At 69.5% G+C, this 54,028-nt stretch carries 49 protein-coding genes and 10 pseudogenes; 31 read left to right on the top strand and 28 right to left on the bottom strand.

Annotated features, from left to right (window positions below; translation table 11 throughout):
* Positions 1–91: 91 nt before the first annotated feature.
* Complete coding sequence (locus ABZY11_RS14215) at positions 92–1,102, bottom strand: TauD/TfdA family dioxygenase (RefSeq protein ID WP_356479383.1); 1,011 nt, start codon at positions 1,100–1,102, stop codon at positions 92–94.
* A gap of 226 nt (positions 1,103–1,328) precedes the next feature.
* Here ABZY11_RS14215 and ABZY11_RS14210 point away from each other — a divergent pair, with 226 nt between their 5' ends.
* Both ABZY11_RS14210 and ABZY11_RS14205 read left to right on the top strand, forming a co-directional pair.
* Entirely contained in the window at positions 1,329–2,159 is an 831-nt protein-coding gene (locus ABZY11_RS14210) for a 4'-phosphopantetheinyl transferase superfamily protein (protein WP_356479382.1), read from the top strand.
* A gap of 5 nt (positions 2,160–2,164) precedes the next feature.
* Positions 2,165–2,710, top strand: coding sequence for a hypothetical protein (locus tag ABZY11_RS14205; RefSeq protein ID WP_356479381.1), 546 nt, complete (start codon positions 2,165–2,167; stop codon positions 2,708–2,710).
* Positions 2,711–2,826: 116 nt separating this feature from the next.
* Here the strand turns inward: ABZY11_RS14205 and ABZY11_RS14200 are convergent, their stop codons facing one another.
* The 4 genes and pseudogenes from ABZY11_RS14200 to ABZY11_RS14185 all read right to left on the bottom strand — a co-directional run bounded on the left by ABZY11_RS14200 (position 2,827) and on the right by ABZY11_RS14185 (position 9,154).
* Positions 2,827–4,677: a BTAD domain-containing putative transcriptional regulator gene (locus ABZY11_RS14200; protein WP_356479380.1), complete on the bottom strand. Its 1,851-nt coding sequence runs from the start codon at positions 4,675–4,677 to the stop codon at positions 2,827–2,829.
* A gap of 400 nt (positions 4,678–5,077) precedes the next feature.
* Positions 5,078–6,505 (bottom strand): amidase, encoded by a 1,428-nt coding sequence (locus tag ABZY11_RS14195; protein WP_356479379.1) that lies wholly within the window; start codon positions 6,503–6,505, stop codon positions 5,078–5,080.
* Positions 6,506–6,658: 153 nt separating this feature from the next.
* Positions 6,659–7,608 (bottom strand): annotated as a pseudogene (locus ABZY11_RS14190) (amidohydrolase family protein); the annotation flags it as partial.
* A gap of 79 nt (positions 7,609–7,687) precedes the next feature.
* A complete protein-coding gene (locus ABZY11_RS14185) occupies positions 7,688–9,154 on the bottom strand; it encodes an APC family permease (protein ID WP_356479391.1) in 1,467 nt (488 codons plus the stop codon).
* A 171-nt stretch (positions 9,155–9,325) separates the two neighbouring features.
* On the opposite strand from ABZY11_RS14185, the gene ABZY11_RS14180 reads away from it, so the two are divergent.
* The 3 genes and pseudogenes from ABZY11_RS14180 (at position 9,326) to ABZY11_RS14170 (ending at position 10,738) form a co-directional block, all read left to right on the top strand.
* Complete coding sequence (locus ABZY11_RS14180; protein ID WP_356479378.1) at positions 9,326–10,042, top strand: TetR/AcrR family transcriptional regulator; 717 nt, start codon at positions 9,326–9,328, stop codon at positions 10,040–10,042.
* Positions 10,043–10,219: 177 nt separating this feature from the next.
* Positions 10,220–10,406: pseudogene (locus ABZY11_RS14175) on the top strand (FAD-dependent oxidoreductase); the annotation flags it as partial.
* Positions 10,407–10,534: 128 nt separating this feature from the next.
* On the top strand, positions 10,535–10,738 hold the full coding sequence (locus ABZY11_RS14170; protein WP_356479377.1) for a hypothetical protein: 204 nt from the start codon (positions 10,535–10,537) through the stop codon (positions 10,736–10,738).
* Here ABZY11_RS14170 and ABZY11_RS14165 read toward each other — a convergent pair.
* Complete coding sequence (locus ABZY11_RS14165; RefSeq protein ID WP_356479376.1) at positions 10,698–11,558, bottom strand: EamA family transporter; 861 nt, start codon at positions 11,556–11,558, stop codon at positions 10,698–10,700. The genes ABZY11_RS14170 and ABZY11_RS14165 overlap by 41 nt on opposite strands.
* Positions 11,559–11,752: 194 nt before the next feature.
* Between ABZY11_RS14165 and ABZY11_RS14160 the strand changes: the two genes are divergently transcribed.
* Positions 11,753–12,682, top strand: coding sequence for a LysR family transcriptional regulator (locus ABZY11_RS14160; protein WP_356479375.1), 930 nt, complete (start codon positions 11,753–11,755; stop codon positions 12,680–12,682).
* Between the two features lie 41 nt (positions 12,683–12,723).
* On the opposite strand, the gene ABZY11_RS14155 is transcribed toward ABZY11_RS14160, so the two are convergent.
* Positions 12,724–13,539, bottom strand: coding sequence for an SGNH/GDSL hydrolase family protein (locus tag ABZY11_RS14155; RefSeq protein WP_356479374.1), 816 nt, complete (start codon positions 13,537–13,539; stop codon positions 12,724–12,726).
* Positions 13,526–14,095, bottom strand: coding sequence for a PadR family transcriptional regulator (locus ABZY11_RS14150; protein ID WP_356479373.1), 570 nt, complete (start codon positions 14,093–14,095; stop codon positions 13,526–13,528). Before ABZY11_RS14150 ends, ABZY11_RS14155 begins: the two co-directional genes overlap by 14 nt.
* 86 nt (positions 14,096–14,181) lie before the next feature.
* Here ABZY11_RS14150 and ABZY11_RS14145 point away from each other — a divergent pair, with 86 nt between their 5' ends.
* Both ABZY11_RS14145 and ABZY11_RS14140 read left to right on the top strand, forming a co-directional pair.
* Positions 14,182–14,613, top strand: a complete 432-nt coding sequence (locus tag ABZY11_RS14145) for a nuclear transport factor 2 family protein (protein WP_356479372.1) — start codon at positions 14,182–14,184, stop codon at positions 14,611–14,613.
* A 238-nt stretch (positions 14,614–14,851) separates the two neighbouring features.
* A complete protein-coding gene (locus tag ABZY11_RS14140; protein WP_356479390.1) occupies positions 14,852–15,379 on the top strand; it encodes a DinB family protein in 528 nt (175 codons plus the stop codon).
* Positions 15,380–15,481: 102 nt separating this feature from the next.
* Here the strand turns inward: ABZY11_RS14140 and ABZY11_RS14135 are convergent, their stop codons facing one another.
* Together ABZY11_RS14135 and ABZY11_RS14130 are read right to left on the bottom strand one after the other, a co-directional pair.
* Positions 15,482–17,113 (bottom strand): multicopper oxidase family protein, encoded by a 1,632-nt coding sequence (locus ABZY11_RS14135; protein ID WP_356479371.1) that lies wholly within the window; start codon positions 17,111–17,113, stop codon positions 15,482–15,484.
* Positions 17,106–17,498: a hypothetical protein gene (locus ABZY11_RS14130; protein WP_356479370.1), complete on the bottom strand. Its 393-nt coding sequence runs from the start codon at positions 17,496–17,498 to the stop codon at positions 17,106–17,108. The genes ABZY11_RS14135 and ABZY11_RS14130 overlap by 8 nt, the downstream gene beginning before the upstream one ends.
* Before the next feature lie 168 nt (positions 17,499–17,666).
* Here ABZY11_RS14130 and ABZY11_RS14125 point away from each other — a divergent pair, with 168 nt between their 5' ends.
* Positions 17,667–18,587, top strand: a complete 921-nt coding sequence (locus ABZY11_RS14125; RefSeq protein WP_356479369.1) for a LysR family transcriptional regulator — start codon at positions 17,667–17,669, stop codon at positions 18,585–18,587.
* A 124-nt stretch (positions 18,588–18,711) separates the two neighbouring features.
* Here the strand turns inward: ABZY11_RS14125 and ABZY11_RS14120 are convergent, their stop codons facing one another.
* Both ABZY11_RS14120 and ABZY11_RS14115 read right to left on the bottom strand, forming a co-directional pair.
* Positions 18,712–19,254: a DapH/DapD/GlmU-related protein gene (locus ABZY11_RS14120; protein ID WP_356479368.1), complete on the bottom strand. Its 543-nt coding sequence runs from the start codon at positions 19,252–19,254 to the stop codon at positions 18,712–18,714.
* Positions 19,255–19,337: 83 nt separating this feature from the next.
* A pseudogene (locus tag ABZY11_RS14115) lies at positions 19,338–20,325 on the bottom strand (LysR family transcriptional regulator).
* Positions 20,326–20,634: 309 nt separating this feature from the next.
* Here ABZY11_RS14115 and ABZY11_RS14110 point away from each other — a divergent pair.
* Positions 20,635–20,757, top strand: a pseudogene (locus ABZY11_RS14110) (aminoglycoside phosphotransferase); the annotation flags it as partial.
* 103 nt (positions 20,758–20,860) lie between these two features.
* Here ABZY11_RS14110 and ABZY11_RS14105 read toward each other — a convergent pair.
* The 3 genes from ABZY11_RS14105 to map all read right to left on the bottom strand — a co-directional run bounded on the left by ABZY11_RS14105 (position 20,861) and on the right by map (position 23,916).
* A complete protein-coding gene (locus ABZY11_RS14105; RefSeq protein ID WP_356479367.1) occupies positions 20,861–22,177 on the bottom strand; it encodes an MFS transporter in 1,317 nt (438 codons plus the stop codon).
* Complete coding sequence (locus tag ABZY11_RS14100; RefSeq protein ID WP_356479366.1) at positions 22,174–22,773, bottom strand: helix-turn-helix domain-containing protein; 600 nt, start codon at positions 22,771–22,773, stop codon at positions 22,174–22,176. Before ABZY11_RS14100 ends, ABZY11_RS14105 begins: the two co-directional genes overlap by 4 nt.
* Before the next feature lie 360 nt (positions 22,774–23,133).
* On the bottom strand, positions 23,134–23,916 hold the full coding sequence (map, locus tag ABZY11_RS14095) for a type I methionyl aminopeptidase (RefSeq protein ID WP_356479365.1): 783 nt from the start codon (positions 23,914–23,916) through the stop codon (positions 23,134–23,136).
* 126 nt (positions 23,917–24,042) lie between these two features.
* Here map and ABZY11_RS14090 point away from each other — a divergent pair, with 126 nt between their 5' ends.
* The 3 genes and pseudogenes from ABZY11_RS14090 (at position 24,043) to ABZY11_RS14080 (ending at position 25,555) form a co-directional block, all read left to right on the top strand.
* Positions 24,043–24,252 carry a hypothetical protein gene (locus tag ABZY11_RS14090; protein WP_356479389.1) on the top strand — a complete coding sequence of 70 codons (210 nt, stop codon included), beginning with the start codon at positions 24,043–24,045 and terminating at the stop codon, positions 24,250–24,252.
* Between the two features lie 35 nt (positions 24,253–24,287).
* Positions 24,288–24,542, top strand: a pseudogene (locus ABZY11_RS14085) (IS5/IS1182 family transposase); the annotation flags it as partial.
* A gap of 206 nt (positions 24,543–24,748) precedes the next feature.
* Entirely contained in the window at positions 24,749–25,555 is an 807-nt protein-coding gene (locus ABZY11_RS14080) for a hypothetical protein (protein WP_356479364.1), read from the top strand.
* Between the two features lie 272 nt (positions 25,556–25,827).
* Here the strand turns inward: ABZY11_RS14080 and ABZY11_RS14075 are convergent, their stop codons facing one another.
* Entirely contained in the window at positions 25,828–26,499 is a 672-nt protein-coding gene (locus ABZY11_RS14075) for a hypothetical protein (RefSeq protein ID WP_356479388.1), read from the bottom strand.
* 289 nt (positions 26,500–26,788) lie between these two features.
* Between ABZY11_RS14075 and ABZY11_RS14070 the strand changes: the two genes are divergently transcribed.
* Positions 26,789–27,493, top strand: a complete 705-nt coding sequence (locus tag ABZY11_RS14070) for a DUF4232 domain-containing protein (protein ID WP_356479363.1) — start codon at positions 26,789–26,791, stop codon at positions 27,491–27,493.
* A 242-nt stretch (positions 27,494–27,735) separates the two neighbouring features.
* On the opposite strand, the pseudogene ABZY11_RS14065 reads toward ABZY11_RS14070, so the two are convergent.
* Positions 27,736–27,939, bottom strand: a pseudogene (locus ABZY11_RS14065) (dienelactone hydrolase family protein); the annotation flags it as partial.
* Between the two features lie 618 nt (positions 27,940–28,557).
* On the opposite strand from ABZY11_RS14065, the gene ABZY11_RS14060 reads away from it, so the two are divergent.
* Positions 28,558–29,841 (top strand): phosphatase PAP2 family protein, encoded by a 1,284-nt coding sequence (locus ABZY11_RS14060; RefSeq protein ID WP_356479387.1) that lies wholly within the window; start codon positions 28,558–28,560, stop codon positions 29,839–29,841.
* 159 nt (positions 29,842–30,000) lie between these two features.
* Here the strand turns inward: ABZY11_RS14060 and ABZY11_RS14055 are convergent, their stop codons facing one another.
* The 3 genes from ABZY11_RS14055 to ABZY11_RS14045 all read right to left on the bottom strand — a co-directional run bounded on the left by ABZY11_RS14055 (position 30,001) and on the right by ABZY11_RS14045 (position 31,455).
* Positions 30,001–30,396 carry a VOC family protein gene (locus ABZY11_RS14055; protein WP_356479362.1) on the bottom strand — a complete coding sequence of 132 codons (396 nt, stop codon included), beginning with the start codon at positions 30,394–30,396 and terminating at the stop codon, positions 30,001–30,003.
* A complete protein-coding gene (locus ABZY11_RS14050) occupies positions 30,393–30,695 on the bottom strand; it encodes a metalloregulator ArsR/SmtB family transcription factor (protein WP_356479361.1) in 303 nt (100 codons plus the stop codon). The genes ABZY11_RS14055 and ABZY11_RS14050 overlap by 4 nt, the downstream gene beginning before the upstream one ends.
* A 142-nt stretch (positions 30,696–30,837) precedes the next feature.
* The gene (locus tag ABZY11_RS14045) at positions 30,838–31,455 is read right to left on the bottom strand and encodes a GNAT family N-acetyltransferase (RefSeq protein ID WP_356479360.1); all 618 of its coding nucleotides are present in this window, start codon (positions 31,453–31,455) and stop codon (positions 30,838–30,840) included.
* 455 nt (positions 31,456–31,910) lie between these two features.
* Here ABZY11_RS14045 and ABZY11_RS14040 point away from each other — a divergent pair, with 455 nt between their 5' ends.
* The 5 genes from ABZY11_RS14040 (at position 31,911) to ABZY11_RS14020 (ending at position 36,002) form a co-directional block, all read left to right on the top strand.
* Positions 31,911–32,543: a TetR family transcriptional regulator gene (locus ABZY11_RS14040; RefSeq protein WP_356479359.1), complete on the top strand. Its 633-nt coding sequence runs from the start codon at positions 31,911–31,913 to the stop codon at positions 32,541–32,543.
* Positions 32,544–32,608: 65 nt separating this feature from the next.
* On the top strand, positions 32,609–34,216 hold the full coding sequence (locus tag ABZY11_RS14035) for an FAD-dependent monooxygenase (protein ID WP_356479358.1): 1,608 nt from the start codon (positions 32,609–32,611) through the stop codon (positions 34,214–34,216).
* Between the two features lies 1 nt (position 34,217).
* Positions 34,218–34,406 carry a hypothetical protein gene (locus tag ABZY11_RS14030; RefSeq protein ID WP_356479357.1) on the top strand — a complete coding sequence of 63 codons (189 nt, stop codon included), beginning with the start codon at positions 34,218–34,220 and terminating at the stop codon, positions 34,404–34,406.
* A gap of 11 nt (positions 34,407–34,417) precedes the next feature.
* Positions 34,418–35,368 carry a peptidoglycan recognition family protein gene (locus ABZY11_RS14025; RefSeq protein WP_356479356.1) on the top strand — a complete coding sequence of 317 codons (951 nt, stop codon included), beginning with the start codon at positions 34,418–34,420 and terminating at the stop codon, positions 35,366–35,368.
* Positions 35,369–35,474: 106 nt separating this feature from the next.
* Positions 35,475–36,002 (top strand): DUF3592 domain-containing protein, encoded by a 528-nt coding sequence (locus ABZY11_RS14020; protein WP_356479355.1) that lies wholly within the window; start codon positions 35,475–35,477, stop codon positions 36,000–36,002.
* Here the strand turns inward: ABZY11_RS14020 and ABZY11_RS14015 are convergent.
* A pseudogene (locus ABZY11_RS14015) lies at positions 35,971–36,319 on the bottom strand (hypothetical protein); the annotation flags it as partial. The gene ABZY11_RS14020 and the pseudogene ABZY11_RS14015 overlap by 32 nt on opposite strands.
* A 109-nt stretch (positions 36,320–36,428) precedes the next feature.
* Positions 36,429–36,908 (bottom strand): helix-turn-helix domain-containing protein, encoded by a 480-nt coding sequence (locus ABZY11_RS14010; RefSeq protein ID WP_356479354.1) that lies wholly within the window; start codon positions 36,906–36,908, stop codon positions 36,429–36,431.
* A gap of 110 nt (positions 36,909–37,018) precedes the next feature.
* Between ABZY11_RS14010 and ABZY11_RS14005 the strand changes: the two genes are divergently transcribed.
* Positions 37,019–38,254: an MFS transporter gene (locus ABZY11_RS14005; RefSeq protein WP_356479353.1), complete on the top strand. Its 1,236-nt coding sequence runs from the start codon at positions 37,019–37,021 to the stop codon at positions 38,252–38,254.
* Between the two features lie 208 nt (positions 38,255–38,462).
* Positions 38,463–39,125 carry a lysophospholipid acyltransferase family protein gene (locus tag ABZY11_RS14000; protein WP_356479386.1) on the top strand — a complete coding sequence of 221 codons (663 nt, stop codon included), beginning with the start codon at positions 38,463–38,465 and terminating at the stop codon, positions 39,123–39,125.
* Positions 39,126–39,417: 292 nt separating this feature from the next.
* On the opposite strand, the gene ABZY11_RS13995 is transcribed toward ABZY11_RS14000, so the two are convergent.
* The 3 genes from ABZY11_RS13995 to ABZY11_RS13985 all read right to left on the bottom strand — a co-directional run bounded on the left by ABZY11_RS13995 (position 39,418) and on the right by ABZY11_RS13985 (position 42,479).
* Positions 39,418–39,969, bottom strand: coding sequence for a YciI family protein (locus ABZY11_RS13995; protein ID WP_356479352.1), 552 nt, complete (start codon positions 39,967–39,969; stop codon positions 39,418–39,420).
* A gap of 323 nt (positions 39,970–40,292) precedes the next feature.
* Entirely contained in the window at positions 40,293–41,672 is a 1,380-nt protein-coding gene (locus ABZY11_RS13990; RefSeq protein WP_356479351.1) for an MFS transporter, read from the bottom strand.
* Between the two features lie 48 nt (positions 41,673–41,720).
* On the bottom strand, positions 41,721–42,479 hold the full coding sequence (locus ABZY11_RS13985) for a GntR family transcriptional regulator (protein WP_356479350.1): 759 nt from the start codon (positions 42,477–42,479) through the stop codon (positions 41,721–41,723).
* 436 nt (positions 42,480–42,915) lie between these two features.
* Between ABZY11_RS13985 and ABZY11_RS13980 the strand changes: the two genes are divergently transcribed.
* Complete coding sequence (locus ABZY11_RS13980) at positions 42,916–44,103, top strand: FAD-dependent oxidoreductase (protein WP_356479349.1); 1,188 nt, start codon at positions 42,916–42,918, stop codon at positions 44,101–44,103.
* A gap of 10 nt (positions 44,104–44,113) precedes the next feature.
* Positions 44,114–45,049, top strand: a complete 936-nt coding sequence (locus ABZY11_RS13975) for a sigma-70 family RNA polymerase sigma factor (RefSeq protein ID WP_356479348.1) — start codon at positions 44,114–44,116, stop codon at positions 45,047–45,049.
* A 254-nt stretch (positions 45,050–45,303) separates the two neighbouring features.
* On the opposite strand, the gene ABZY11_RS13970 is transcribed toward ABZY11_RS13975, so the two are convergent.
* Positions 45,304–45,957, bottom strand: a complete 654-nt coding sequence (locus tag ABZY11_RS13970; protein ID WP_356479347.1) for a class I SAM-dependent methyltransferase — start codon at positions 45,955–45,957, stop codon at positions 45,304–45,306.
* A gap of 60 nt (positions 45,958–46,017) precedes the next feature.
* Between ABZY11_RS13970 and ABZY11_RS13965 the strand changes: the two genes are divergently transcribed.
* The 3 genes from ABZY11_RS13965 (at position 46,018) to ABZY11_RS13955 (ending at position 47,648) form a co-directional block, all read left to right on the top strand.
* On the top strand, positions 46,018–46,677 hold the full coding sequence (locus ABZY11_RS13965; RefSeq protein ID WP_356479346.1) for a helix-turn-helix domain-containing protein: 660 nt from the start codon (positions 46,018–46,020) through the stop codon (positions 46,675–46,677).
* Positions 46,649–47,035, top strand: a complete 387-nt coding sequence (locus tag ABZY11_RS13960) for a recombinase family protein (protein WP_356479385.1) — start codon at positions 46,649–46,651, stop codon at positions 47,033–47,035. Before ABZY11_RS13965 ends, ABZY11_RS13960 begins: the two co-directional genes overlap by 29 nt.
* A 64-nt stretch (positions 47,036–47,099) precedes the next feature.
* Positions 47,100–47,648, top strand: coding sequence for a DUF5565 family protein (locus tag ABZY11_RS13955; protein WP_356479345.1), 549 nt, complete (start codon positions 47,100–47,102; stop codon positions 47,646–47,648).
* Here ABZY11_RS13955 and ABZY11_RS13950 read toward each other — a convergent pair.
* A complete protein-coding gene (locus tag ABZY11_RS13950) occupies positions 47,620–48,036 on the bottom strand; it encodes a transposase (RefSeq protein WP_356479384.1) in 417 nt (138 codons plus the stop codon). The two genes, ABZY11_RS13955 and ABZY11_RS13950, sit on opposite strands and share 29 nt — an antisense overlap.
* A gap of 151 nt (positions 48,037–48,187) precedes the next feature.
* Positions 48,188–48,289: pseudogene (locus ABZY11_RS13945) on the bottom strand (helix-turn-helix domain-containing protein); the annotation flags it as partial.
* Between the two features lie 815 nt (positions 48,290–49,104).
* Between ABZY11_RS13945 and ABZY11_RS13940 the strand changes: the two are divergent.
* The 4 genes and pseudogenes from ABZY11_RS13940 (at position 49,105) to ABZY11_RS13925 (ending at position 53,649) form a co-directional block, all read left to right on the top strand.
* Entirely contained in the window at positions 49,105–50,418 is a 1,314-nt protein-coding gene (locus tag ABZY11_RS13940) for an ice-binding family protein (RefSeq protein ID WP_356479344.1), read from the top strand.
* 338 nt (positions 50,419–50,756) lie between these two features.
* Positions 50,757–50,900, top strand: a pseudogene (locus ABZY11_RS13935) (N-acetyltransferase); the annotation flags it as partial.
* 224 nt (positions 50,901–51,124) lie between these two features.
* Positions 51,125–52,329 (top strand): annotated as a pseudogene (locus tag ABZY11_RS13930) (IS256 family transposase).
* Positions 52,330–52,459: 130 nt separating this feature from the next.
* A protein-coding gene (locus ABZY11_RS13925) for an IS3 family transposase (protein ID WP_356479343.1) occupies positions 52,460–53,649 on the top strand; the annotation gives its coding sequence in 2 pieces (ribosomal slippage) (positions 52,460–52,691 and positions 52,691–53,649; 1,191 coding nt in all).
* Positions 53,650–54,028: the final 379 nt, after the last annotated feature.

The following is a 54,028-nucleotide window of genomic DNA, read 5'->3' as shown; positions in this document are numbered from 1 at the left end:
GCCGGCCCCCTGCGCAGGGGCCGGCCCCCTGCGCAGGGGGCCGGCCCCTCGGCCTGCCGGTCGGATACGGGTATCGCGTGCGCCGCCCCGCTCAGCCGAGGACCGCGCCGTTGCCCGCCCGGTCCACCCGGCTGCGCCGGTGGTCCAGGTGCGCGTACACCCGGTGCAGCCAACGGTCCGCACCGTCGTAGGACGGAGTGAACGACGTACGGCCGTGCACCGCGAGGCGATTGTCGACGACGGCGAGGTCACCCACCCGCAGCGACAGCGCCGACATCGTCTCCATGAACGCGCCCCGCAGCTCCGCCATGGCCTGCCGGGCCTCGTCGTCCAGCGGATGCGTGGCGGAGAAGTCCACCAGCACATTGGGGTCCTCCGGGTCGCCGTTCAGTACCGCGTGGGCGGGCGTCACGCTGTCCAGGACGCCGAAGGACGGCGGCGGCTCGGTCAGGAACCGCGGCTCGGACAGCACCGCCCGGGTCTTCGGGGAGAGCCGGGGGAGTGCCCGGCGAATGGACGACGTGCACAGCTTCGCGTCGCCCGTCGGGTCCTCCCGCACACACAGCAGACCGACGAAGTCGGGGCGGTTGTCGTGGAATGCGTTCTCGATGTGGAGTTCCAGCAGAACGGAGCCCGCATTGCTCTGGGAGGTCTCGCTCCCCGGAACAGGAACGACATTCTGAACGAGCGCGCCGGTCTTTTCGTTGCGGAATGCTATGACCTCTCCGAGATGGAGCATCGCGGTGGTGATGACGGAAGCGGCGACCGTGGGAACACGCTCCACCGACCCCTTCACGGCCGGAGTCGTGGGCAGCGGTTCGTCCGCCACCACCGGCAGGTTGCGCAGCAGCAGGACCCCGTCGGGGCCCGCGTCGTGACGGAACGCGCGCAGTGCGGCCAGGAGCCTGCGCGGAAGCTGTACGGAGGCGTCGCGCGCGGCGTCCAACCAGCGGAGATCGTCGATCCGGCCGGCCGCGACCCCCTTCGCGGTCAGTTGCTCGGCGACGGCGACGAGTGCGTTCTGCTCGGCCTCGGTCAGTTCCACGACGGTGCCGGCCGCTGTTGCCGAAATCGGCACGGAAAGCGTATGGGTATCGGACATGTGGACATTCCTTGGGTCGGTCGGAAATTACCGTCCAAGTCTCCGAGGAAGTGCTATCGCGACCCTACGGGGAATTCACGCACAGGGATATATAGACGGCCCGTAGCCGTCGGGCGGACGATCGCACCGTGGCATTTCTGTCCGCACGGCCGGCCGTGCGGAAGCACCGGAGGCCACGGGAAACCGAGAGAGGTCGACAAGGACCGTGAGGGAATGGAGGCAGTCCATGGCGTTCGTACCCGGAACACCGAGGAGCACCGGGACCCAGCAGCCGTCCAGGGCAGCGCCCGGGGTACCGGAGCTCGCCGGCGAGGCCCATGTCTGGTGGTGGCAGCCGCCGCAGCGGGTGGTCCCCGACGATCTCGCCCTGCTCGGCACCGACGAATTCCGCCGCGCGCTCAGCCTGCTGGCCGAGCGGGACGTGGCCGCCTTCGTGCACACCAGGGCCGGGGCGCGCCGCGCCCTGTCCGAACTACTGCTCGTGGCACCGGAGTTCATCGAGCTGGGCCGGCGTCAGTGCCCCGGCTGCGGGGACTTCGGGCACGGCCCCCCGGTGATCGAACACCCCGAGGTGCCCTGGGCGATCAGCCTGTCCCGTACCGCCGGGTGCGGGGTCTTCGCGATCGGTGACGGACCCGCCATCGGCGTCGATGTCGAGGCGGTGCGCCCCATGCGCCAGGCCTCGCTGTACGACTCGGTGCTGACCGACAACGAGCGCGCCCATCTGGTGTCGCTGCCACCCGGTCCGACGCGTGACGCGGGCTTCCACCGCGTCTGGACGCGCAAGGAGGCCGTCGTGAAGGCGGCCGGGCTGGGGCTGGTGGGCACCGCGCTGAACCGGCTGGAGACCTGGCCGGCCCGGCACGGACCGGTCCGCGTCCTGCATACGCACTCCGGCCGCACCACCGTCTGGTCGGTGCAGGACCTGCGGCTCAACGACCGGGTAGCCGCCGCCATCGCCCGCCCGCCCGGCGGTTCCGTCCCCGGGCCCGTTCACATCCACTCCGCGCCCGGCCCGATCGAGGAGGCCGATGTGCCCCACACCGAAGGAAGTTGACCGCCATGACGACGCATCCCCTGGAGACCGCCCCGGCCCCCGGAGCCGATGAACTCACCGATCCCGGCCGGCACGCCGACGACCTCGGGGCACTCGACGACTCCGAACTGACCGGATACTTCGCCGAGTTGGCCGCCGCCGTCGAGCAGGCCGACCCGGGGCCCGCCGCACGTGGTGGCTGGGAGGAGCGCGAGCGTGTCCGGGTCTCCGTCTGGGTCCGTACCGCCTACGAACACCCCTTGTCCGCCGCCGTGTTCGGCCGTCCCGGCGGCAGGGCCGCCCACGAGGTGCGGGCCGCCCAGGCCGCCGAGCTCGGTTTCCGCATCGACGTCGGCAGGGGCCGCGCCAGTCCGGCCAAGCCTTCCGCCGAGGTCCGGGCCGCTGCCGCGGTCGCCGCGATGTGGGCGGTCACCGCGGCCGCCTTCGGCCCCGCCGGCCGCCCGCCCCGCGAACGCGTTGTCGCCGACGCGTGGACCGTGGTCCGCGAGACCATCGCTCCCGCACTGGTCCCCGAGATCCCGACCTACACCTGGAACCGCGGGACGTGGTGACGCCACGGACGACGTGGCCTCCATGGACGACAGCGACAGCGACAGCGGCAGCGGCAGCGGCAGCGACAACGGCGACGACAGCGACGACGCAGACGGCTTCCCCCCGGCCACCGCGGTCACCCGACCGCGGTGGCGCCGTCGTGCGCGACCGGCGAGCGCCGGGCGGAGGGCCCTGGGCCGGAGGCCGCCAGGTCCGCCGGGTCCAGCGACGCCGCGTACAGCAGGACCAGTTCATGGCACCGGTACAGCGGCAGCCCCTGCGGGTCCAGCCCCGAAAGGTCGAGCAGCGCGGTGTCCACCAGCGACTCCAGCAGCCGTTCGGCCTCGTCCTCCGACACCGCGAGGCGCACCGAGGCGTCCCTGGCCGAGAACGGCTCCGTCCCGGCGCCGGACAGCGCGGTGAGCGCGAGCGGGACCTCGGCGGCCACGCGCCGCATCGACGGCAACAGGGCCCGGCGCACATCCAGATCGCCGAAGGACAGCTCGGCGAGCCGCTCCGCCGGGTCCGCGAGCCGGGCGGCGAACCGGCCTGCCGACCACAGCGGCCGTGCCGCGAGGCGGGCGCCCATCACAGCGAGCGCCAACGGCAGCCCTCCGCAGTACGCGACCAGGTCGTCGGCGGCATCCGGGTCGTCCCGCAGCCGCTCCTCGCCGGCCGCCGTCGCCAGCATCGTCAGCGACTCGTCGTCGTCCAGCGGTGCGAGGGCCACGGTGTCCGCCCCGGCGACCCGGGCCAGCCGGGCCCGGCTGGTTATCAGTACCGCGGCCTGCGGGCTCGCGGGCAGCAGCGGTGCCACCTGGAGATCGCCGGCCGCGTCGTCGAGGACGACGAGGAGCCGCTTGCCGGAGGTCCGTGCACGGTAGAGGCGGACCAGTTCGTCGCGGTCGGTGGCCCGCGGGGAGTTCCCGTCGAGACCGGGCTCGCCGAGTGCGCGCAGCAGCCGTACCAGCACCTCACTGGCGTCCTTGGGCGCACCGTCCGGGTGGCACAGCTCGACGAAGAGCTGACCGTCGGGGAAATGACCGGAACTCTCCTCGGCGGCCCGCACGGCGAGCGCCGTCTTGCCGACCCCCGCCATCCCGGTCACCAGCAGCCGCCGGGGCCGATTCGCCTCGGCCGTCAACCGCGCGGTCAGCAGGGACAGTTCGGCGGACCGGCCGACGAACTCGCCCTCCACGGCCGGGAGCATGGCGGGAACATCGGACCGCCCCCGCGCGGCCCCTGCTTCCTGCAATCCCAGCTCTCCGCCCAGCACGGCCTGGTAGGTCGCCCCGAGCGCCTCACCCGGGTCCACCCCCAGCTGGTCGACCAGCACCTTGCGTCCCTCGTAGTACGTCTGGAGCGCGTCGGCCTGCCGGCCGCACCGGTACAGCGCGGTCATCAGCTGGGCACGCAGCCGCTCCCGCACCGGATGCTCGGCGACGAGACCGGTCAGTTCGGCCGTCACCTGCTCGTGCATGCCCAGCGCGAGATCGGCCTCGATGCGGTTCTCCAGCGCGAACATCCGGGCCTCCTCCAGCTGCGGCAGCTCGGCCTCCAGCAGGAACTCGGTCACGTTCGACAGGGCCGGGCCGCGCCACCAGCCGAGCGCCTCGGTCAGCAGGGCCTGCGCGTCGGCGTAGCGCCGCTCCCGCAGGGCCTCGCGGCCGAGCCGGTCGAGCCGCTCGAACTCGACGACGTCGATGCGGGCCCCGGGCGCCCGCAGGACGTAACCGGGCTGGCGCCGCACGATCTCGACCTCGTCGCCGAGGAGCTTGCGCAGCCGCGACATGTACGTGTAGATCTGCGCGCTCGCGGTGACCGGCGGGTCCCAGCCCCACAGCAGCGCGCCGAGCCGGGAGTCGGAGACCACCCGCCCGTGTGCGAGCAGCATCGCGGCGAGGACCGTGTGCACCTTGGAACCGGACAATGCGATCCAGTCCCCGTCACGCCGGGCCTCCACCGGCCCGAGAATCCGGAAGTCCATGCGGCAAACCCCTTTCAGGTCTGAGCCTCCTGCATGAACTCCGAAGTTAGGCGGGACCCTTATCCATGGGTTATCGCCGACGGGTGGGCGCCGATACCGGCCGGTGCGGCGGCTCGGCGGGGGGCGGCGGACGGCCGCTCAACGCCGTGAGGGAGGGGAAGGACCCCTTGAGTCCTTCCCCTCCCTCACGGGCCTCCGTTCCCGACCCGGTGGATCAGGCACGCGCGGCGGCCGGACCGCGGACCAGTGCCCCGGCTCATGGATCGCGGTGGCGGCCGTGGCGAGCGGGATGAGGATCAGGCTGCCGAGGCCGATGTCGTCCACGAGGAACGCATCGGTGGACGGGTCCGGAAGCCGGCCGGAGTCACCTGGTCCTTCCTACCGGTGGCATGACGTCGGGTCAGAGGACCGGGACGCCGTTCCAGGGCCGGACGGCCTCGATCGCTGCCGCGGCACGGAACACCGTGGTGTCGTCGTAGGTGCGTCCGACGACCTGCACACCCGTCGGTATTCCGGTCGAGGCGAAACCGGACGGCACGCTCAGCACCGGGCAGCGGCTGGCGATGTTGAACACCGTGGTCATCGCGGACTCCAGATAGAAGTCCAGCTCCACCCCGTTTATCACCACCTTGGTCGAGAGGTGGTCGTCGTCCGCCTTGAGCGCCGGGACGGCGGTCGTCGGGCACAGCAGGACGTCGTAGCGGTCCAGCAGCGCGCCGAGCGTCGTCTGCACCGCGGCCTCGATCTCAAGGCCCTGCAGGAAGCTGCCGGGCTCGCGGACGGCCTCGCCGGCCCGCCGGGCGAAGTCGAGCGCGTACGTGGTGAGTCGGTCGCCGTGCTCGGCGGCGACCGACGCGATGTAGGGGCCGAAGACCGAACCGAAGTGGATCATCGCTGCCCGCATCACGTCCGCCCGCTTGATGGGGACCTCCACCTCCTCGACGACGGCTCCGGCCGCGCGCAGCGCCTCCGCGACCGCACGGGTGTTGGCCTCGACCTCGGGATCGACCGGCCAGTCCCCGAGGGTGACCGAGAGCGCCACCCGCAGGCCCTCGACATTCTCGAACCGCTCGGGCAGGACGAGCCCGGGCCGCAGCGAGACCGCGTCCAACGGGTGGGGCCCCGCGATGACGTTCTCCAGCAGGGCACAGTCCCCGACGGTGCGGGCCATCGGACCGTCGTGGCAGTACGTGTCGAGGTTGAACGGCGTCATCGCCGGCACGCGCCCGTACGGCGGCTTGAAACCGACCGTGCCCGTGTACGAAGCGGGGATGCGGATCGAGCCGCCGATGTCGGAGCCGGTCGCGAGCGTCGTCCCGCCCGCCGCGAGCGCGGCGCCCGCACCGCCCGAGGAGCCGCCCGGAGTGAACTCCAGGTTCCACGGGTTGCGGGTGACGCCCCACAGCCGGGACTGCGTGTACCCCGCGCAACTGAACTCCGGGGTCGTGGTCCGTGCGTGCACGATGCCGCCCGCGGCCTGGATCCGCTCGATCACCGGATGCGTCTGCTCGGCGATCTCGTCCTGGAAGGCCAGGGAGCCGTCCGTGCTGCGGCGGCCCGCGATGGGCTGTTCCTCCTTCGTCGCGACGGCGAGGCCCTCCAGCGCACGGGGTGCCTCGCCCTTGCCCCCGTACCGTGCTTCGGCCTCGCGGGCGGCGGCGAGCGCCTCCTCGAAGGTCCGCTCGGCAAAGGCGTTGACCTTCGGCTCGACGGCTTCGGCGCGCGCGATGACCGCGGTCATCAGCTCGACCGGCGACAGGGAGCGGTCGCGGAATCGTCGCAGGGCCTCGGTGGCCGGCAGATAGGCGAGGTCGGTGAGGTCGCTCATGTGGTGGTCCTTTGCGATGAATCAGATGAATCGGATGAAACAGATGACTCGGGAGACTCGGGTGGGCGCGCGTCGGCGCGTCGGCGAGTCGACGGGGACAGCCGTGTTCCGGCGGGTGCGGCGGCCGTCAGGAGGCGGAGTGCACCAGCGTTCCCCCACGTAGGTCCGCAGAACCCGCGCCGTGTGGATCTCCTCGGGCGGGGCGGTGAAGATGTCCCGGTCGAGGACCACGAGGTCGGCGAGGTGCCCCGGCCGCAGGGTGCCGGCGTCGTCCGTGCCGTTGACGTGGGCCGACCCCGCCGTGTGGGCCGCGACCGCGGTGGCGAGGTCGAGCCGCTGTTCGGGCAGGAAGACCCGGCCGTCGGTCGCCCCGGGCTCCGCCCGGTTGACGGCGACAGGGATTCCGGCGAGCGGGTCGGGGCTGCTCACGGACCAGTCGCTGCCCGCGGCGAGGGTGGCGCCGGCCCGCAGCAGGGAGCCAGCAGGCCGTCGAGGCGGTCGGCGGGGGTCTTCTCGGGCACCAGCCGGGCCACCGGGCCGGTCGCGCCTTCCTGGAGGACGCCGCTCGGGGTGCCGTCGCCCTCCCGTTCGATCCGGCCGTCGGCGGGGTCCGGGGTGTCCCGGGTGACGCCCGCGAGTTCGAGCGCGCGGGTGTTGGCCCAGGCGCCGTGGTGGTCGCGGTTGACCAGGTACACCGGCCCGTCCGGTACCACGGAGTCGAGCAGTTGCCGGGTCGGAAGGCCGCCCTCGAAGCTCCCCATGGACCAGCCATCACCGGTGATCCAGGTGCTGTCGGGGTGCGCGTGGGCGAACTCGCCGATGAGGCGCAGGTATTCGTCGACCCCCACAGTGCCGCTGAGGTCGCACTCGGCGAGCTCCAGGCCACCGCAGACGGCGTGGATGTGGGAATCCTGGAAGCCGGGAGGCAGCAACTTGCCACTGAGGTCGACCACTTCGGTGTCCGGGCCGATCAGCTCCCGTACCTCGTCATGGCCGACGGCCGAGATCCGCTCCCCGGTGACGGCGAGGCTGCTCGCCCTGGTGCGGGCGGCATCCCCGGTGTGCACGGGGCCTCGGGGGAAGACCGGATCGGCCTTGGTCATGAGTGGTGCTCCTGGTGGATCGGCGGCCCGGGAACGGACAGCTGGGGGGAACCGTGTGCCGCGCGGTCCGTGCCGGGCGTCAGCGGGGCGCCGGTCGGACGGCGCTGCTCGGTTCGCCGGCGGCGGCGTTGTCGTGGGTACGGAGGAAGTAGGGCGACCGGCGGTGCCAGCGGGCCCATGCTGCTGCCAGCAGCCCGGAGCCGATCATCAGGGCCGGGACGAGCAGTGCGAACCATCCGTTGTCGGCGGAGACTTCGAAGTGATCGGTGGAACGGTAGAAGGTCCAGGCGAGGTAGCCGCCGGTGGCGAGCAGCGCGAGCGCGCCCAGCACCGGTCCGACGACCGCGCGCAGGGCCTCCAGCGGTGAGGTGCGCAGCAGATGCCGGAAGTGCACCGCGGCGGCCGCGGCGGTAATGGCGTAGTACAGGGCGACGACGATGCCGATCGCGTTGACGGCGGCGAAGATCAGGTCGTTGACCGTGGGGATGACCAGCGCCATCGTGGCGAGGGCCAGGGCGACCGCGGTGATCAGCAGGGTGCCGACGGCGGGGGTCCGGTGCTTGGGGTGCAGTCGCGTCCAGACGGGGCCGAGCACACCGTCGCGGCCCATCGCGTACATCCCGCGGGCGGTGGGGATGACCGAGGCCTGCAGCGACGCCACCGCGGAGAACGTGAGGGCGATGAGCGGCAGTGCGGCCAGCGGCTGCTCGGCGAGCTTCATGCCGAAGTAGGCGAGTCCTTGCGCGCCGTTGTCGGCCAGTTCGTCCAGCGGCAGGACCCGTTGGAAGGCGGTGCCGGCGAGCAGGAAGAGGAGCATCATGACGGTCAGGGCGATGAACCCGCCGCGGGAGGCGTCCCGCGGGTCGCTGACCTCTTCACCGACGCTGAAGACCGACTCGAAGCCCCAGTAGCAGAAGACCGCGAGCACCATGCCCTGGGCGACGGCCGCGGCCGAGGGGATGTCGAAGGGGTTGAACCACTGGATCGAGAACGGCTGGTCGCCGGCGAACAGTCCGTAGCCGCAGAAGGCGAGCAGCACGCCGTACTCGAAGATCAGCAGGTACTTCTGGAGACGCGCCGCGAGGTCGAGCCCGCGGACGGCGACCAGTGCGGCGGCCACCAGGACGGCCATGCCGATGAGGGTGGACTGGAAGGTGGAGTCCGGATCGAGGGAGAGACCGGCGACGCCGTGGACGGAGGCCTGGCCGAGGAGCTGGATGATCGCGGAGCCCGTCACCGTGGTGGTGTAGGCCATGAACACGATGGTGCCGATTACGTTGACCCATCCGATCAGGAAGCCCAGCCAGGGGCTGAAGATGCGCCCGACCCACCGGTAGCTGCTGCCGGCGTTGGGTTCGACGCGGTTGAGCCGCCCGTATCCGCCGGCTATGCCGAGCACGGGCAGGAAGGCCAGCAGCATGATCGCCGGCAGGTGCAGGCCGACGATGCCGGCCATCAGACCGAGCCCGATACCGATACTGCTGGTGGCCGCGGTGCTCGACGCGGCGAGGACGATGCCGTCGACGACGCCTATGGACTTCCGCATCGCGGCCTGGGAGTCCTGGGCGCTGCTGCTCGGCGCGGTGCGTGCATCTTTCACTGGAACCACCAACGGATCGTCGCCTTGCTCGGGGGAGGTGGCCGGACGGCCTGGATGGCAGGTCATGAAACCGTTGCCCTCTTCACACGTCAATGGTGTTGTCATAAGCTCCCGGCCATGAATGAGCGTGTGGTTCCGGAGCCGCAGCGGCGGCGCAGAAGGCCGACGAAGCAGGGAGTGGTGCTTTCCGAGCAGGTCATTGTGGAGACGGCTCTGCGGCTCGTCGGCCAGCATGGTGCGGACGCGTTGACGGTCCGGCGGCTGGGGGCCGCACTGGGCGCCGATCCCAGTGCGCTCTACCGGTACTTCCACAACACCGACGACCTGTTGCTGGCGGTCGCCGACGAGCTCATCGGCCGTGCCCAGTACGGCTGGCGGCCCACCGGCGAGTGGCGCACCGACCTGTGCGAGGTGGGTCTGCGCGTCCACGCCTCGTACCAGGCGCACCCCCAGGCCGCCATGTTGGCGGCACACCGGACGACCGGGCGGGACAACGAGATGCGGGCCGTGGAGATGATCCTCGGCGTGCTGCGGTCGGCCGGCTTCCCCGACCCGGAGGCGGTGCGGATCTACCACGCCTTCGTGGACCAGGCGCTCGCCTTCGCGGCCCTGGACGCGGCCGCGCTCGCCCTGCCGGTCTCCGCCCAGGCGGCCGATCTCCAGGTGTGGCAGGACCGTTACGGCCGTCTGGACGCGAGCGCCTACCCCCACATCGCCGCCACCGTGCGCCTGCTGGCCGCGGAGATGATGCTCAGCGGCTACCCGTTCGCGCTGGAGCTGCTGCTCGACGCCGTCGAAGCCAGGCTGCCCGGGGCGGGCGGGAAGGCCGGCTGAGCCGGGACCGGGCGCCTTCGCCATGCACCCCCACCGGCACGCGGGCCGGGCGGGCGGCAGCGTCGCGCAGTCTTGTCGCGCAGTTTTATGTCAACGCGGTTGACACTCTTTTCGGGGTGGAGTCTGATGGCGGGACGGTAGGCACCGCCGCTCCACGCACCACCCGAGGAGTCCTCGATGGATCCCGTCCGCGCGCTCCAGGACGTCGGCCCCACCGCGTTCTGGCGGGACGACCCCGCTCGTCCGCAGGCCGCATCGGCCTGGTCGCCGGCGCCCGCTGTGATCTGCTCGTGGTCGGGGGGGCGGCTGCAGCGGCCTGTGGACCGCTCTGATCGCCAAGGGGCGCGCCCCCTCCCGTGTCGTCGGCTCCGGAAGATGATGCCCCGTCATCCGGTCGAGTCCGTACGGGAGATAAAGCCGTAGCGGTCCTGGTCCGGCCCGGTCCGAACGAGAGGTTTCTGGTGGGCCCTCGGTGGCCGGCCGGGCCGAGCGGTGCGAACCGGATCCGGGCTCCCCGAGGACGCCGTGGGCCGCGACCGCCCGCTGACCGACATCGCCATCCGGCGCTTCGCCGAGCGGGACCACAACATCAGCCGCTGGACCGAGCTGGAGCGCGGAGGCAACTTCCTCGTACTGGAGCAGCCGGAGGCTTCCGTCACCGACGTCCGCGCCTTCTTCGGCTCGCTCGACGCCTGACACCTGTGCTCGGCACCCCGGGAACGGCAGTGCCGACAGCGACCGCGTTCGCGCCGACGATCACCAGGATCGCCGCCCACGAGGCCGAATCGAGGGCTTGGTCCAGCACGATCAGTCCGACCAGGGCGGCGAAGACCGGGTTCACGCTCATGAACACTCCGAAGAAGTGCGCCGGGACACGCCGCAGCGCCAGCAGATCGGAGAGGAACGGCACCGCCGAGGACAGCACTCCGGCGGTCAGAGCACAGGCGAGAGCATCAAGGGTGGGGGGATGCCGCCAGAGCACCAGGGCGCCGACGGGGACGTAGAGCGCGCCGGAGACGGCCGCGGCCGCGGCCGAACCCTCCAGACCGGGCAGCCGCCGGCCGACGGCGCGGTTGAGCACGATGTAGCAGCCCCAGCACACCGCGGCCAGCAACGCCAGGCCGATGCCCGGGTAGTCGGTGGAAGGGGAGGGACGGGCGAGCACGACGACCGCGGCCGCGGCGGCCGACGCGCACAGCGCGTCGGTCCGGCGCCGGGAGCCGGACAGCGCCACCGTCAGCGGGCCGAGGAACTCCAGTGTGACGGCCAGCCCGAGGCCGATACGGTCAATGGCCGTGTAGAGCGACAGGTTCATCGTGGCGAACACCGACGCCAGCCCCAGCACCGGCCGCCACTGCGCCCTCGTGAACGACCGCAGCCGCGGCCTGCCGGCCGCGCACAGCACCACCGCGGCCACCCACTGACGCACCGCCACCACCCCCGCCGGCCCCATCACCGGGAACGCCAGGGCCGCCACCGACGCCCCGGCCTGGTTGGACAGCCCGCTGCCCACCATCAGCGCCACTCCACCGAGACGGCCCCCGCCCCGACCGGGCGCAGTGCCGTCAGCAACGGCGGGAGCGGACCCGTCACCAGCGGCGGGAGCGGACCCGGCAGCGTCATGTGAGGTCTTCAGCACCATGTCCCCACGGTGTGGCCTGCACCCGTATGCGCAAAATGCATCCACAGCACTATCGATACGCTGGGCGTATGGATACACGCCGAGGGGACTCCGCCTCCGCCGGGCTGGAGCTCAAGCATCTGCGCTGCATGGTCGCCATCATCGACACCGGCAGCTTCACCGACGCGGCCCTTGAGCTGGGCATCTCCCAGGCCGCTGTCTCCCGCAATCTGCTCGCCCTGGAGAAGCTCCTCGGGGTGCGGCTGATGCACCGCACCAGCCGCACCGTCGCGCCCACCCCCGCCGGGGTACAGGTCCTCGCCCGCGCCCGGCTCCTGCTCTCCGGCGCCGACGAACTCGTCAACGAAGCGTCCGCCGGCCACACCCGCCTGCACATCGGCCACGCCTGGTCCGCCTTCGGCCGTCACACCACCGAATTCCAACGCCGCTGGCACCACAGCCGGCCCGGGACCGAACTCCGGCTCATCCGACACAACACGCCCACCGGCGGCCTCGCCGAAGGACTGTGCGACCTCGCTGTCATCCGCGCCCCACTCGACCTCAAACCCTGGTCACATGCCCTGGTCGGCCATGAGCACCGCTACGTCGCCATGGCCTCCGACGACCCCTGGGCCCGCCGACGCGGCATCCGCCTGGACGAACTCCCCGCCCGCACCCTCGCCATCGACCGGCGCACCGGCACCACCACTCTGGGCCTGTGGCCCGAAGACGAACAGCCCGCCGTCGAGTACACCCAGGACATCGACGACTGGCTCGCCGCCATCGCCACCGGCCGCTGCGTCGGCGTCACCCCCCAGGCCACCGCCGCCCAGTACCGCCGCGACGGCATCACCTACCGCCCCCTCCGCGACGCCGACCCCGTACCCGTCCACCTGATCTGGCGCCGTCAGGACCCCCACCCCGCCACCCACGCCGCCGTCGCTCTCGCCATCGACCTCTACCGCGAGAACCACCACACCGAGCGCGCGGCACCGGTCCCCGGGCGCGCTCGCAAATGACCGGACCCGATCGCTTCGACAACGTCAGGCCGCCAACGCCTCTACGAGGATTCCCGACCGGGCTCCGCCGCGGAGTCGGGCATGGCACTCAGGGGCAGCAGCCGGGGGCGTTTCGCGGTGCGGCCGTCGCCGGAGGACCGGCCGCGCAAACGGCGTCCGAGCCAGGGGCCGAGGAACGCGGCCGCCCAGCGCAGTTCGGCTCCTGCGGCCCGCAGGCCCGTGGGGACCCTCTGCGGCGGCAGGGGGAGAGTCCAGGCGTCATCGCTTCCGGGCAGGTGGATGGCTTCGGCGACGGCCGCGGCGATCCGCTCGTGGCCCAGGGGACTGGCGTGGAGCCGGTCCGCACTCCACAGCCGGGGATCGGTGGCGACGGCCTGCCGGCCGGTTTCGGCGACCGTGACCCCGTGACGGGCGGCCGCGGCGCGGATGCGGGAGTTGAGGTCGAACACGCGGGACCTGACCGGCCGGGCAAGGGGCACGATCTCCGCTACGTCGGGGAAGGTCAGCGTCACCACCTGGGCCCCGGCGGCGGTGAGCGCGGCGAACATCGCCTCCATGTGCCCGGCCACCTCCGCGGCGTCGAACCGGGGCCGGAGCAGGTCGTTGACCCCGGTGACAACGGTGGCCAGGTCGGGCCGCAGGGCCAGGGCGGGCCCCAGCTGTTCAGCGCGGACCTGGCCGGCGACACGGCCCCGTACGGCGAGGTTGGCGTACCGGAGCCCCGGGTCGACGGCCGCGAGTTGCTCGGCGAGCCGGTCGGCGAAGCCCCGTAGGCCGACGGTGTCGTCCCCGTCGCCGAGCCCTTCGGTCTGGCTGTCGCCCAGGGCGACGTAGCGCAGGTATTCACCGTTCGGCATGTGTCGACTGCCTTTCCCTGAGGACGGCCGCGATCCGCAGGCACCAGTCCCGGTGCTCCTGCTCGAAGGCCAGGCCGCGCAGGCAGGTCAGGTACGGCCCGATCCGCTCGCCCCGGCGGAGGAACTCCTCCTCGTCCGTATCGCCGCGCAGTTGCCGCAGCAGCTTGCCGAGAAGTTCGATCTTGGCCTCGGCCGCGGACGCCCGCTCTTCGAGCTGTTCGATCACCGACGCCGTGCCGATGCGGTCGGCGACCTGGACCTTGACGAGCAGATCGTCACGGATGAACGAGGGCTTCGACACGGCTGCGGCGAACTTCTCCAGCTCGGCGCGGCCGGCGTCGGTGACCTGGAACAGCCGTTTGTTGGGCCGGGTCTCCTGGACCACCTGCCGACCCGCGACCAGCCCTTCCTTCTCCAGCTTGGTCAGCTCGGCGTACAACTGCTGCGGCAGGGCGTGCCAGAAGTTCGCGACGCCGACGTCGAACGCCTTCGCCAGCTGGTATCCGCTGTACTCACCGTCCAGCAGCGCCGCCAGCACGGCATGTCGCAAGGCCATCGAAGCGGCCCCTTCCCTTTACTCGTCCGCCACTGCATCATACTCAAGAAAATGACTAATCACATTCTTGAGTACCAGGAGGAGCCATGGAGACTGCCGAGCGCTTCCGTGCCGCGGTGGAGAAGGGCGAACCGGCCGCACTGGGCGACCTGTTGACCGAGGACATCCGCCTCTACAGCCCCGTGAAGTTCACCCCCTTCGAGGGCAAGCCCATGGTGCTGAAACTCTTCGGCGTCCTGCTTCGCACCTTCGAGGACTTCCGCTACGTCGGACACTTCGAGGGCACGGCCGAGACCAGCACCGACGGCGAAGAAGCCCCGTCGGCGATCCTGCTCTTCCGGGCCACCGTGAACGGCAAGCAGATCCACGGCATCGACCTGCTCCAGTTCGACGGGGCGGGCCGGATCAAGGAGTTCACCGTGATGGTTCGTCCCCGGTCCGCCGTACACGCCCTGGGCCAGGCGGTACTTGAGGGCCTGGTCGCCGACGGCCTCATCCCCGAGTCCGTCGACCGCTAGGGCCGCTCGCTCGGATCATGCCGGGCTCGCGGGGTCCGGCACTGCGCCTCGCCGCGTTGTCGTCGGTCTTCCCCAAGCTCTCGGCTCCGCTCGTGCAGGGGAGACCTCATCGGACTCCGCCCTGCCTCCCTCCTCCGCCTTGCGATCCACAGCATCCCTCTGATCCCGCTGTTCTGCTCGTGACAGGTTTCAGCGCCCGGTGATCGCCTGGCACGAGGACTTCTGCCAGGGTGCGGGCATGGCTACTACACCGGATGGGCGGCCCGTTCCGCCCGCGCATGCAGATGAGCGCACCATGCTGGACGCATGGCTCGACTTTCACCGTGCGACTCTCGCCCTCAAGTGTTCCGACCTCAGTGATGATCAATTACGACTCGCCTCGGCGGCACCGTCGTCGATGACGCTGCTGGGTCTCGTCCAGCACATGGCCGAGGTGGAACGTAACTGGTTCCGGCGTGTGTTCGCCGGTCAGGACGTGCCTCCCGTCTTCGGGGACGGCAATGCCGATGGCTTTGCCCTTCATCCGGACCGAGGACTCGACGAGGTGATAGCTGCCTGGCGGGAGGAAGTCGCCCGCGGCCGTGAGATCGTCGCCGCCGCATTGCTGGACGACTCCGGTCACCTGTCCGAACAGGAAGCCGGCCATGTCGGTGATGACGGAGTGTCGCTCCGCTGGATCATGGTTCATCTGATCGAGGAGTACGCACGTCACAATGGCCATGCCGATCTGATCCGGGAGCGCATCGACGGAGTCGCCGGAGTCTGAGGTGTGTTGGGCGCGGTTGGCATGACCGAACGAGCTGCTCCCGGCCGTCGGCTTCTTCGGCCGGGAGCAGCTCGTACGGTCCGGGCCTCGGCGAGGGGAACATCAGGTGATTTCGAGGTTGGCCATCATGCCCATGTCCTCGTGCTCCGCGTTGTGGCAATGGAAGAGGTAGCGGCCGCGGTAGCCGTCGAAGCGGGTGATGATCTCGGCCGATTCGCCCGGTCGTAGTGAAAGGGTGTCCTTCAGCCCGGCATCGTGCGGCAGCGGCGTGCGCCTGCCGCGGGCCAGCACCCGGAATCCGACCAGGTGGAGGTGGATCGGGTGGTGGACGTCGGCGACGAATCGCCATACCTCTACGGCTCCGAGCCGGGTACGGACGTCGGCGCGTGAGGGGTCGAAGGCCCGCCCGCCGATGACCCAGCCGCGGCCGTGCTGCGTCTGCCCGGCGCGGAAGGCAAAGTTCCGGACCGTGGTTGCCCCGGAGCGCCGCCAGGTGGGCAGGTCGTCGGCGAGCGCTGCGGGGATGTGGCTGTCGTCCCGGCCGCGGCGCGCGATGCGGAAGGCCATGACCTCGCGGGTGCGTCCGGTGCCGAGCCGGTTGATCAGACGTACCCGGCTGCCGGCCGGCAGATCCGCGAAGTCGACGACCACGTCGTAGCGTTCGGCCGGCGCGATCGGCAGGGTGGTGTGGGTGACGGGGGCGGTGAGCAGGCCCTGGTCGGCGCCGATCTGCACCAGGTCCAGGCGGCGTCCGTCGTCGGTGACGGCCTGGAGCTCGTAGTGGCGGGCGTTGGAGGCGTTGAGCAGCCGCAGCCGGTAGCGGGCGGCGTCGGCCTCGTGGATCGGCCACGGTGTGCCGTTGACCAGGATCACGTCGCCGAGCACGCCGGCCGCGTAGGGGCCCGTCACGCCGGGCCGGTCGCGCAGTGCGGGATCGAGGGACGGGTAGGTCAGGGAGCCGTCGGAGGCGAACGCCCGGTCGGCGAGCATCAGCGGCAGTTCGCGTTCTCCGCGGGGCAGGTCGAGGGCGTCCTCGGTGTCGTCGCGGATGATGTGCATCCCGGCCAGGCCGCGCCAGATCGCCGGGGCGGTGAAGTCCATGCGGTGGTCGTGGTACCAGAGCATGGTGGCGCGCTGGTCCAGGGGGAAGGTGTACGCGCGGGTGATCCGGCTGGTCGCCGCGCGGGGGTCGGGCATCGTGTGTGCGCCGCCGTGGTGCTGGTGGTGCGCTGCGGGGTCGGGCCAGCCGTGCGGGAGGACGAGGTCGGTGGGGTAGCCGTCGGAGGCGGCCGGGGTGCGCCCGCCGTGCAGATGCACCACGGTCGGTACCGGTAGTTCGTTGCGGTGCGTCACGGTGATCGGTCGTCCGCGGCGGGACTCGATCGTCGGGCCGGGGAAGGTCCCGTCGTACGTCCACAGCCCCGTTCTGATCCCGGGCAGGATCTCCGCGGTGGTCTCCCGCTGGGTGATCTCGTACCGGTCGGAGCCCTTTGAGGTGCTGACGGGCTTGAGGACGGCCGGGACCGGCAGTGGCACGGTGTACGGCTCGGGCAGCGGCACGGCGCTGCGCAGCTGATTGCCGGTGCCGGCCGGGCGGTGCGCCATCGCTCCGGACAACGCCAGCCCGCCCGCCGTGGTCAGCCCCAGCGCGCCGCCGAGCCCGAGCACGCGGCGGCGGGTCCACTCCGTGCTGCTCCAGCCGTCGTGACGGGTGGGGCCGGGTCGCTCAGACATGGGTCTCTTCCCGCCGCGGCTCGTCCGTTTCCTCGGCCCGCTCGGGTACGGCGCGGTTCGGCAGCGGCCGCACCCAGACCGCGGCGGACAGCACGGCCAGCGCGGCGATGATCATTACGCCCAGGGGGAGGTGCACCCACAGGAGGCCGGACAGCCCCGCCACGTACTGCCCCGTCTCGGCCGCCACGATCAGCACCGACACGGCGATCGGCCACAGGCGGCGCATCCGCGCCGAGGCCGCGACGCCGACGGCGGCCTGCAGCAGTCCGAGGGAGAACATGATGTCGGCGCCGCGCGCGTGCCAGTCCAGGCCGCCGATCTCCCCGGTGAGGTAGACGCCCGCGAAGACCGGCTGGCCGAAGGCCGCGACGGTGTGCACGGTCACCGCCGCCCGGAACAGCCGACCGGCAACGCCCGTGGATCGCGGGGGTGTTGATGGACGTTCGTATGTGGTGGTCACACTCTCCACAGTCATGCTCGACGCCGCATCACGTCAAAGATCAATATTGCTATCCTGCTATGTCCTCGGCGCTATGAAAGGGAGGGGACGGCGATGGATCTGCATGCGCTCCAGCAGTTCCTCGTGGTCGCACGGCTGGAGCACCTCAGCCGGGCTGCCGCCGAACTGCGGGTCGCTCAGCCGTCGTTGAGCCGCACCATCGCCCGGCTGGAGTCCGAACTCGGCGCGCCCCTGTTCGACCGGGCCGGTCGTCTCCGGCTCAACGAGTCGGGGCGGCTGTTCCGGGATCACGTCGAGCGCTCCCTCGGGGAGCTGGAAGCGGGACGCCGTGCTGCGGCGGAGGCGGCTGGCGAGGGCGTCGGCGGTGTGCGGCTGGCCTCGGAGACGTTCCTGACCATCATCGGTCCTCTGGCCGCCTACCGGGACGCCCACCCCGATATCGACGTCGAGCTCCATCAGATGCCGGCCGCGGACATGCACCGCGCCCTGCACGCCCGCGAGGTCGACCTGTGTGTCGCCTCCCAGCCGATCCCGGGCGACGGGCTGGACAGCGTCCACCTGCACGACGAGCCGGTCTGGCTGGCCGCACCGTCCGGCCACCGGCTCGCCTCCCGCTCCTCGGTCGGTGTCGAGGAGCTGCGCGAGGAACCGTTTGTCATCTCACGGCCCGGCCACTGGCAGCGCCGCCTGCTCGACCGGCTCTTCGCCGACCGGAATCTGACCCCGCGGATCGTCTGCGAGGGCGACGAGCCGGCCGCCATCGCGGTCCTGGTCAGCGCCGGCATCGGCCTCGCCCTCATCCCGGACATGGCGCGCGGTTCCGACGTCAGCGCGCCGGTCGCCTGGATCGGCGTCGACGACCCCGCCTGCCGCCGCACCCTGACCCTGCACCGGGCCGCCGACAGCCGGCTCTCGACCGCCGCCCAGTTGATGCACACCACCCTCGCCACCTGGCCCTGGAACACCACAGGCGACCGGCGGCGGAGGCCCGTCCCCGGTGGGCCTGGGCGGTGAGTTCGGGGGCGAGGCGGTGCGGGCTGTCGGGCGCGCCGGTGACCAGGGCGCCGGGACGGAATCCGGCGTCGGCGGCCACCCGGTCGGGGTGGGTCCGGGGCTCGGCGTGGTCCCGGAGACGTCGTCACCACCGTCGGTGCACGGTGGCTTTGGTGCCGGTCACCAGGCTTGCCGGCGGAACGTCATCGGCCACGACCGCACCGGCGGCGATCACGGCATCACGGCCGATGCTGACGCCGGGCAGGATCGTGGCACCGGCGCCGATCCACACGTTCTCCGCCACGTCGATGGGCGCGCCGGTGAGGTACAGCCGCCGCTCCTCGGGATCGACCGGGTGGCCGTCGGTGATGAACGTGACCTTCGGGCCGACCATCACGCGCTCGCCGAGCCGGATGCCGGCGTAGTCCAGGAACGTGCAGTTCTGGTTGATGAACACGCGCTCGGCGAGGTCGAGGCGGAGGCCGTGGTCCGTGTAGAAGGGCGGATAGATCGTGACTCTCTTCGGCAGCGGCTTCCCGAGGATCTGCTCGAACAATTCCGCTTTGCCCGCTTCGTCCTCGAAGGGCAGTGCGTTCAGACGGGAGGTGAGCTCGGTGACCCGCAGGACCCTCTCGGCCATTGCTTGGAACTCGGCGCTGTGGATGCGCATGAGACGATCGCTGGGCATGCCACGATCCCTTCTGGTTCACCAGGTAACTGGACGGGACGCACTGGGGCGCTGGTGGAGGCTGCTGTCGGCAGCCGGTCGAATCACCCTTGTCGGGGTTGGTGCCCGCGAGCATTCGCGATGTCGCTGTCGCCGCGCTGCGGCGACATTGCCCAGGACGGAAGCCAGACCGAATCAGGGAGCCTTGGCAGGCTTCCGAGGTGGGCGATGATTCCACGGAGTTCTGGATGTGGATTCGTTCTGGGAAGAATGAGCGAGAGTGGGTACGCCAGGGTCGGATTCACGACTGGGATGCGGCGCAGGTCGTAGTTCATCGGCCAGATGTACCGGTCGCGTGCCCCAACGAGGGTGGCCACGTCCGTGGAGCCCGCGAGGGTGTCCAGGAGTACTTCGTCTCCGAAGTGCCGGGCCTGCCGCGTCGATGCGGAGGTCGAAGTCGGTGGCGAGCTGATCGTAGAACTCCGCCCATTCGCTTCGGGGTGCGATACCCGGCACCCAGATCCGGTGCCTACGCAGCTGCGTCGGCGTCAGTCTTCGCGCGGAGGCGAGCGGATGTCTCGGGCCGACGAGGAGTTCCAGCGGGGAGTGGAAAGCGTGGATCATCTGCACGTCGGGCGGCAGTGCGGCAGGGTCGGTGACGGTACGGAACGAGGCGTCGATATCGCCTGCTTCGACGGCGGCGACCGCCACGCGTGGGTCGTTGACCCTGAGGGTCACCACGTCGAGATCGGTTTCGGGATGCGACCGCCAATAGTCGTGCAGAACAACGGCCTGCGCGCTTCGCAGGCCGAGAACGTCGATCCGAAGGGCCCGGGAGCCCGGCCCGACCGCGGTGACGGCACGCTCGACACCCACGACGATGCTCCGCGCGTGGGGGAGAAAGACCTGACCATCGAGCGTCAGCTCAACCCCTCGGGCGGTACGTGTGAACAGACGCACCTCCAGCTCGCGCTCCAGGGCGGCGATCCGCTTGGAGACTGCCTGCTGTGTCACGCCCAGCTCATCGGCCGCATTTTGGAACTGTCCGAGCTCGGCCGCCCGGACGAACGATCGCAATGCCTCGGTGTCCACTGGTTCATCCTAGACACGCCCAACCAATCGTTGTGGCTCGCCGATGATTGGTTGTTTGACCGCGCTCCATTGCGGCTGTTGTGACTCAAGCATCCAAACCGTCGGTTATCGCGGGGGCCATGTGCGGGTGAGATTGGGGTCCGGCTCCGGGCGACTGCGATCGGCCTGCGCCGTCAGCGCTGACCGGCGGCGACAGCCGCTCGACGGCCTGGCGGATCTGCACCGTGATGACCGCGGCGACATCGGCGCCCGGGCTCCGGTCGGACCGCGTCCAGCACCGCCGTCCAGGACGTGCGGCCGGTTTCCACGCGCGCACTCAGCTGCATCCACATCGGAGACGCCGGCGTCCACGGCCGCCCCGGAGGCAAGCCCACCTGGGGCCCACCCGCCCACGCCGCACTGCAACGCCTCACCGCGTCGGTCCACCAGTGATCAAGCATTCCGGCGGGAGGTCGGAAACAAGCCAAAAGAGCGCACACAGATGTTCGTTTGCGAGACGGTCTGCCCACGCTCGCCGGCCGGATTCGGCACCCGGTCAGCAAGGCATCGGGCGATTGTCCGGATCGGCATCGCCGCATGGAGCAGCCACGTTATCCGGAGCCAGGGAGCGGATGCGCGGTATCGGTGAAGCCAGTAGCCAGAGCAGTGACAGCATTCCCCCGGCGGCGCCGATGAGCAGTGTTGCCCGCAGGCCGAAGGCGGTGGCGAGCAGGCCGCCAACGACGGCCCCGATGGGACGTATGCCGTAGTTGATGGTGCTGAACGCGCCCGCCACGCGGCTGCGCATGCCATCAGGGATGACGCTGGTCTGCAGGGAGTTGAGGTTGACGTCGAAGAGCATGACGCCGACTCCGGAGAGGAACTCCGCCGCGGCCAGTGCTCCGGCGCGGGCCCAGAGCGGGCCTCCCGCACCGGCTGCGATGGCGATGGGCGCCGGAAACAGCACGGCTCCCACAACGATGCTGCGCCCCACACCGATACGTCGCGAGATCCTCGGGGCGAGGATGGCACCGAGGAAAGCGCCGGTTGAACCGACGCCCAGAGCCAGTCCGATAACTCCGGCGGACAGCCCCAGGACGCGGCTGGCGAACAGGACCATCAGCCCGCTGCCTGCGACAAAGGTGAATAAGTTGACAGTCGCCGCGCAGCAGAGCCCGGCACGCAGTACCGGGTGCCGTACGACGAAGGCCATCCCCTCCCGGGCACGTCGCAGCAGTGAAGGAACCGCTGCTTCGTCGATGCCGGGAGGCGATTCACCGAGCGGGATCCGCCCTATCAGGAACGCGGACGCCATGTACGACAAGGCATCGACAATGACAGCGACGGGCGCGGTCAACGCTTGAACGAGACCGCCGCCGACCGCCGGGCCGACCACGTGCGACACCGACCGACTGGCACTGAGCTTGCTGTTCGCCTCGACGTAGGACGAGCGGGGCACGAGACGAACGAAGAAGGGCGGGTAGGCGGTGTTGAACAGCACCGCTGCGGTGCCGGTCAACACCGCCACGGCATACAACTGACCGAGGCTCACCGCATCGAGCAAGTACGCGACGGGGAGGCTGAGCAACACCGCACCGCGCACCAGATCAGCGAGAACCATCAGGCGGCGTTTGTGGACCCGACGGTCGACCCAAGCCCCCAAAATGATCGCGAGCAGATTCGGAGTCCAGATGAGCGCGGTCAGCCACGCCACCTGGTTGGCCGAGGCACTCAGCGCTGTTACGGCGATCAGCGGCAGTGCCAGTTCGGTGATCCGGTCGCCGAACTCCGAGATCGACTGCCCCGCCCAAAACCGGCGAAAGCGCCGGTCACGCCACAGAGATATCGGGGCGCCCACCTCCGGGGCGCTCACAGTATCCCGCCCGCCTGCTCCTCGTCCTGCTCCGGTAGGGCATAACGCATCAGTTGGACGCCGCGGCTTCCGGCCGGACGCTCGGCAGGGTCGCGTGTCACGTAAGGCGCAAGCACCCGCTCGATCTCGTCTTGAATCGCCGCGAGTTCCTCCGCTGAAACGACCACACGGGTGTTGGCCAGACCAGCGGCCCCCTGCCACAACGGGTCCAGGCCGGGCTCGACTTCGACCGCCCACCTGCTCGGCAGATCGCCATAGCGCACAAACATTTCCCGGGACAGCGCCCGCGCAGCCGACCTGCCCTCCTCATCCTCCGGTGCCTCGAATCGGAAACCACGCGCTGCCGCCTCCCACTTCCGTTGTCGACGGTCCGCCCCGGCCTCGGCATCGCGGACCAGTCCGAAACCTGCCAGGTGCCGCAGATGCCAACTGGTCACCGAGGGAGTTGCTCCCACATCGGGCGCGAGTTGCGTGGCCGTCGCCGGCCCGTGCCGGTGGAGGCGGTCGAGGATCGCCAGTCTCACTGGATGTGCCAACGCCCGCATCGCCTGCGGATCGGTGATCTCAATATCGCCCAGCCGATTCCCGGAATCCATAACGTGAGAGTGTCCTCTCACATAATGTGAGAGTCAACTCTCACATTGAATCTGGTCACGCTCACCGTCCCTCCCCGGCCCGGCACCTCGCCCCGGACAACGATCCGGTTCCCGGGGGAGAGGTCAGTCCCGCCCACTCCTCGTCGTCCTCGTCGAGCCCAGCCGCGTCCGGGTCGCGCAGGGTCGCAGGCCCGCCGGCCGGGGTGGAGGCGGTGGAGCCGTAGCGGCCGAGCGCGTTGAGGTTGCGGTGCTTGAGCGGGGAGAGCCGGGCGATGTCCTCGTCCCGGATCGGCAGCCTTTCGTTTCACCGACGATTTCGCGATGCAGCCCTTGGAGAAGAGGAACGCGAGGGCTCCGATCTCACGGCTGCTCTTGCCGCGGCAAGGTGAGGATTTCGGCTCCGTCGTTGGTGATGGCGATCGTGTGCTCGCTGTGTGCTGTCCGGCAGCCTGTCGCGCTTCGGAGCGTCCACCCGTCGGCATCGGTGACGAGTCCAGCGGTGTCCGCCATGACCCACGGCTCCAGTGCCAGCAGCAGCCCAGGGCGCAATTTGTATCCACGGCCAGGCCGTCCGGTGTTCGGAACGTGCGGGTCCTGGTGCATCGTTGATCCGATGCCATGGCCTCCGAACTCGGTGTTGATCGGGTACCCCGCCTCGCTGAGGACCGTGCCGATGGCATGGGAGATGTCGCCGATGCGAGCCCCGGGCCCGGCGGCGGCGATCCCTGCGGCCAGTGCGCGTTCGGTTGCACTGATCATCGCGACGCTCTCCGGGGGCTTTGCGTCGCCCACGATGAAGCTGATGGCAGCGTCTGCGGCGACTCCGCCCTTGGAGACGGCGAGGTCGAGTGTCAGCAGATCGCCGTTGGCAAGCGTGTAGTCGGACGGCCGTCCGTGGAGCACGGCGTCGTTGACGGCCGTGCAGATGTAGTGGCCGAACGGACCCCGTCCGAAGGATGGCTCGTAGTCCACGTAACAGGACAGCGCTCCCGCCTCGACGATCATGGTCTTGGCCCACCGGTCGATGTCCAGAAGGTTCGTGCCGACCGTGCTACGGCTCTTGAGCGTCTGCAGGATGTCGGCGACCAGGGCGCCTGTGTCTTTTGCTCGGGCCAGCAGGGTGCGGTTCAGGATCTCGATCATGCGGCGCCTTCCTCATGAAACCAATAACTATACCGGCCATACTATACCGGTATTTGAATCGGAGTCATGGTCGTGTTGCCGCTCACTCCCGCAGCGGTCGAACGCTGACAGCGCCCCGGCGCCCTCCTGCGTCGGGCCAGGGGAGAGCGCTCGATGCTCGATACAGGCGACGCACATGTCTCACCGGAGACCCTCCGGAAGATCGAGACGGGTCGCGTGGCCACCCCTGCCTTCCCGGCCATCGCGGCGATCGCCGATGTCCCCGGTCAGTACGGGACGGCACCTGGCACCGCATCTTCGAGCAGCTCCAGGCCCGGGCCGATGCGAAGGGCCTGATCGCCTGGGACGTCTCCGTGGACTCAACGATCGCTCGCGCCTACCTGCGCCGACGCGGGATCCGCTGCACCACCCCGGAGAAGCGCGACCAGATCGCCAACCGCGAGAAGCGCGGCTCGCACGGCGGCCGACCGCCGAAGTTCGACAAGGCCGACTACAAGGAGCGCCACGCGGTGGCGTGCGGCATCAACCGCCTTGAGCGCCACCGCGCGGTCGCCACGAGATACGACAAGCTCGCCGTCCGCTACGAAGCCACGGTGCTGGTCGCCGCCACAAACGAATGGCTGTGACCAGCACTTCCGAAACCCGCCCCAGTGCTTCAGCTGGCACCGGAGCGGTGCAGTCGGCGAAAGTGAGTCCTCACGCGACGGAACGATCAAGCCGCGGAAGACTTCGTCGGCGACAGGGGAGGGAGCCGTGATGACGGGCGATGGTGCTGCAGCGGCCACCGGTGCCCCATGGCCGGCGCATCCGCAAGTGAAGGTGGGGAACCGAAATGAGTATGCGCCTCTATCTGGACAGCGCCCGCCAGCCCCGTACGCCGGACGGGTCGGCGGGTGAATGGGCCGATTTCTTCGACGGGGCGATGGAACTGGAGGCCAAGAACTGGCCGCCGCTGCTGTGGTGGGCGATGTTCGGCCCCGGAGACCTCATGGAGGCGAGGATCGCCGACACCGAGGACGCCGGTACCGATGAGCACGCGGAGTTGCTGAGCGAGTGGGGCGAGGCCACCTACCCGTACCTGGTGGTCGACCAGCGAACGGCGCTGTCGCGACTGCACGCCCGGCGGCAGGGGCTGACCAGTCGGCTCGGCGCGCAGTTCTCGCCCCTCTACGATGAGTTCGTCGCGCTCATCGACGCCCGGTTCGGCCCCTACGTGCTGCTGCGGACCGAGGCGTTGGCCGATGGCGGTGAAGGCGGCATCCGCCTGCTGTTCGAGGAGACCCTGGCCGACTTGGAGCGTTTCGACGTCGGTCACGCCCCAGCGGCCGGCGGGCGAGTGGACGGACTGATCTCGGATTTTCAGCGGTGGCAGCACACGGATCCGGTCTGGCTACTGTCAGGTGCTGGCGACGGATGGCCGAGCGTCGCGCTGCGGGAGCACTTCGCCGCCACTGCGGTCAGGCGGTCGTCCAGCCGGAGTGCCGAGCGGTCCACCGCTGTGGGCTGGGTGTGGGGCGTTCTCGTCGTAGTCTGCAGCATCGGTGCGTACTGGCTCACCGGGAGTGTCTGGCCGATCGTCGTCGCGTTCGGCGTGGTCCTGGCCGTGCTGGTGGCAGGTTTCGTCCGGCGGCGGGGGTGAGCGGGCCGGCCATCATGACGGGTCAGGTGACCAGCACGTGATCGCCGCACGACCTTGATCCACTCTGAAACACGCCCTGGTCGCGGGCGAGGCGGCCGTATTGCATGAGCCACACCGACCCGCGCGTCTTCGCCTCTCATGGCCTGCGGATCACACCCCACGAGCGCGGATGCTCACACGCCAACGCCCTTGTCACACAAGCCCTCGCCGAGGACAGCGCCAAGCACTCCGTATCAACAGTCGGGGCCCGCGCTCGAACTCACCAGGTGGTATCAACCCGACAGATCGGCATCGGTGGGATAGCCGATCCCGGCGGCCGCGTCCACGACAGCCTTCAGGGAAACGGTGCTGTTCAGGGCGCGGACCGTCTGCCGGTCGAGCGGGCGGAGGCCGTACACACGGCGCACTGCGTCGAGGTCCACCGCCGTCTCGTAGTAGTCCTCGGCGAACTCCTTGAACGCCTCCGGCGTCGGGGCGGTCAGCAGCTGGAACATCCAGTCGGCACCGTCCGGATCCGAATACCCGTCAGGGAAGTCGATCTCTCCCGCTTGCCAGCGATCGCTTCCCGCCTCCCGCCACAGGCAGACCGTCGCTCTGGGCGTGCCCTCGTCCGTGAAAGCCGGCTCGACGACGTGTTCCCGGAATACCTGGGGAACGGAGTCCACGACGCCGGGCCACGGAACGTCGTTGACGTACGGGCTCATCGGCGACTCGTGGTCGAACCCCCGGACGTACGCACCGGCCTTGGAGAAGATGATGTGGAACTCGTCGCCGGAGCCGTTGTTCATCGACGCGATCTCGTCCGTCTCCGACCACGTCGCGCTGAACGAGTAGTACGTATCACCATCCGGGTTCAGCACCGCCTCGACCATGGCCATCGACCGGCAGAGGTCCCGAAGGACCGGGATGTCGGGAAGTGATCGGGCAACATCATGAACAGTCATGAGGACATCCAAGCCGATCCCACTGACATGCCGCCGCGCGCAGACATGCTTCCGCGCGCGCACGGCTGCGACGCGACCTTCCCAGGGGCGCGGGGGCCATCTGGACGTCCCATCACCGCGTTCCAGGGAGTTGTTGTTCTCGCAGGTCAAACCCATATCGGCGTCCCGGCGTCCCCGATCCTCCGCTCCCGCTTGTGCCTGCGCTCCTGGAACGGATTGTCTGTTGCCGAGCCGGACGGAGCACGCCGCCGGCCCACGAACCGACACCACGCACACCACGGGGGAACCCATGAAGCTCACCCACACCAGCGCGACGCTCCTCGCCGGCCTCACGCTGGTCAGCGCCCTCACGCTGACTGCCTGCAGCGGCGACGGCACGGCCGCGGCGCCCGCCGGTTCCTCCTCCAGCACTTCGACGGGTGGGAACAGCGGCTCCGGCGATTCGGACAAGGGCTCCAGCGGCAGCAGCAAGGGAAGCGGCTCCGGAAACAGCAGCGACGGCAACGGCAGGGCGAGCGATGGAGGCACCCTCGCCGGCACCGGCTCCAACGGGCAGTCGGGCGGCATCTGCCGCAGCGACGAGCTGGAGATCAGCGCCGTCGACAACACGATCGACAAGGAGGAGGGCGTCGTCACCGTCCAGTTCAAGAACGGCGGCGGCCGCGACTGCACCATCAGCGGCTTCGCCGGCGTCGATCTGAAGACGGCTTCGGGCGACACCGTGTCCGCGGAACGCAACGACGACAAGCCCCTGCGCGACGTCCTCAAGGACGGCGAGTCCGCCGCCTTCAACATCACGTTCCCGGTCAACAACACCGGTGGCTCCGGTGTCCGCGTGGCCAAGATCCTGGTGACTCCGCCGAACGAGACGAAGACCGTCACCATCGCATGGCCCGCGGGCTCCCTCCCGGCCGATAACCCGGACTCCCAGAGCGCCAGCCGGCCGATCCGGATCAGCCCGCTCGGCAAGGTCAGCGACTCCCCTGCGGGCTGAGGCACGCGAACTCGCCTGCGGCCAGGGAACGCCCCGGCCGCAGGGGCGAGGGGCCGAGCCCTTCGCACCCCCCGGCGAACGTCCTGGCCGCCCAAGCCCCCTACCTGCTTACTCTCCCTCTCGCCACGCCCCCGCGACGAACTGCCGGACCCGCGACGAACTGCCGGACCCGCGACGTCAGGGAATCCGTATCGACCGGGGTGCCGACCGGCTCCAGCGCAGGGCCCCGCAACACCTCGACGGCCGTGCTGGTGGTAGAGGCTGGGGAGGAGAACGTAGTAGCCGTGCCCGGCCAGTTCACGGGCCCTCTCCTCCGGTTCGGGCCGCACACCGAAGGCGTCCGAGTGCAACAGCACCCCCGGGTGCCGCTCGTCGTCGTCGGGGAATGCGGCGAAAGCGTCGGCCTGGCCGTCCCTGGTGGGAATCTGCAACGTCCTGGTGGGCAAGGCGGGTCTTCCTGCCTTGGGCTGATGCCGGTGCACAGACTCTGCCAGGGCTGAGGTCGACACGGATGATGGCGAGCCGGGTCGGTGCGGAGGTGATGCTGCACGCGTGGCTGTACGGAATGCACTTGGCGATCTTGTCCACGGTCCGGGGTGCAATGGCGAATGCGAGACCGGTTTCCCGGGCTTTGGCATCGGGGGAGAACTGATCGTTGCATTCGGTGTGTTGGCGGAATGCCAACGCCTCTGCCCAGGCTGCCCGTTCACGGCCTTTCGCACATGCCTTGGAACCACTGGGCAGCCCGCGTCACCCGCGATGCCCGCCGGGTGCCCGGAGCTTCGTGATCATTCCCGAGACGCTGGACCACCGAGCCGGGATCGACCGGCCTTCGAACCACGATGACCAGCAGACCCAACCACACCGATCCGATAACATGATCGAATTCTGGCGATCGCCCTCATCGCCCGCCCTTCACCGGAAACCGTTCCATCCGGCACGAAGAGCGACCTACACAGCCAACATCTAACAAATCGGCCAAACAATTGATATCTATAGCATCGCGGGTGCTTTCGCGAATAAACAGCAGAATTAAGTCCGTCGAGTGGCGTCGACCACGGGTAATACTGTGGGCCACGGCGGGTGTTGTAGCCCTCGGGTTCTTCATCGCACTGGAGATCGCCGCGCGTCACTACGGCCTGCCAGGTCCGATCACCACTCAGGTGCAAGAGGTGATATTCGCCCCCAAGTCGGGTTTCCTGCTGTACGCGAGCATGGCGTTGATGATGGTGGTGCTCACCTGGCGGCAACGGCTCATCGCGGCTGGTGTCGCGATCGGCATCGACGTCATCTTCTTGCTGGTGCGGTGGGCGGCCGACATCAAGGTGACCGAAGGCCACCCCTTCGGAAACGGCGCGTTGTGGGTGATTCTGGGCTGTGCGGTCATCGCTGTCACGCGTCGCACGGGCCGGGAACGTGTCCTGCTGCTGAAGGGCGTCGGGCTGGGCCTGCTGCTGGTGGCCGGCCGCAAGACCGGCGACACCTGGCTGCTCATCACGTCGAAGACCCGCCCGACGGTGCTCGACCAGTACGTGGCAACCGCCGATCAAGCGCTGGGCAACCCGTCGTGGCTGGTGGGCCGGATCGTCACGGCCACCGGCTCGATCGGCGCCGAGTTCCTCGACGCCGTCTACACCCAGCTTCCGGTGGCCGCGGTCGCCGTCACGATGTACCAGCTACGCCATGTGGCGGTCGAGCGCCGCTTCCCGAGCCATCATCTGGTGCGCACCTTTCTGGTCATCGGCCTCCTCGGGCCGGGCATCTACATGATCTTCCCGGTGGTCGGACCGATCTTCGCCTACGGCGCCGACGGCGGGCACTGGGCGGTGGCCAACCTGTGGCCGGACACCCCGCCGCCGATCGATGCGCCGCACCATATGCCGTTCGACGAGATCACCCCACGCAACTGCATGCCCAGCCTGCACACGGCGTGGGCCACCGCGATCTTCATTCATTCCCGCAAGGGCCCACGGGTTCTGCAGTACGCGGGCGCGTTCTGGCTGATCGCCACGCTCGGCGCGACGCTGGGCTTCGGCTACCACTACGGCGCGGACATCGTCGCCGGCGTGGTGTTCACGCTCACGATCGAGGCAGCGCTGCGCTCGCTCGAACGTGGCTGGGACCGGTCAGGAATCCTGCTGGTCGCCTACGGCACAACGATCTTCGCCGCGCTCCTGGTGTCATATCGCTATCTGCCGATGGAGATGGCCGATCGGCCGTGGGTGTTCGGACCACTGGTCATTCTGGCGATGGCCTCGGTTATTTACGGCTACGTAAGGACCACCAGACTGTGGGACCAGAAGGCCGCGCCGGTGCGGCAGCCGGAACCGCAACCCGAATTGGTTTGAGTCGTGTTGCATCAGGGGCGTGCGAGCTCCGGGCGCGACTCGTAGATCACGTGGCTTTGTGTCGTCGCCGTGAGGTGGAGGCCGATGTCGCGTATGACGGCGTTGAGGGCGCCGGATGCGGTGCCGGTCCGGTGGGCCGGGCCGCATCCGGCCGGACGCCTACTGCGGCTGTGTCGCGGCGATCTGGATCAGGTTGCCGCAGGTGTCGTCGAAGACGGCGGTGGTCACGGCGCCCATCTCCAGGGGCTCCTGGGTGAAGGCGACGCCGAGGCCGCGCAGGCGCTCGTACTCCGCCTTCACGTCGTCGACGGCGAACTGGGCGAGCGGGATGCCGTCCTTGACGAGCGTGTCGCGGTAGGGCTTGACGGCCGGGTGGCCGGCGGGCTCCAGGAGGAGTTCGATGCCACCGGGCTCGTCGGGGGAGACGACGGTCAGCCACCGGTCCGTCTCGCCCAGGGGGACGTCGTGCTTCTTCACGAAGCCGAGCACCTCGGTGTAGAAGCGCAGGGCCTTGGCCTGGTCGTCGACGAAGATGCTGGTCAGACGGATCTTCATGAGGTGCTCTCTTCCGGTTCGGAGGTGTCGGGCACGGGCCACCGCTCGGCGATCTGCCGCAGCGGGGCTGTGTTCAGGTCGTGGAACTTGTAGCGGCCCTCCCGCCTGGTCTCGACGAGCCCGGCGGCCTCCAGCACGGCGAGGTGCTGGGAAATCGCCTGGCGCGAGAGGTCGAGCCGATGCTTCGTGCTCAGTCGCGAGCAGATCTCGAACAGTGTCTGTCCGGATTTCTCCGTGAGCTCGTCGAGGATGGTGCGGCGGGTGGGGTCGGCCAGAGCTTTGAAGAGGTCGTCGGCCATGACCACAGGATAGGCAAATGAATACTTGCCTATCAAGTCGAGGCGCGCCGCGCCCCGGGTCGGCGGGCACTCGGGACTGCGCCCGGTGCGGCGAGAGCGCGTGCCGGGCGTCGCGGGGGAGGCAGGGCTCCGCGGGCGCGGCCTAGAAGTCGATCCGCATCACCGAGCGCCGGACGGTGGGGCGGGCGACCTCCGTCAGTCCGGCCTCCTCGAAGACCTGCTGGGCACCCACATGGAGTTCGCCCCAGGTGATCTGCTTGCCCGGGTGGGTGATCATCGGGTAGGCCTCAAGAGCCCGGGCGCCCCGGTCGCGGGCGTGGGCGACGGCGGCCTGGGCGAGGGGGTACGTCAGGCCTCTGCCCCGGTAGCCCTTGCGGACCACGAGGCAGGTCACCGCCCAGACCCCGTCGTCGTCCTTGTCCTCGTCGCGGCCGGCCCACATCACGCGCGAGGTGCGCAGCTTGGGGTAGGCGGTACGGGGCTGGACCGCGGCCCAGCCTGCGGGGTCGCCGTCGACGTACGCCACCAGGCCCGATGTGCCGGTGGCGTCCGGGATGCCGCAGGCCGTCTGGTCCTCCAGCATCTCGGTCCGCTGCTGCTGGGTGGTGTCGCGCCGGATCCAGCCGACGACCTTGAACCGCTGGCACTGGCAGCGGCCCGCGTCGGTGGTGCCGAACACGGCGGCGATGTCGTCCCAGGAGGCCTCGTTGGCCGGGACGATGGTCAACTGCTCGGGCGGGAAAGGCGCTTGGGGCGTCACCGTGGACTCCTCGGTTCTGCGGCGGGTCCTGTGGTGAGCGGATCGGGCTGGTCGGCCTGGTCCGCTCGGGCCTGGCGGCCCCAGTTCCGCAAAGCCACTTGGGGGGCTCAGGTCCCGGGCGATCATGCCTGGCTTCGGCGCCGTTCCACAATCTGCCCCTCGACCACCGGCCGGGAGGTCCGCCGCACGGTTCCGGGGATACTCCCATCGCCCACTCAACTCGCTTGATATCGGAGCTGGTTGAGCCAGGGCGGGGTCGGGGATCGGTAACGGGGCGTCGGTCGCCGTACGGGTCCCCGACCTCGTTGGGCCTGCTCTTCGGCCTCCGTCACCGGCTGCGGTGCTGTTCGAGGGGCGATTTCTGCAGTCGTCTGGCCCCTGCTGCGGACCACCTGAAAATACTTGCCGTTCTGGCAATCTTGCCGTAGCGGCAATATTTGCTCTACGCTGCTCGCATGACACCCGCAGACGAGGCACGTACCACCGGGCAGCCCGGACTCCGCGAGCGCAAGAAGCGGGAGACCCGGGTCGCCCTGAGCCAGGCGGCGATCCGGCTCTGTGTGCTGCACGGCTGGGCCGATGTGACGGTCGACCAGATCGCTGCCGAGGCCAACGTCTCCGTCCGCACCTTCCGTAACTACTTCGCCGGCAAGGCCGAGGCGATCGCCGCCGGCCACCTGGAGCGGATGCTCCGGGTCTCCGACGACCTGCTCGCCCGTCCGGTCGGCGAGCCGCTCTGGGACTCGCTGTTCCACGCCGTCCTGGGCCAGTTCGTACCGCCGGAGAGCTCCGCACCGCAGAACGAGCGCTGGCGTGAGGGCGTACGGCTGATGCTGGGCGAACCCGCGCTGGCCGGTGAGATCGTCAAGACCAACGCCGCCGCCCAGCAGGAGCTGGCCAAGGCCGTCGCACGGCGCACCGGCACCGATGCCGAACTCGACGTCTACCCGAAGCTGGTCGCGGCCGTGGTCGCGGCCGGAAGTGCCGTGGCCGTTGAGCACAGTCTGCGTGCCGACGAAACCGCGCCGCTCGGCGCGGTCCTGGCCCAGGTCTTCGAACAGCTCGCCGCCGGTCTGCCGGTCCCGTAACGAAGAGCGGCGACCACCGTCCTTTCGGCACCGCACTTTCCCGTCCGCACCAAGGAGGCACGACCGTGACAGCCGACGTGATCATCGTGGGAGGCGGCCCGAACGGGCTGATGCTCGCCTGCGAACTGAGCCTGGCCGGCATCAGCCCGATCGTGCTGGAGCAGCTACCGCAGCCCAGCACCGAACCCAAGGCCAACGGCCTGCTCGGCCAGGTGGTGCGCCTGGCCGACCACCGAGGTCTCTACGAGCCGCTCAGCGGCAGCCCGGAGCCCCCGCAGCCGAACTCCGCCTACTTCATGTTCGCCGCCATGGGCCTCGATCTCGGCCTGCTGGACGCCAGTCCGGTCTTCGGCCTGGCCGCCCCGCAGCACCGCATCGTCGAGGTCCTGGAGGAGCGCGCCCGCACACTCGGTGTCGACCTGCGGCGCGGATACCGGGTCGGATCCGTCGCCCAGGACGAGGAGGCCGTCACCCTCGATGTCACCGGCCCCGACGGCGACCAGCAGCTCCGCGCCCGTTACGTGGTCGGCGCAGACGGCGCGCGCAGCGTGATCCGCAAGCTTTCCGGGATCGGGTTCCCCGGCGTCAGCTACGACCGCCGCACCAACCGCACCGCCCACGCCACCGTCCCGGCCAACTGGGTCGACCCGGTCAACGGCGCCCTCACCGTTCCAGGCCACGGACCGGTCCTGCCCTTCCTGCCCCACCGCACCGACCGGGGCGGCTTCTCCTACGCGCCGTTCCCCGGCCGGCCGCCGCTGGTCAGCACCACCGAGTGGGACCAGCCCGCGACGGACGAGCCGATGACCCTGGCCGAAATGGAGGCGAGTATCCGCCGGGTCCTCGGTGTCGACCTGCCGCTCGGCCCGCCGGACGGAGCGGGCCCTCATGTGCTGCGGCGGCTGAACGGCGGCAACACCCGGGTCGCCGACCGGTTCCGCGACCGCCGGGTCCTTCTCGTCGGCGACGCCGCCCACGTCTATACCTCCGGCGGCGGTCCCGGGCTGAATCTCGGCCTGCAGGACGCCGCCAACCTCGGCTGGAAGCTTGCCGCCGCGTTGCGCGGCACCGCCCCGGCCGGCCTGCTCGACAGCTACGACACCGAGCGCCGCCAGGCCGCCCGCCGCATGGTGCTCAACGCCGAGGCGCAGTCCGCGCTCACCGCACCGGGCAGCGACACCACGGCCCTGCGCGAGCTCTTCACCGAGCTGCTCACCCGCATGGAGGTCGTCCAGCACCTCGCCGACCTCACCGCGGGTACCGATGTGCGCTACGAGATGGGCATCACCGATCCGCACCCCGCGGTCGGCTACTTCGCACCGGAGCTGGAGCTGATCACGGGGGACGGGAAGGTCCGGCTCGCCGAACTCGCCCGGAACGCACGGCCGCTGCTGATCGACCTGACCGAGGATCAGTCACTGGCAGCCGTACTGGCGAAGGATCAGGACGCTGTCGATGTCGTCATCGCACGCGACAGCGGCCCGGCCGGCCTCTCCGGCCTGTTGATGCGCCCCGACGGATACGTGGCCTGGGCCTGCGGCTCACCCTGCCCGGCCCCGGCCGAGCCGGCCGCCCTGCAGACGGCTGTCGAGCGCTGGTTCACGGTCCGAGCAGCAGTCTCCGGCCACGCGGTCGAGTCCGGCCGCCATTGTGGGGGTATGGATCTCCTATGAAATGGTCGTCACCGCAACCCGGTCCGCGTTCACGCGGACGGTGACGAACGGAACGAAATACACGGTGACGACGGTGGAAACCACGGGGCACGGTCCGTACTTCAGGGTGGAGAAGGCCGAGTCGGTCGACGACGGCACGAACAACGGAGTCTCCGGCAAGGTCCGCAACGTCTCGTACACCTCGGGCTGAAAGGGAAACGAATGGCTACTCCTCTGTCCGCCTCCGCGGTCCTCAAGGCGTTGCGCGCCGAGGGCGTGCGCGTGGTCGAGGTCGGCAACTGGCGTACCCACAACCGCAATTCGAAGGGCCCTTGGGGCCCGGTCCACGGCAGCATCGTGCACCACACCGTGACCAAGGGCACCGCGGCGACGGTCCGGATGGTCCGCGACGGCTATGCGGACCTGCCTGGTCCGCTGTGCCACGGGATGATCGCCAAGGACGGCCGGGTGCACATGGTCGGCTGGGGCCGCGCGAATCACGCCGGTGGCGGCGACCCCAAGGTGTTGGAGCAGGTCATAGCCGAGTCGTACGGCACCCGACCGACTCCGCCCACCCGCGGCAACAGCAACGGGATCGACGGCAACGCGCGGTTCTACGGGTGGGAGTGCGAGAACCTCGGCGACGGCAAGGACCCCTGGCCGGCCGCCCAGTACGACGCGATCGTCCGCGTCCAGGCCGCTCTGTGCCGGGCGCACAAGTGGTCGGCGAAGTCCGTGATCGGCCATCTGGAGTGGTCGAGCGACAAGGTCGACCCCCGCGGCTTCACCATGCCCAGGCTCCGCACCGACGTTGCCGAGCGGCTCAAGCACCCCGCGAGCTGGAACCCCGGCTCCGGCCAAGAGGAGGACCCCATGGCAGGAATCACCAAGCGCGACATCTTCGACGCCGTGTGGAAGACCGACGCGATCGGCGGCCCCAAGGACGCGGCGGACCATGCGACGAATCCGACGTGGCAGCCGCAGTCCATCCTGAAGGACATGCAGGCCCGGATCCGGTCCATGGACAAGCGGCTGGCCGCCCAGACCGCCGCGATCACCGCGCTCGCCGGTCAAGTCGGCACGGGCGCCGACACGCAGACCGTCGTCGCCGCGGTCGAGGCCGCGATCCAGCGGGCCGTCGTCGACGTCGGCACCGACGCCGCGGAGGCCTGACCGCGGCCGATATCCGGGGCCGGGGCCGGGGCAGGTGACAGGCCGGGGCTCACCGGGAGGGGTACTTGGGATAGCGTCCCTCTCACTCCGGACGAGTGAGAGGGACGTGGTGCAGGTTCAGATACGTGGGCGGGGCGCCCGCAGGTGGATCACGTTCGGGGCGATCACGTTCGGGGCACTGTTCCTGGTCATCGGGTTGATCCTGACGGGGGTGTCGGTCTCGTTCCTGGCGGATGCGGAGCGTGCCCCGGGCACGGTGGTGGCGCTGGAGTGGCGGGACGGGCACAACGGCGCATCCCGCAAGAAGCGGGAGAACGACGAGCCCGCGGCGTACCCGGTGGTCGAGTTCACCTCGGCGGACGGCACGCCGAGGACGTTCCGGAGCTCTACGGGTTCCAATCCACCGTCGTACGAGGAGGGGGAGCGGGTCGAGGTGCTGTACCGCGCCGACTCCCCCGAGGACGCGCGGATCAACGGGTTCGCCTCGCTGTGGCTGCTGCCGCTGGTCTTCGGTGGGATCGGGCTGGTGATCGCGGGAATCGGAACGGCCGTTGCGGTGGTGGGGCGGAGGCGTTCCCAGGCCGTGCGTTCAACGCAGCCGCTCAGCGAGTGCGAGTTTCCAAGGCGTCGATGATCTCCGGCCAGAGTTCGCGGGGACGGTCGTGCCCCCTGTCGGGGAGCAGCAGGAGCTTCGCTCCGGGCACCGGTTCCGTGGTGCGCCTCCCACCACTGGGTTCGGTCAGCGTGTCGTCCGGACCGTGAATCATCAGGGCCGGCACTCGAAGTGCGCGGAGTACGTCGGTGCGTGGACCACTGAGGATCACCGCGCCGAGTTGCCGCCCGGCTGATGGCCGTGGCCATCGTCTGGGCGATCAGGCCGCCCATCGAGGATCCGACCACGTGAGCTCGTTCGATTCCGAGCGCGGTGAGCAGGCCGAGGCCGTCGTCGGCCCGAGCTCACGGCGTCGATGGACCGGTCCATGTCGCGTACCGGTTGGACCCGGGTGGGTACGACAGGCAGGGCTCCGCGTCCGGGCCGGGCGGTACGGGCGGTATGCGCTCACCGGTCCGGCGGAGGGTGGGGTGCCGCGGCGTCGGTGAGTTTGGTGACGACCGTCTCGTCCGGTGTGAGAGGCCGGCCGTCGTGCGCCCGGACCTCCAGCGGGAGCAAAGGGAGACCGTGGCGGCGATCGGTCAGTTCCGAGTGGGGCTCGCCGGGTTCAAAGAACCGTGCCTCGCCCCACTGGCGCAGCGCGACGATGACGGGGAAGAGTTCCCGGCCTTTGTCCGTCAACTCGTACTCGTGGTGGGCGCCGCCGCCGGGCGCCGGTACCGAGACCAGGATTCCGCCCGCGACCAGGGTGCGCAGCCGGGCGCTCAGGATGTTCTTGGCCACCCCGAGACTGCGCTGGAACTCGCCGAAGCGCCGGCTTCCGTCGAAGGCGTCGCGCACGATCAGCAGCGACCACCAGTCGCCGATCGCGTCGACCGATCGCGCGACCGGGCAGTCGCTGTCGTCGAACCGGGTCCGTTTCACCACTGTGTCCTCCTCCGCAGTCAACCGGCCATTTCATTGTGGTTGCAACATGCTACCAGTCGCCTCTACGGTCTCAGGTAGCAACATGCAACCAAACCTCCGGAGGTCCAACCATGCACCAGGCGACACCCGCCGCCGTACTGCCCCGCAGCGCCACCGCACTGTTCGCGGTCGCCTGCGGAACCGCGGTCGCCAACGTCTACTTCGCCCAGCCGCTTCTGGTGGCCCTCGGCAACGAGTTCGCGATCTCCCCGGCCGCGCTCGGCACCATCGTCACCCTCACGCAAATCGGATACGGTCTCGGCCTCTTGCTCATCGTTCCGCTCGGCGACCTGCTCGACCCCCGACGCCTGATCACAGCACAACTGCTCCTGCTGGCCACCGCGCTCCTCTTCGTCGCAACCGCCACCAACACCACGACACTCCTCGCCGGGATGGCCACCGTGGGGCTGCTCGCGGTCGTGACACAGTCCCTGGTCGCCTGCGCCGCCTCCCTCACGGAGCCCGCCCGCCGCGGCCGCGTGGTCGGCGTCGTCACCAGCGGCGTCGTCACCGGCATCCTGCTCGCCCGGACCGTCTCCGGACTGCTCGGCGACCTCGCGGGCTGGCGCTCGGTCTACCTCGCCTCGGCAGTACTGACCTGCGCCGCAGCCCTCGCACTCCACCGCGTCATTCCGCCGCGCGGCACACCGGCGCCCGCGCTGGGATACGGGCGCCTGCTCACCTCCACCGTCCGCTTGTTCGCGTGCGAACGCCTGCCACGTCTGCGCGCACTGTTCGCGCTCCTCGTCTTCGCCGCTTTCAGCACCCTCTGGAGCAGCGTCACTCTGGTCCTCAGCGATCCACCCATGTCTCTGCCGTCGACCGCGATCGGCGCGTTCGGGCTGCTCGGCGCGGCTGGAGCCCTTGCCGCGAACGTCGCAGGCCGCCTCAACGACCGCGGCCACGCGAACCGGACCACCGGCTTCGGCCTGGCCCTGCTGACCCTCTCGTGGCTGCCCCTCGCCCTCACCCAGCACTCGCTGTGGGCCCTCGCGGCCGGAGTGGTCCTTCTCGACCTTGCCGTACAGGCCGTACACGTCACCAACCAGAGCCTGATCCACGCGCTGCACCCCGACGCGGGCAGCCGCCTCATCGGCGGCTACATGGTTTTCTACTCGATCGGAAGCGCCATCGGAGCCCTCGCCGCGACAACCCTGTACGCCGCGGCGGGCTGGAACGCGGTGTGCATACTGGGCGCCGGATTCGGCAGCCTCGCACTCGCCCTCTGGGCATTCACCAAGAACGGTGCCACCGAACCAGCCCACCGTCGGGCCAGCGTGGCCATGCCGAGGCGCTCCCGATCATGAACGACCGGGGACTCCGGCTGCCGAGGATCCACGGTACGAGGCGGTCCGCCACTCACTTCAGGGGACTGGCCCACGGCACTCGCCTCCGTATCCTCCGCGCCTTCCGCACTGATGAGCCTGCCGAGAAGATGAGTACGACGACTCACGCCCCGGTCGGCGCCTTCCCTCGACGATGAAGACCGACATCGTCGAGACCGGGGGACCGTTCATGCTCAGCCGCATCGCCGACATCCTGGTGCCCACCGTCGGCCGCCTGTCGGTGACCACCGACCCCGGCGCCGAACTCGCACCGGGCAGCATCATCGCCGCGAACCACACATCCTTGGCCGATCCCGCGATCGTGATCGCCGCGCTGCACCGCCTCGGTGCCGAGCCGGTCATCATGGCGGCCGCAGGGCTGTGGCGCGTCCCGTTGCTCGGCCGCGCGCTCGCCCGCGAAGGACACATCCCCGTCTTCCGCGGAGACCGGCGCGCCGCGACCGCACTGGACGTCGCGGCAGAAGTCCTGGAGCAGGGACGGCTGGTCCTCATCTACGCCGAAGGGGGCCTGCCCCGCCGCAGGGACGCCGCGGAAGCGGCACCCGGCACCTTCCGCAGCGGCCTGGCCCGGCTCGCCGAGCGCACCGGCGCCCCCGTCGTACCCGTGGGCCAGGCCGGAGCCCGCCGGATCACCTCGGGCAGCACCGCCAAGCAGCTCGCCGGCCTGGTCACAGCACCTCTGCGCCGACCGGACCTCCACGTACACGTGGGCGCGCCACTGGAGCTGACCGGCGCCCGCGCCATCCGAACGGCACGGGCCCACACCGCGGTGACCACCGCATGGCGGACGGCGGCTGCACACCTGCGCGAGCCCGCCGCGCTCGTCGCATAGCCGCATTGCCCCCTGCCGCGGGCCCCCCCAGCGGGGCGGCGGCAGGAGACACGGGCCACCCAGCCCCCCGGCGGGGGGGGGGGGGGGGGTGGGGGGCGTTCGCCTTGTGCCCCGCGCCGCGCGCGGGGGGGGGGCGGGGGGGGGGGGGGGGGGTACGGCACACCGCCCCCCCCGCCCCCCCCGCACCCGGGCCCCGCGACAGGAGACAGGGACCACGATGCCCGCGGGTTCAGGGAAGGACGCTGAGCGATCCGAAGGGGCTTCGGCGGAAGCGTCGGCCGAACGCCCTCGGCTACGACGGCCGCCCGCCGAACTGCCAGTTGTGCACCTCGACGCAGTCGTACCGGTCCGGAGTCAGGACGGCGCGTGCAGTCTCCGAGTCCGACGCCCGGACCAACACCGCCGTGCCCAGCCAGGTGGCGCCGTCGTCGGACAGCAGCGGCCCGTACGCGATCAGCCCGTCCTGGTCGGGCGGCACCGCGAGGTCGGCGGCCGGCCCCGTACCGAGGCCGAGCACCAGATACCGGCTGCCGCCGGTCCGGCCGCCGGGAAAGTCCCACATGGTGCGCCCCATTGTGTTGTGCCACCGTCGCAGAAGCACGTCTCGGTAGACACCGGCCTGGTAGTTCGGCTCGTCGAAGGCGAATGCGCGGGCAGCGGTGGGATCGGGCAGGTCGACGATGTGCACGCTGCCGGTGGGTGTGTCGCCGTCGTCGGCGAGCGTCGGGCCCCGGGCGATCATCTCCTTTGCGTACCGGTCCATATAGGACCAATGCCTTTCCAACAGCTCGTCGCGCAGCGCTACGGAGCCGGGCCGGTCGCGGTGGTAGCAGAGGAACTCCATACCCAATGATCTCTTCGTGGAGGTAACCAGGTCGAGCGGGTTTCACTGCGGTGGCTGTTCGGCAGCCACCAGCACCGCACTTGCTCCAGGCGCCGACGTCCCCACAGGTGGTGCGTCCGCCAGGCCCGCAGAGGCCCGCGCGAAGGCCCCGCTTCCGATCAGGCCGGGTAATCGATCGGCGCGATGGTGTCACCGAGCTGTTCCACCGTGACGGCGGAGTTCAGAGCGGCGACCAACTCCCGTGTGAGAGGTCTTAGTTCGTACGACCGCTGCCGCCCCTTCCGAGCCGAGAAGGTGCGGGCGAGAGGTCATGGAGCGACTTTTCACCTGCCGACCGATCCGCCGGCGTCGTCCCTTTCGGCCGCACCGACTTCGTGCGCGGGTGAAGACCCTTCGCCCCACAGGTCACGCATGCGTGTCTGGTTGTCAGCCACGTGTGAAGCCTCAGTGCGCGAACTCGGGGGCCCCTCCGTGGGCAACGTGCGCATTGTTCGAAGCGGTGACAGCAAGTTGGGGAGGACGCTCAGCGTCATACCGGCTGCACCGATCCACAAGGTGCCCGTTGCCCCGAGCACAGAGCCCGAGGCTCCCCCCAAAAGGCCACCGAGAGGAATGCCGCCCCAGGCCACGAACCGAGCTGTTGCACTCATCCGGCCCAGAAGCCGGTCCGGTGTCAGGGCCTGTTGGAAGCTTGATTGAGCCACCACGCGGACGACTCCGCCCAGCGACAGAGCCGCGAGCCCGATCGCAGCCACATACACGCTCCAACCCGTTCGGGCCAATGGCATGAGGACGGTCAACGGACAAGTGACCAGCGACGCGAGCCAGATGACCGGACCGTGCCCGAACCGCTTCGCCACCGTGGTTGCCAACAGTGCGCCCAGCAAGGCACCACAACCCATTCCTGACAGAATGAGGCCAATGCCAAAGGACTGAAGGCCTGTCTCCCGCTCCAGAAAGACCAGCAACATGGTCTGATACATGACCAAGAAGAGATTGAATATCGCGTCCCCCAGCAGGATGGCACGCAGGACGGGGGACTTGAGGACGAACTTCAATCCGTCCTTGATCTCTCGACCCAGCTGCGGGCGCTCACTCGATTTTGGCTTCTGCTCACGTTTGTGGATCGTGCTCGCAAGCAGCCCCGACATGGCCATCCCGACCGAACTCGCCAACAGCGTCGCAGGGGCTCCAACCAGGCCGACCAGCGGACCTGCCACCGTCGGCCCACTGATACTGGTCACCGAGCGTATTACCGACAGTTTCGAGTTCCCCTCCACAAGATTTCTACGTCCGACCAAGTGAGGGAGATAGCTGACGTATGCGACATCGAAGAAAACAGTCAACACTCCATGAACCAGGGCAACTGTGTAGAGCCACCAGATAGCGAGAAGGCCTGCCCACCAGGCCACCGGTATCGTCAAGAGGACCAGCGCGCGAACGAGATCCGTGCTGATCATCACCGATCGCTTCCGCATGCGGTCCACCCACGCACCTGCCGGCAGCCCGACCAGGAGCGAGCCTGCCGTAGTCATCGCGGCCAGCAATCCGACCTGGAACTCATCGGCATGCAATGCCGCGATGGCAACCAGAGGAAGGGCCAGAAAGATGATGCGGTCGCCCAGCTGGCCGAGCGCGGTGGCGGCAAACAATCGCCCGAAGTCTCGATCGCGTAAAAGGCCGAGCCGGGAGGACTTTGACATTCGATACCCTGCTGTCGAATTGGCGATGTCTCTCTGATGCTTCAACCACTACGGGCGGTCGACGCCGAACTCGTAGACCACTTCCCGGCACACGTCCGGAATGACCATGTCGGCCGTTTCCACCGGACGTCCGTCCGTGTCGTAGATGGTCCGCTCGATCTGAAGCACGAGGTCCCCCACGCTGATGCCCAGGAGGTTCGCCTGCACCTGGGTGGCACGAGCCGGGCGCGGAACCTCGACCACAGTGGAGATGACCACGCCGATGGAGCGCATGCGCTCGACCACGCCCTTTCCCGCCAGGGGGCCCATCTCGGGAAGCACGATCGGCGTTCCATCCGTGATGGCCATCGGCTCCCAGGATTCGGAAAGCTGGACCGGTTTCCCGTCGGCGAGAAACTCGTAATGCGTATTGACGCAGAGTTCCCCGGGCCTGACGGCGAGCCGCTCGGCGATGGCCTCGGGGGCGGGGACGCGTACCTGACTGTGTGAATCCCAGGCGTCGGCCCTGCCTCGCTCTCTCCTGTCGGGCCATGGGGGAGAGCCCTCCCGGCGTTCGCGGTGCCGCGAGCGGACCAGCCGTAGGCGCTCGCGCGGCATGCGGACGTAGGTTCCCGAGCCGGCGCGTCCTTCGAGGAGACCGTCGGTGATCAAACGGTCCATGGCCCTCTGCACGACGTTGCGCCCGACCCCGTACTCCTCGGCGAGCCGTGCCCGGGATGGCAGGCGCTGCCCGATCTCCCACTCTCCCGCGACAATCCGGGCGCGCAGCACGTCGGCCACTGCGAGGTACGGAGCCTCTCGGGGCATGGGTGATCCTCCGGTTGTCCTGCTCTGCGGCAGCTGGTCGTTCCCAGGGGGTGTTGGCAAGTTACTGCACCCGGAAAAAGCTGCTGGAGTAGAAATACGCTGCGCGCTCGGCCTGCCGATCGACCGCCCGGACACGGACCTTGGCGTGCTACGGGCAGAAGCGGTCCAGCACGACGACCGGCTTCCGCCGGCCGGCGGAAGCGCAGGGCGGCAGGAAGCTCCTGGCAGTGTGCACGGGTGGATGGTGAATGGTGACGGAACGGGCCGCTACTGTGCGTCGTGCCTGCTCCCGCTCTTGTTGGACGTGCCGCTGTGATGGCTGGAAGAAGGCTCAGCCGCTCATCCCGGTTCGGTGACCCGCGTCACACCCGGCTCCTGTCAGCAATCGGGGCGCCGTCTCGTTCAAGAGGCACGCGAACGAGACAGGAGCAACGCCATGAAGCACCGCATCGTCGTACTCGGCGCCGGATACGCCGGGGCCTTCGCCGCCGGAAACCTGGCCCGGCGGCTCTCCTCCACCGACACCGGGATCACCGTCGTCAACGCCGAGCCCGACTTCGTCGAGCGGATGCGGCTCCACCAGCTCGCGATCGGCCAGGACCTCGCGTTCCGCAAGCTCGCCGACGTGTTCGCCGGTACCGGGGTGCGGCTGCGCCTGGCGCGCGTCACCGGCGTCGACCCCGAGCGCAGGACCGTCGCCCTGACTGGCGAGGACGGCGACGGCGAACTCGCGTACGACACGCTTCTCTACACGCTCGGCAGCGCCGTCGCCCACCATGGCGTCCCCGGCGTGGCCGAGTACGCCTTCGATGTGACCGGCCGGTCCTCGGCGCTGCGTCTGCGCGAGCGTCTGGCCGGCCTGGGCGAGGGCGGCACGGTGCTGGTCGTCGGTGAGGGGCTGACCGGCATCGAGACCGCCACCGAGTTCGCCGAGTCCCGGCCCGACCTCTCGGTCGCACTCGCCGCCCGCGGCGAGCTGGGCGCCTGGCTCTCCCCGAAGGCCCGCCGCCACCTGCGCCAGGCCTTCGACCGGCTCGGCATCACCGTCCACGAGCACACCGGCATCGAAGCCGTCGAGCCGACGCGGGCGATCGCCGCCGACGGTATGTCCATCCCGGCCGAGGTGACCGTGTGGTCGGCCGGGTTCGCCGTGCACCCCATCGCGGCCGACAGCGGCCTGGAGGTTGCCGGGACCGGCCAGATCGTCGTCGACCGCACCATGCGCTCGGTCTCGCACCCGGACGTCTACGCCGCCGGTGACTGCGCCTACGCCATCGGAGAGAACGGCCGGCCGCTGCCGATGTCCTGCGCCTCGGCCGGCTTCACCAACATGCAGGCAACGGCCGCGATCATCGCGCGCCTGACGGGCAGCGAGATCCCGACCACCGGGCTGAAGTACCACGGCAACCACATCAGCCTCGGGAGACGGGACGCGATCTTCCAGATGGTGGACGGGGACGTCCGGTCGAAGTCCTGGTACCTGGGCGGCCGGACCGCCGCGCGGCTCAAGTCGGGCGTGCTCAAGGGGGCCGGGTGGGGCGTCGTCCACCCGACCTTCGGCATGCCGAAGCGCAAGCGCCGCCTGGCCACCGCGCCCGACCAGGCCGGTGTGAGCGCCGCATAGGCTGTTCGGCATGGACAGCGCAGCCATCGATCGGTTCGAGGCCGGGCGGGGCCGGCTGGCCTCGCTCGCGTACCGTCTGCTCGGCTCGGCCGCCGACGCCGAGGACGCCGTGCAGGACGCGTTCCTGCGCTGGCAGGCCGCAGACCGTGAACGGATCGAGGTGCCGGAGGCGTGGCTGACCAAGGTCGTCACCAATCTCTGCCTCGACCGGCTCCGCTCGGCGCAGGCGCGCCACGAGCGCGCGGCCGGTGCCTGGCTGCCCGAGCCGCTCCTTGAGGGCGACCCGATGCTCGGCCCGGCCGACACCTTCGAGCAGCGCGAATCGGTGTCCTTGGCCGTACTGACCCTCATGGAGCGCCTCTCACCGGTCGAGCGGGCCGTCTACGTCCTGCGTGAGGCCTTCTCGTACAGCCACGCCGAGATCGCCGGGATCCTCGACATCACCGAGTCCGCGAGCCAGCAGCATGTCCACCGCGCCCGGATCCGGGTCGCCGCCGAGCGCCGCCGCGGCGAGGCCGACCCCGCGTCCGCGCGCCGGGTCGTCGAGGAGTTCCTCGCCGCCGCTACGTCGGGGCGCACCGAACGGCTGGTGGCGCTGCTCACCGACGACGTGACGGCGGTCTCGGACGGCGCCGGACTGGCCAGGCGGCTGCTGCGGTACAAGACGCGCGAGCGCGTAGCCTCCTACGTGCGGGCCGGCTTCAAGCCCACTCCGGCGAAGCGGCGGCTGGCCGGTGGCTCCCCCGCGTTCCACATCGCACTGGTCAACGGCTCCCCGGCCGTCCTCGCCGTGATCGATGACCGGGTCGTGGGCGCCGTGGCGTTCGAGGTCAGCGACGGCAAGGTCGCGTCCCTGCACGGCATCGCCGCCACGGACCGGCTCGCGCGCCTCAGCGGGGCCTGGCGGCAGCAAGAGCCCGACGCGCCGGTCATCAGCGCATGGTGACCTGAGCCACCGGAATCCAGCGACCCGAGTGGGAGCGAGGACGGCACCTGTGCAGCGCGGAGGCCGAAGCAGCGCGGGGGGCCGAAGCACGTCGGTCTGCCGAATCGGATTCGGCCATGCGGTTCGGATCCCCGATGGCCAACCAGGGCTGACCAGGGCGGATCCGAGCGCCCCTGGCTGGCCACCTGTCGCTCGAAGTCACAGCGCGGCCCGACCCCGCTGTTCCGGTCCCACGTGCCTGGTCGCCGGCCTGCTCATTCCGCGTCGGCGGTGCGGCGCAGGGTGAACCAGAAGGTGGGCACCGAGTTCGTGCCGGGTGTGGTCTCGACCAGGTCCCAACCGGTGAACCTGGCGCGCAGTTCGTCGGCGGTGACACCGGAGATCGGATCGTCGAACGCCTCGGGGCCGTATCCGAACATCAGCAGCCGCGCTCCGGGGGCGGCGCGGTGGGTGAGCCCGGCGGCGTATGCGTCGCGGCGGTGCGGGGGGATTCCGCAGTAGCAGCTCAGGTCGAAGAACAGGTCGAACGGGCCGGGCGCGTCCACCTCATCGAGCCGAGTGGCGTCCGCGCACAGCAGCCGGACGGCCGTCCCCGACGCGTCGGCCTTCTTGCGGGCCTGATCGATCGCGCGGTTGATCAGGTCGACCGCCACCACCTCCCAGCCGTGCCGTGCCAGGTAGGTGGCGTTGGTTCCGGTGCCGCAGCCCAGTTCGAGGGCGCGCCCGGGTGGCAGCGCGTCGTCCCCCTCCACCATGGCCGCCAGCTCGGGCGGCGTCACCTCCGTGTCCCACGGCGGCTTTCCGGCTCGGTAGTAGCCCTCCAGCTCGCGGCGGACGGCCTCCTCCTGATCGCGTTCTGACCGGGCACCTTCTTCGTTCTGCGGTACAGCGGCCGACGGCTCGCTCATCGCCCCTCCAAGAACTTAGAGTCGAACTCTAGTGATGAACTCTAGATATAGACTCCCGGTATGAATGCAGTCAAGCGGCCGGACAAACGGGCCGAGCGCTCGCGCCGGACCCGCGAGAAGGTCATCGAGGCGGCGCGGGAGCTGTTCGTCGCCCAGGGTTACGGAGTCACGAGCCTTCAGGAGGTCGCAGACCGGGCGGGCGTGGCCATTCAGACCATCTACTTCGTCTTCCGCAACAAGCGCACCTTGTTCAAGGACGTGATCGACGCATCCATCGCCGGTGACGTCGAGCCGATCGCCACCATGGATCGCGAGTGGTTCCGCGCCGCGTGCGCCGCGCACACCGCAGCCGACCAGTTGCGCGCACATGTTCACGGCACCGGCGAGATCCTCGCCCGGGTCGCCCCGATCATGCCGCTGATCGCGGCCGCCGCGGCCACCGACCCGGAGATCGCCGCACAGTGGCCCGACGGTCCCGATCCGCGTTACACCGTGCAGCACGCTGCGGCCGAAGCACTGGCCGGCAAGCTCGACGTCCACCCCGGCGTCGGCGTCGAGAGGGCCGCGGACCTGCTTTTCGGCCTGCTCAGCCCGCAGCTGTACCTGGTCTTCGTCCACGACCGCGGCTGGACCCCCGGCGCGTGGGAGGAGTGGGCGTACGCCACCTTGCGCACCCAACTGTGCACCGACCCTGCGGCAGGCGGGCAGGCGTCGCCCTGACAGGCGCAGCCGAGACGGCCACGCCCCGGAACGTCGTGTTCTCTCGCTCCGTCGTGGCGTCGAGGTTGGAACCAAGCATCAATCAGCGGACCGAACGCTCAGTGGGCCCGGCACCACGACGCCGGGCGGCCGACTCGTGTTCAACGTCTTCGCCGCCCCGGCGGAGTTCATCCGCGAGCTCATCGCCCAGGGCACGAACGAGGGCCTGGACGCCGCGCGCGCCCGCGGGGCCCGCCTTGGCCGCCCATCGGCCATGACCGAAGAACGGGTGCGTCACGGCCCGGGACCTGCCCCCGAGTTGCGACCCCTCCTGCGCTGCCGACGGACCTCGATATCTGAGCAGCGGAGCGCACCGTGAACGAAATTCCGATGCACGCGGGCCGGTCAACGGACAGGATCCCGGAATGCAGAAGATTCCCACTGTGTTCGTCCGCGACTTCGACAACAACCCCGCGCACGTCCTGCCCAAGGTGACGCCCGGCTGCGAATGGGTGGTCACCGGTGAAGGGCGGGCCACCCGCAAGTACGACGGCACCTGCGTGATGCTCGACGAAGCAGGCAAGTGGTGGGCGCGTCGTGAGGTGAAGCCCCGTAAACCGGTGCCGCCGAACTACGTAGCCCTGTCCACCGACACCGAGACCGGCAAGACCATCGGCTGGGAGCCAATAGGCCAGTCGTCATTCGCCAAGTTCCACGCAGAGGCCCTGCAGGCGACCGGCCCCGGCGAGTGGACCGCCGGGACCTTCGAGCTGATCGGCCCGAAGGTGAACGGAAATCCCGAGGGCGGCGACGTTCACAGGCTTGTCGAGCACGCTGCGGCGCAGCACGTCCAGGTGCTGGAGCTGACGTTCGACGGCATCCGTAGCACCGTCGTGGCCCTGGCCGAAGCCAACGGGTGCGAAGGCATCGTCTGGCACCACCCCGACGGGCGGATGGCGAAGATCAAAGCCAGGGACTTCCCGAAAGGGTGACAACAACGCACCGCCCCCGCAACACCGAACCGGTGCGGGGGCGGTGTTGCATACCTACGTGGCGGTGCGAGTCGGCGAGTTGTGCGGACGGGCGTCCGGGCAACTGAGGGCCTTGACCCCGGATCTTGAACACGTCTATGCGGTTCGGGTCAGGGTAGTTGATGTTGTTTGGAAGGTGTTCTCGTAAGCGATCGGGGATCGCTGGCCGAGCCGGGAATGCTGGCGTCGCTCCGGCTCCCACTCCGCACCTGCTGCGGCGCAGCAGCCTGGCGGTGACGCGGTTCACTCCGAGGTCGGTGGCGACCGACTTGATCGTCGCTCCTGGACGGGACCGGTACAACGCGACTGCGTCCGCCTTGAACTCGGCGGGGTAGTGCTTCATCCCCACGGGGACTCCGTTCTCCTGGACCATCAAGATCCGAGTGTCTCCGGTGTCCAAAACCCGGGGTCAGGGCCCGCGCCGCGCCTTGCCCCAGGCGCGTTCGTCGGCACGGGCGGCCCGGTACTTCTCCCGCCCGCCATGACGGCACTTCACGGCTGACCGTGGAGGGAGCCCGGCCGAGTCGGGCCGCGATCTGCCGGAAGGAATCACCGGCAGCCAGACCACGGGAGATCTCCTCCCGCTCCGCCAACGACAGCACCCTGTCGGATCTCGTGCGGGCAGCCGGGGCATATCCACCGTTCGCTGCGATTACCCCATGGATCGGCCCAGGGACCTTCCCCAGCGCCCGCCCGATCTCGCTCAGCGACTGCCCGTCCCGCCACCGTCGCCACACGTCACGCTTCTGCTCGTCCGACAACCCCGGACGACCGATCCTCGCCACCCTGCAACACCTCCGGCAACCGTTCTACCTGGGATGTTGCAACCACCCATTGATCCCACCCACTCGATCGAGTGGGACGGAAGCAACGGCGAGGCCGATGAATCGGGCGTTCTCAGGGCTCACTTGGGAGCGGATCCACGGCCTCGGTGTGGGCAGTGAGTGACTCGCTCCAGCGGGGGCGCATCGTGGCGCGTGTCGGTGGTGCACCGTTGGGGCCTGATCAGTTGTGCGCTCAGGCATTTGGCTGACTTTTTGACAAGGTGATTGCCAAATATGTCAGCTGTATGGGCTACTGGGGCCTGAACCGGTGGGCCGCCCATCCCTCTCCGGGGAGCGCGACAACTGGCCTGCTCGCTGATGGTCCTCGTATGCGGGAATCTGGTCGGTGTTCGCGCGAGGCGCCCGTGTAGCTCGGTCCCTCCCGTGGTCACGGACGTGTTCGACGCATGACGTTCCAGCCGTAGCCGAGCGATCTCGCGGCATCGTCCGCCGCTGCACCGTTCTGACTGGTCCGAGCCCCATCCGCTGGCCCTGGGTCTCCCCGAGCCATCCGGGCTCCAGTCTGGTCGCACGGTCGATCGCGGCCGACGGGCCGCAGGGTGGCTCTGCGATTCGTCCCAAGGAGCACTCCCATGCCCGTTTCACCGAACCAGGGTTCCACCGGCGGCGGCGACGCAGTGGCCCTCACCGGCAGCCACTTCACCGGCACCACCGCCGTGCGCTACGGCGCCCGCAAGGCTGCGAGCTTCACGGTCGTCAGCGACACCACCACCGCCACCGTCACCCCCTCCGGCAACGGCGCCGCCCCGGTCTCCGTGACCACCCCCGGAGGGACGGGGGTCGGCACCTTCTACTACCTGCCGCCGCCCATCTTCCGCATCACCCCGCCTCCCGCCGGGTCCCTGGCAGGCGGCAACACCGTGATCCTCACCGGCCTCAACCTCTACACCACGAGCGAAGTCCGATTCGGTACGCAGGCCGCCGCATTCACTGTCGACTCCGACAGCCAGCTCACGGTGACTGTCCCCACGGCGGCTTCCGCAGGCCCGGTGACGATCACCGTGCGTACCAGAGGCGGGATCGCTGACACGGTCACCTACACCTACCTCGCCCCGCCGTCCCTCACTGTCGTCACCCTCGACTCCGGGCCGGTCGGGGGCGGCAACCTCGTTGTCATCACCGGAACCGGGTTCTCCTACACCACCGGCGTCACCTTCGACGGCACACCCGTCACCTCCTTCCGGATCGCCTCGGACACCGAGATCGACGCCCTGGTACCGGCCGGCGCCCTCGGCCCGGCCGACGTCTCCATCACCACCCTCGGCGGCACCACAACCGCCACGAACGCCTACACGTATCTGGGAAGCTTCGCGGTACTCGGCGGAGCGTCAGTCACCAACACCGGCGCCACCAGTGTCACCGGCGACCTGGGAGCGAGCCCCGGAGTGTCCGTCACCGGGTTCCCGCCCGGCCAGGTCACCGGAACCATCCACATTTCCGACGCGGCAGCCACCGCGGCCCACGCCGATCTGGTCGCCACCTACAACAACGCCGCCGCCCAGATCCCCGACGCCACCATCTCCGGAGACATCGGCGGCCTCACACTGACCCCCGGCGTCTACAACGCCGCCACCTCCATCGGACTCACCGGAACGCTCACACTGGACGCACAGGGCGACCGCAACGCCCGCTGGGTCTTCCAGATCGGATCAACCCTGACGACGGCCACCGCCAGCGGCGTGCTCCTCGTCAACGGAGCCACGGCCCGCAACATCATCTGGCAGATCGGCAGTTCAGGCACCCTGGGTACTGACAGCATCCTGGCCGGCAGGTTCCTGGCCGCGACCTCGATCACGGTGACCACCGGCGTCACGGTCAACGGCCAGACCCTGGCCCGCGACGGATCGGTCTCCCTGGACACCAACACGATCACCCGCCCCTGGTAGCGCGATCACACACCGCGGGTGCTCTGCTCATCGGCAGCAGATCGAAAGCGAGATGCCTCTCCGGTTGGTTCAGCCGGACAGGAACGAATCGTCGGCGACGCGCGCCCGGCAGCCGCGCCGTGGTCAGCTACGACAGGTAGGGGCGCTCACGGAGCGGGCGGGCCAGGCGGGCGGAGTTGGCCGCGAATGTGCGGGTGAGGGAGGTCACAGAGTCGGGGGCCTCCGCCAGGCCAATGCAGTTGCTCTATTGGTTTGCCGTCGGCCAGCCCGGTCGGATAAGGAAGTTTGCATGCTAAGGGGGCAGCAAGGTCGGGCTCAGGGCCCGGCATGAGGACGAGATCCCGATCCTGCGGGCCGAACTCTACGACGGCGTGGTCGACTACTCGCGGGCCGAAGGCCGGTCGTGGCGGCCGATCACGCCAGGCTCGAAGGACTCGCAGCTCGTGGTGGACGACAAGGAGCAGCGGCATGTCCCGTTCTCCGCGGTGGTCGGCGTCCTCGCACCGTAGCTACTTCGCACCCCGGCCACATGACAATCGCCCCAACACCGATGACGTTCAGCCGACCCGGGAGTTTCTAATCAACGGCGGATCTGCTGATCAAGGAGAGACGCCAAGTGAGCGAGACGACGATCGAGCACGAGTCCGTCGAGGAGCCGGGCGGTGGTGCGGTGCCGTCGGCCGCGTCGGACGAACAGCTCGTCGCGATGCTGGTCGACCGGGCCCGCAACGAGGGCCTGCAGCTGACCGGTGAGGGTGGGCTGTTGCAGCAGCTGACCAAGAGGGTGCTGGAGTCGGCCCTGGAGGGCGAGATCACCGACCATGTCGGCTACGAGAAGCACGATCCGGCCGGGAAGAACAACGGCAACAGCCGCAACGGCACTCGTGCGAAAACCGTGCTGACCGATGTCGGCCCGGTCGAGGTCAGGGTGCCCCGGGACACCGCCGGCAGCTTCGAGCCGCAGATCGTCAAGAAGCGCCAGCGCCGCCTGTCCGGCGTGGACGAAATGGTGCTTTCCCTGTCCGCCAAGGGCCTCACCCACGGGGAGATCTCCGCGTACCTGGCCGAGGTCTACGGAGCGGAGGTGTCCAAGCAGACCATCTCCACGATCACCGACAAGGTAATGGACGGGATGGCCGAATGGCAGAACCGGCCACTCGACCGTGTCTGTCCGGTTCTGTTCATGGACGCCATCAACGTCAAGATCAGGGATGGGCAGGTCGCGAACCGGCCGGTCTACGTCGTGATGGCGGTGACCGTCGAAGGCACCCGGGACATCCTGGGGATCTGGGCCGGCGACGGCGGTGAGGGCGCCAAGTCTGGCTGCACGTGTTCACCGAGCTGAAGAACCGCGGCCTGGACGATGTGCTCATGCTCGTCTGCGACGGGCTCAAGGGCCTGCCCGAGGCGGTGGAGGCCGTTTGGCCTCGAACGATTGTCCAGACCTGCGTGGTTCACCTCCTGCGCAACAGCTTCCGTTACGCGGCCCGCCAGGACTGGGACAAGGTCGCCAAGGCCCTCAGGCCCGTCTGCACCGCACCCAACGAAGACGCGGCGACGGAGCGGTTCGGGGAGTCCCAGGAAGCCTGGGGCTGGAAGTATCCGGCGGTCATCAAGCTGTGGGAGAACGCCTGGGCAGAGTTCGTTCCCTTCCTCTCCTTCGACGTCGAGATCCGGAAGGTCATCTGCTCGACGAACGCGATCGAGTCCGTGAACGCCCGCATACGCAAGGCCGTACGGGCCCGCGGACACTTCCCCAACGAGGCCGCCGCCCTCAATTGCGTCTACATGGCGCTGATGAGCCTGGACCCGACGGGGAAGGGCCGCAAGAGGTGGACCATGCGCTGGAAGGCACCCCTCAACGCGTTCCAGATCGCCTTCGAGGGCCGGCTCACCCCGGCCAACAACTGAACCTCAACAACCAAGATCAGCCATTAAATTGAACCGCACCGGCTCGAATGGAGACTCGATTCCGTGAAAGGATTGAGTCATGGCACGCCCTTCTTCCTGTCCCCTTGAGCTGCGTGAGTGAGCGGTCCGTGTGGTCGCCGAGGTCCGCGGTGATTGCCCGAACGAGTCGGCTGCGGTGTGGGCGGTCGCCCAGAAGCTCGGTATCGGCTCGGCCGAGACGTTGCGGAACTGGGTCAAGCGGGACGAGATCGACTCCGGGCAGAGGCCGGGGACAACCACGGAGGAATCCGCGCAGATCAAGGCGATGAAGAAGGAGATCGCCGAGCTGAAGCGGGCCAACGACATCTTGAAGGCCGCGGCGTCTTTCTTCGCCGCGGAGCTGGACCGTCCACTGCGATGAAGGTCGCCTACATCGACCGGTACAAGAATCTGTTCGGCGTCCAGCCGATCTGTGACGTCCTCGCCGAGACGGACGCACCGATCGCGCCGAGCACCTACTACGCCGCCCGCACCCGCCCGTCCTCGGCCCGCAGCCTGCGAGACGAGCACCTCACCGAGGAGATACGCCGGATCCACGAGGCCAACTACAGCGTCTACGGGGCCCGCAAGGTCCACGCCGCCCTCCTGCGCGAGGGGCACGAGGTGGCCCGCTGCACGGTCGAGCGCCTGATGCGCCGGGCCGGACTGCGTGGCGTGATCCGGGCCAAGAGCCCGCGCACCACCCGCCCCGCGCCCGAGACGGCAAGGCCGGCTGATCTGGTCGAGCGGGCATTCACCGCGAGTGCACCGAACCAGCTATGGGTGGCCGACATCACCTACATCAGAACCTTCTCCGGCTGGGTCTACGCCGCCTTCGTCATCGACGTCTTCTCTCGCATGGTCGTCGGCTGGCAGGTCGCCACCTCCCTCTACACCGGCCTCGCCCTGGACGCCCTGGAGATGGCCATCTGGCGGCGCCGGCACGCCAGCGGCGATCTGACCGGGCTGATACACCACTCCGACCGCGGCGTTCAATGCCGTGCCATTCGCTACACCGAACGCCTGGAACAGCAGGACGTCGTGGCCTCGGTCGGCTCGAAGGGCGACTCGTACGACAACGCCCTGGCCGAGGCGTTCAACAGCCTGTTCAAGGCCGAGCTGATCCGCAACAAGGGACCGTGGACCGGCGTCAACGACGTCGAGGTCGGCGCCGCCGAGTACGTCGACTGGTTCAACCAGCGCCGCCTCCACGGCGAACTCGGCCACGTCACCCCTGCCGAGCACGAGGCAGCCCACTACCTCGCGGCCGAACCTCCTGCGTCACTCCAGAAAACCACCTAACTCAGTCTCCACGAAACCCGGGGCTTGACAATGTGACTGCGCATGTTCCTGGCCTCCCACGGTGTAGCGACCATGAGGCGCAGTAGGGTTGGGGCAACCGGGGGGAAATTGGTGAGTTGGCGTCGCATTGCCGCATGGGCGAGGTGCAATCGGTCTGCGCTTGTGTTCGCGGCCGGGGTGCCCCTCGCGGTCGCCGGTGTTCTCCTGGTCCTTGGGCCAGTGTCATGGCTGGTGGCCGGCGACACCGTGCGCGTACTGACAGGCAAGGATCGTGCTGACGCAGTTACTGACTTCGGCCCGTTGGGGTGAACCTTCTCGAAGTCCCTGACGCGTTCGCCGTAATGGCTGTATTCCGTGGTGTGTGAGGTATGCGGATGGG

The sequence above is a fragment of the Streptomyces sp. NPDC006510 genome, assembly GCF_040611955.1.
GTDB lineage: Bacteria > Actinomycetota > Actinomycetes > Streptomycetales > Streptomycetaceae > Streptomyces.
Note: the sequence above shows the minus strand (reverse complement) of the source record. Positions and strands in the feature narration are given on the sequence as shown.

Excerpts from the sequence above, each read along its gene's own strand:
- ABZY11_RS14140 (WP_356479390.1), top strand. The coding sequence starts at position 14,852 with ATGGCTACTACACCGGATGGGCGGCCCGTTCCGCCCGCGCATGCAGAT.
- ABZY11_RS14160 (WP_356479375.1), top strand. The coding sequence starts at position 11,753 with ATGGATACACGCCGAGGGGACTCCGCCTCCGCCGGGCTGGAGCTCAAG.
- ABZY11_RS14215 (WP_356479383.1), bottom strand. The coding sequence starts at position 1,102 with ATGTCCGATACCCATACGCTTTCCGTGCCGATTTCGGCAACAGCGGCC.
- ABZY11_RS14100 (WP_356479366.1), bottom strand. The coding sequence starts at position 22,773 with ATGGATTCCGGGAATCGGCTGGGCGATATTGAGATCACCGATCCGCAG.
- ABZY11_RS14000 (WP_356479386.1), top strand. The coding sequence starts at position 38,463 with ATGCTCAGCCGCATCGCCGACATCCTGGTGCCCACCGTCGGCCGCCTG.
- ABZY11_RS14050 (WP_356479361.1), bottom strand. The coding sequence starts at position 30,695 with ATGGCCGACGACCTCTTCAAAGCTCTGGCCGACCCCACCCGCCGCACC.
- ABZY11_RS13970 (WP_356479347.1), bottom strand. The coding sequence starts at position 45,957 with ATGAGCGAGCCGTCGGCCGCTGTACCGCAGAACGAAGAAGGTGCCCGG.
- ABZY11_RS13965 (WP_356479346.1), top strand. The coding sequence starts at position 46,018 with ATGAATGCAGTCAAGCGGCCGGACAAACGGGCCGAGCGCTCGCGCCGG.
- ABZY11_RS14185 (WP_356479391.1), bottom strand. The coding sequence starts at position 9,154 with ATGCGGAAGTCCATAGGCGTCGTCGACGGCATCGTCCTCGCCGCGTCG.
- ABZY11_RS14165 (WP_356479376.1), bottom strand. The coding sequence starts at position 11,558 with ATGGTGGGCAGCGGGCTGTCCAACCAGGCCGGGGCGTCGGTGGCGGCC.
- ABZY11_RS13940 (WP_356479344.1), top strand. The coding sequence starts at position 49,105 with ATGCCCGTTTCACCGAACCAGGGTTCCACCGGCGGCGGCGACGCAGTG.
- ABZY11_RS14005 (WP_356479353.1), top strand. The coding sequence starts at position 37,019 with ATGCACCAGGCGACACCCGCCGCCGTACTGCCCCGCAGCGCCACCGCA.
- ABZY11_RS13990 (WP_356479351.1), bottom strand. The coding sequence starts at position 41,672 with ATGTCAAAGTCCTCCCGGCTCGGCCTTTTACGCGATCGAGACTTCGGG.
- ABZY11_RS14195 (WP_356479379.1), bottom strand. The coding sequence starts at position 6,505 with ATGAGCGACCTCACCGACCTCGCCTATCTGCCGGCCACCGAGGCCCTG.
- ABZY11_RS14070 (WP_356479363.1), top strand. The coding sequence starts at position 26,789 with ATGAAGCTCACCCACACCAGCGCGACGCTCCTCGCCGGCCTCACGCTG.
- ABZY11_RS14040 (WP_356479359.1), top strand. The coding sequence starts at position 31,911 with ATGACACCCGCAGACGAGGCACGTACCACCGGGCAGCCCGGACTCCGC.
- ABZY11_RS14200 (WP_356479380.1), bottom strand. The coding sequence starts at position 4,677 with ATGGACTTCCGGATTCTCGGGCCGGTGGAGGCCCGGCGTGACGGGGAC.
- ABZY11_RS14125 (WP_356479369.1), top strand. The coding sequence starts at position 17,667 with ATGGATCTGCATGCGCTCCAGCAGTTCCTCGTGGTCGCACGGCTGGAG.
- ABZY11_RS14080 (WP_356479364.1), top strand. The coding sequence starts at position 24,749 with ATGAGTATGCGCCTCTATCTGGACAGCGCCCGCCAGCCCCGTACGCCG.
- ABZY11_RS13985 (WP_356479350.1), bottom strand. The coding sequence starts at position 42,479 with ATGCCCCGAGAGGCTCCGTACCTCGCAGTGGCCGACGTGCTGCGCGCC.
- ABZY11_RS14150 (WP_356479373.1), bottom strand. The coding sequence starts at position 14,095 with ATGGCCTTGCGACATGCCGTGCTGGCGGCGCTGCTGGACGGTGAGTAC.
- ABZY11_RS14135 (WP_356479371.1), bottom strand. The coding sequence starts at position 17,113 with ATGTCTGAGCGACCCGGCCCCACCCGTCACGACGGCTGGAGCAGCACG.
- map (WP_356479365.1), bottom strand. The coding sequence starts at position 23,916 with ATGATCGAGATCCTGAACCGCACCCTGCTGGCCCGAGCAAAAGACACA.
- ABZY11_RS14075 (WP_356479388.1), bottom strand. The coding sequence starts at position 26,499 with ATGACTGTTCATGATGTTGCCCGATCACTTCCCGACATCCCGGTCCTT.
- ABZY11_RS13995 (WP_356479352.1), bottom strand. The coding sequence starts at position 39,969 with ATGGAGTTCCTCTGCTACCACCGCGACCGGCCCGGCTCCGTAGCGCTG.
- ABZY11_RS14210 (WP_356479382.1), top strand. The coding sequence starts at position 1,329 with ATGGCGTTCGTACCCGGAACACCGAGGAGCACCGGGACCCAGCAGCCG.
- ABZY11_RS14180 (WP_356479378.1), top strand. The coding sequence starts at position 9,326 with ATGAATGAGCGTGTGGTTCCGGAGCCGCAGCGGCGGCGCAGAAGGCCG.
- ABZY11_RS14145 (WP_356479372.1), top strand. The coding sequence starts at position 14,182 with ATGGAGACTGCCGAGCGCTTCCGTGCCGCGGTGGAGAAGGGCGAACCG.
- ABZY11_RS13980 (WP_356479349.1), top strand. The coding sequence starts at position 42,916 with ATGAAGCACCGCATCGTCGTACTCGGCGCCGGATACGCCGGGGCCTTC.
- ABZY11_RS14205 (WP_356479381.1), top strand. The coding sequence starts at position 2,165 with ATGACGACGCATCCCCTGGAGACCGCCCCGGCCCCCGGAGCCGATGAA.
- ABZY11_RS14155 (WP_356479374.1), bottom strand. The coding sequence starts at position 13,539 with ATGCCGAACGGTGAATACCTGCGCTACGTCGCCCTGGGCGACAGCCAG.
- ABZY11_RS13975 (WP_356479348.1), top strand. The coding sequence starts at position 44,114 with ATGGACAGCGCAGCCATCGATCGGTTCGAGGCCGGGCGGGGCCGGCTG.
- ABZY11_RS14055 (WP_356479362.1), bottom strand. The coding sequence starts at position 30,396 with ATGAAGATCCGTCTGACCAGCATCTTCGTCGACGACCAGGCCAAGGCC.
- ABZY11_RS14120 (WP_356479368.1), bottom strand. The coding sequence starts at position 19,254 with ATGCCCAGCGATCGTCTCATGCGCATCCACAGCGCCGAGTTCCAAGCA.
- ABZY11_RS14030 (WP_356479357.1), top strand. The coding sequence starts at position 34,218 with ATGGTCGTCACCGCAACCCGGTCCGCGTTCACGCGGACGGTGACGAAC.
- ABZY11_RS14025 (WP_356479356.1), top strand. The coding sequence starts at position 34,418 with ATGGCTACTCCTCTGTCCGCCTCCGCGGTCCTCAAGGCGTTGCGCGCC.